Consider the following 57,671-nt stretch of genomic DNA (forward strand, 5'->3'; position numbering starts at 1 on the left):
TTGTTGATGGTAAATCTGAACCGCTAAAGTCGGTTGATGTTGCTTTGTAGCCAACACGTGCAATGAAACCATTAGTATGCTGGTAACCTGTTTCAATGCCGTAAATGAATCCAGTACCATCAGCAACTTCACCAATATTGGTCTTTAGGTAATCGACTTCATAGCTGTATGAACCAAGACCTAATGTACCACCAACATAGAAGTTCTTGTTTACATAGTACTTAGGTTTAGCGTTGATAGAATAACCAGCAAAATAAGCTTCCAGCCCACCTATAATTTTTTCAACTTCTTTAACATTACCCCAGTTGTAATAATCAACCTCGATTGCAGCAGTAAAGTTATTCTGTACATTGAATTCATACCCAGCGAAAAAACCAGAACCAATATCTAGGTCAAATGACTTGTATTTGGATGAGCCACTGTTAGATAAACCTAAATCCAAACCTGCGTAAAAGCCTTCAGTTTTTACTGACGTTGGCGCTTTTTCTTCGTGAGCTTGCGCTGGAAGAGCGATAGCCAGAGAAAGCGCGCTTAATAGAATTGTTTTTTTCACTTCATTTTTCCTGTAATCGGATACATCTAATAATTCCGCGGGCATTGATATGAAAAAATTATTCTTTTGTCAATTTATAAAATGAAACTAATATTTTCGATTTTTAAATATTGAGTTTTGTATATTTTGGGCTGGGTGTTTCATGAGAAAGTTTTACTTCTTTAAATGGAATTACCAGCAATAAAGCCTCCATTATTCAGACAAATAGAGGAGGCTTTATTGTTACTGGTTCGATATAAATAAATGTGAAGTCGACTGGAATATTAGAGTTTTTATTCTAGGTTATATGCTCGGACCGAGTATTTCACCCTGTTATTTATAGTCTTCCGTACTTTAATTGTCTTTATCAGTAAACAGTGTCTCGTAAACAACAAACTGTGTATTGGCTTCGCCGTAATACAGAGTGCTATTTGCCTGAAAAACCATTAATAACTGGCTTTCATCATTTTGTGGAGCGTTCAGCGTTAAATGCCAGTTTTGTGTATCCACTTGGCGCATCTGCTTGGGGGCCTTTTTCTCATCTGGGCTATCTATAATGGCTATCTTTGCGCCTTCCAAAGGAAGATCAGACTTGAGTGAAAGTGTTAGCTGCCCATCCTTTATCCCTTCAGAGCGAAACTGAACTTTAAAGTCACCGTTTTCCATGTTGCAAAGCCCGCTGGTGTAACGACAATTGGATTTGCTCGCAAGCTTATAAGACTCCCCTTCTTTCGCTGCATGCGGTTTTTCACTGACCGCTGCATCTGTACCAAAGTAAGCAATGATAGCAAGTACAGGCGCAATCAATAGAGCGACAATAAAGTGTTTGTTTTTAAACATATTTGAGCATCTTCCTTGGACTTTCTCTTAAAATGCCTCAGGCAAGAGGATAAAAAAAGCCCCAAGCGGGGCTTTTGTGGCGTGTGTTTTAATTAGTGTGATTGTGCTTCGCCTGCACCTGTTGGTACACGTACGTGTTCGACCAGCTCTTTCACTTCTTCTGGTGTTTCGTCAGTTACTTTCGATACTAGGAAGGCAACGGCGAAGTTGAAGACTGCACCAATCGCACCAAAGGCGTTAGGCTCAATGCCTAGGAACCAGTTGCTGCCCCAGCTTTCCAGGTATTTCCAGTCAGCAATGAACAGAATGCCCTTGTGCTGGAATACGTAGAATAGGGTGATACTGATACCTGCAATCATACCGGCGATTGCCCCTTCTTTATTGATGCCCTTGCTGAAGATACCCATCATCAGTGCCGGGAATATCGACGATGCGGCCAAGCCAAAGGCGAGCGCTACAGTACCGGCAGCAAATCCTGGTGGGTTGAGACCTAGATAGCCCGCCACCGCAATTGCCACCGCCATCGATATCCGACTGGCGAGCAGTTCCTTCTTCTCGGAAATATTTGGATTTATCACCCCTTTTATCAAGTCATGCGATATGGCGGAGGATATGGCCAATAGTAAGCCTGCTGCTGTCGATAGTGCCGCTGCCAAGCCACCTGCTGCAACCAGCGCGATTACCCAGTTAGGTAACTTCGCGATTTCAGGGTTAGCCAGTACCATGATGTCACGGTCTACTTTCAGCTCGTTAGTGGTTTTGTCAGACGTGTACTGAATTTTGCCGTCGCCATTCTTGTCATCAAACCCTAGCAAACCTGTAGTTTCCCAGTTCTTGAACCAAGCAGGGCGTTCGTCGTATTTCAGGTATTGACCCGGAGCAGGGTTAACCGTATCCATTAGGTTCAGACGAGCCATTGCTGCAACCGCTGGCGCTGTGGTGTACAGGATAGCGATGAACAGAAGTGCCCAACCTGCAGAAGTACGTGCATCACGCACTTTCGGCACTGTAAAGAATCGAATGATTACGTGAGGCAGACCCGCCGTACCAATCATCAGAGACATGGTGTACACAAACATATTCAATGTATCGCCACGCACCGCAGTGGTGTATTCGGTGAACCCGAGTTCCGTTACGACCTGATCAAGCCGGTCGAGCAGATAGACATCGGTGCCAGCCATGGTCCCACCCAGACCAAGTTGAGGCAGAGGGTTACCTGTTAGCTGAAGTGAAATGAAGATTGCGGGAATAGTGTAAGCTAAAATGAGTACGCAATACTGAGCGATCTGTGTGTAGGTGATCCCTTTCATTCCGCCCATAACCGCGTAAATGAATACGATACACATACCAATCACTAGACCAGTTGAGTAATCCACTTCAAGGAAACGACCAAATGCAACGCCTACGCCTTTCATCTGACCGATAACGTAAGTTACGGATGCAATGATAAGACACACAACAGCAACAATACGTGCTGTGTTGGAGTAGAAGCGCTCACCAACGAACTCAGGCACTGTAAACTTACCGAATTTACGTAGGTAAGGAGCCAGTAGCAATGCAAGCAGTACGTAACCACCTGTCCAGCCCATCAGGAATACGGAACCGCCGTAACCCATGAAGGCAATAAGACCTGCCATAGAGATGAAAGACGCAGCGGACATCCAGTCAGCGGCAGTTGCCATACCATTCGCGATTGGGTTAACCCCTCCGCCAGCAACGTAGAACTCCTTGGTAGACCCAGCGCGAGCCCAAATAGCGATACCGATATAAAGAATAAAGGTAGCGCCAACGACTAAATAAGTAATAGTTTTTAGATCCATCTTACCGACTCCTTACTCGTCCACGTCAAATTCGCGGTCTATCTGACGCATCTTCCACGCATAGTAAAAAATAATGCCGAGGAAGCAGTAAATTGAACCTTGTTGTGCAAACCAGAAACCAAGCTTATATCCGCCCAGTTGGAACTGATTCAACGCATCTACAAACAAAATGCCACAGCCGAATGACACGACAAACCAGATCGCCATCAGGGTGATCATCAGTTTTACGTTTTTATCCCAGTAGGCCTTTGCCCGTTCTTTGTTTTCGAACGCCATTGCCGTCTCCTTACGATATATGATTGCTCTTCATTACATGAACAGCTCGTTGTTAACGATTTGTATCAGGATTTACAATAGCAAGATGGTTTCAAGAACTCTTTTCTACTTTAGTCTGTGCGAGAAAATACAAAAGCCCCCTAGAAACGGGGGCTTAGAAGAAGGCATTCCAAAAAATGAGATGTTAACACATTGTTAACTTAGCCAAAGGTCTAAGACTCGGGCTCCATTTGTTGAAGAAGAATGACGGCTTGAGTTCGGTTTTTTACCCCAAGCTTTCGGAAGATGGCGGTCATGTGCGCTTTGATCGTGGCTTCAGAGACATTGAGCTCGTAAGCAATCTGCTTGTTCAGTAAGCCATCGGAGAGCATGCCTAACACGCGGTATTGCTGTGGCGTCAGAGTAGCGATTTTTTCGCTGAGTTCGTTACAAGCCGCATTGTTGGTAATCATACCTTCAGGAAAGAAAGGTTCGCCGTTAAGAACCTGATTAAGCGCAGAAACCAGTTCGCGCATGTCGCTGGATTTCGGGATAAAACCAAATGCACCATGGCTTTTCACCTGCGTCACCACGCTAGGTTCTTCACTGGCAGAAATCACCACAATAGGAAGATCGGGGTGTTCTGCACGTAGCTGGATCAACCCCGACATACCATTGGCTCCGGGCATTTTCAGATCGAGCAACAAGAGATCGGGTTCCTGCTCTTTTTCGAGCAGAGAGAGAAGGGCATCCAGTGAGTCCGCTTCAAGCAGATTTGCGCCACTGATCGCCATATGCACCGATTGAAATAAGGCATTTCGAAATAGAGGATGATCGTCAGCGATCAGGATGGTGTAGGTCGAGTCCATGACGTTAAGTACTCTTTAACAGACAGTTAATTTAATTATTATCACTTGCTTGATGTTTCAACAACAAATAAGCCCTTATTCTCTGATTTTTCTTCTGAAAATGTGAAAGAGCCAGACTGAAAAAGCCTGACTCTTTGTTAATTGATAGTAATGTCAAATAGTTAGCTCAAAGCGACGATTTCATCCGGGTTCAACTGAAGTAGGATCGGTGCCCCATTTTTCAGGTGCGTCGTTCCTCTTAGGTGCGGGTCATCCACCATTAACATTTGCCCGCCGACATCAATGCCGTAGCGTACTAGATGACCCAAAAATTCCCGATGTTTTACCTTGCCTTCGAGCTTGATGGCGTTTGAATCTGGTGCCGAATGGCAGATCTCCAGGCTTTGTGGGCGAAAAACCAGAGACAACTCTCCTTTGGCTTCAGACTGATACGGGAACTGAATGCCTCCATCCGACTGGAACACGCTGCCATCATTGGATGACATGACCTTGCCGTTGAGCACATTGGCTGTGCCCAAGAAGTCGGCGACGAACTTATTCGCAGGGTTGTCGTATAGCTCGATGGGCTCCCCTACCTGTTGGATCACGCCCTGATCGAGCACCGCGATGCGATCGGAAATCGTATTAGCTTCTTCCTGATCGTGAGTCACGAAGATCGTGGTTAATCCCAATTGCCTTTGCAGATCGAGAAGATCACGTCGCATCTGCTCACGTAAATTGGCATCCAGATTGGAAAGCGGCTCATCCAGAAGCAGTACTCTGGGCTCTACCACCACAGTGCGAGCAATGGCGACACGCTGTTGCTGACCACCCGAGAGCTGAGACGGGCGTCGCTCTGCAAGGTGAAGCAGACCAACCAAATTTAACGCTTCGTCCACCCGGTTTTTGATTTGGTTTTTCGGTACTTTTCGCTCTTCCAGCCCGTAAGCTACATTTTGGCGTACTGTCATATGTGGCCAGAGCGCGTAGCTTTGAAACACCATGCCAACGTTACGCTTCCATGGTGGCAGTTCAATCACGTTTTCATCGCCCAATAAAATCTCTCCATTGGGTACGGGACCAAACCCTGCAATGGCGCGTAATAAGGTCGATTTACCTGATCCGGATGGCCCGAGAAAAGCGAAAAACTCGCCGGGTTGAATGTCTAAGTTCACGCCTTTCAGCACTTCGGTTTCGCCAAATGCCAAGGTTAAGTCTTTGATGGTAATGCCAACTTGCTGGCTGTTTTCTAAACTCATGGGAAATTCCTTTTCTTAATGACTCTTTTCGCCGTGAGCCTGGCGAGTGCGTTCAACAATGGTGTGGGACAGGTAAGTCGCAAGACCGACAATCAAGACGGCAATCACACCCAATGCGGCTCCAGGACCACGCCCGGCTGCACTTTGCATAAAGATGTACAAGCCGTAAGCCAGTGGTGCATCGGACTCTTGTGCCACCAGCATAATCGTGGCAGAAAGTTCGACCGCTGCCGTGGCGAATGCGGTGACAAAACCCGCCAGAATACCGGCTGCCATTAATGGCACCACAATGCGACGAATGGTGGTGGAGCGAGTGGCTCCAAGGTTTTCTGAGGCTTCTTCCAGAGACGGGCTGACTTGCTGCAGAGCGGCAACACAAGAGCGCAGTGCATACGGAAGACGTCGCACCGACAACGCGATCACGATGATGCCCCACCAGGTTGCCATTGAGGTGCCGACAATCGGCAAGTCGACATCGTAGAAGGTACGTAAATAGCCAATGCCGAGAACCACGCCTGGAACGGCCAGTGCTGCCATTGCACCGAAGTCGAGCCACTTTCGACCCACCATTTTGGTGCGCCATACGAGGTAGGCGATCGCGGTACCCAAAATCACATCAATGATGCCTGCCAGACCTGCATACAGCAGCGTGTTGGTGATGAAATCGGAAGCTTGGGTAACAGCAGTCGCGTAGTGGTCAATGGTGAAGCCATCCGGTAGCGGGCTGAAGCTCCAGATGGTGCCGAAAGAGAGCAGCAACAGCGCAAAGTGTGGCGCAAGCACCAACATCAGAATCAGCGCAATCACGGCGTAGCAACCCACCATTTCCATAGGGCGAAGCTCGCGTTTCGACAAACCGCCACCGCCTTTCTGGGTGGTGGAGTAATCTTTACCTTTTAGTGCCTGGAAAGAGACCCAAAGCGCGAACACAGAGAAGGCCACCAGAATCACGGAAATCACGTAACCCATTGGGTCGGAAATACCGACAGAGGAAATACGAAGGTAAGCCTGCGGAGCCAGCATGTCATTGACGTTGAGCAGAAGCGGGGTACCCAAATCATCGAACACTTTAACAAACACCAGAGATGCCCCTGCGACATAACCGGGCATGGCCAGTGGGAAGACGATTTTTCTGAACAGCTTTAAACCGGATGAACCCAGCGACTGTGCAGATTCTTCCATTGAGCGGTCGATGTTTTGCAGCGCGGCAGACAGGTTGATCAGAATAAAGGGAAAGTAATGGACACTCTGGACGAAGATGACGCCATTCAAGCCTTCCATCACTGGAATGGTGAATCCGAAATACTCATCCAGCAGCAAGTTCATGGTGCCGTTTTCACCAAACAGCAATTGCATCGCTACTGCACCGATAAATGGCGGCATGATCAGAGGAACAATGCCCAGTGTCTGAATCAACACCGTGCCTTTAAACTGGAAGCGGCTGGTGAAATACGCCAGTGGCATGGCAATCACCGATGCCACGATCACTGACATAAAGGCGACGTAAAAGGAGTTAAAAAACGACTCCTGAAACAGGGTAGAGCTAAAGAAATCCTGAAAATTCACCAGAGAAAAACTGCCTTCCTGATCCTGAAAGGCAACAAAAATGACCTTAAGGACAGGAACGAACAGAAACGTGATGATAAAAAGCGCGATGATGGCAGCTGCGAGATACAAGCCCCAGTCTTCCCGAATTTTTTTCAATACACCGCGACTGCCGGGCTTAGTGCCGTTTTTTGTCTGCGAGAGAGAAACACTACTCATAAGAAACTCCGTGTTCTTGAGATTAGGTCAACAGACCCTAGGCTCAAAAAATAAGAATCCCCCCGGCACCGCGTAATCACGCGGCGCCGACCTACAAGTTGGGGGAATCAGATAAAGAGAAGAAAGGTTTGTTTACAGCATGTCTAAGGCTTGCTCGGCAAGTTCTTCGGCTTTCTCGTAGTTGGCAACCACCTGGTTATCCCAGGATTGTTCGATTTCTGCCTGACGAGCGCCGACCTTGTCGGTTTTCTTCTTACGCTTTTTGGTGAAGATGCCAGAGAAGTCCGGATCGCTCGCTTGCTCTGCGGTAATCGGCATTTTGTTGATTAACGCTTTTGCCTGAGCAACCAGCTCCAATGCTTTCGTATTGTTCTTAGCTTTGGCTTCAGATTCGGCTTCCTGAATCGCTTTGGTGGCGCTTCGAAGTTCATCCATGCGGTAGGTGATCATCACGTCGAACAGGCTGTTCACCACGTTGTAGCGCGATTTGGATAGGTTTAGGTCAAAGTCGACGGTACCCAGTTTTTCGCCCGTGAATGGGTTAGGGAAGCCTGCTGGTGTGCTCGCATAAACCGCTGGATTGACGGGTAAACGCTGAATCTTTTTATCCAGTAACAATGCCTGACCTTCGTCAGAAAGCAGGAAGTCGATAAAGGCGCTTGCTGCTTCTCCGTTAGGGGCATTTTTGACTTTACCGACGTTAGCCGGCACCAATGCCGTTACCGTTGGGTAGTGGAAATCCACCGGGAACCCAGTTGCTTTGGAAGATAAGCCAAAGAAGTCAATCACAATGCCGACACCAAATGAGCCGCTGTTTACGCCATCTGGCACCCCGAAACTGCGCTCAGTGACCACGCGGAAGTTACCTGAAATGGCTTTCATGGTTGCCCAGCCGTCTTCCCAGCCTTTGCCCTGCAAAATGGCTTCAACCGTTAAGTGCGTTGTGCCTGAACGGGACGGAGCCGACATACCAACGTGCTTGTGATAAATCGGATCCGCAAGATCTTCCCACTCTTTCGGAACAGGCAGTTTTTTGGCTTTCATGTAGCGTTCGTTCCACATCATGCCATAGCCAGAAAGGGCGAAACCTTTGTAGTAGCCATCCGGGTCGTTGATGGGGAAAGAGCCCACTTTTTCAGGAATGCCTGTGACCGAGGATTGGTACTGCGCCAGCAAATCGTTGTCTTTCAGCACTTCAAATGCGTCGGGGGCAGATGCCCAGAAAATGTCAGAGCTGTTGCGAGATGAAGTTTCCTGAAGGTATTTAATGCCGGACGTGGTTTTCTTTTTCAGGATTTCGACCTTCACATTCGGGTATTTTTTCTCGAAGGCTTTTTTGTATACGTCCGTTACGTCGTTGGAAAACGAGGTGACGATGACCAGATTCTTATCCGACATTGCGAAAGCAGAGGTGCTGCCCATTGCGAACATCATTGCGCTGGTTAGCGTCAGAAGTTTGATTCCATGTTTCATTGTGCACTCCATATTTATTCACGTCATTGTTATGTACGTAGGGTTATCCGTGTGCCAGTTACCGATAAATAACCGGGTAACTGGGTATAGATATTCCAAATGTTGTGCCAATGTTAAATTTTAGTTAAGTGTATAATTTTAAATGACTTTAGCTTTTGCCAAAATTTGCAGATGTGTCATTGAGAAGAGAATGTGATCCGTGAGTAGGTCATTTTTGACCTACTCTTCTGGGGTGGAATCAGTGGTGTAGTCTTCTTTCTTTAAACCGAACTTTTTCATTCTGAGGTAAAGGTTTTTACGGGGAATATCCAAGTGCTCGGCGGTATCGCCAATATGACCTGAAAACTGGGTCAATGTATGGTGAAGAACGGAGAACTCAAACTGGGTCAGCTGATGCGCAAGACTGTGGCATTCCTGCTGGTTGTTGGTGAAAATCAGATCGGATATTCCCAGCACAATTCGGTCGGCTTCGTTCATCAGTTCACGCACATTGCCCGGCCAGTCATGGTTCATCAAATGTTGAAAATGCAGCGGGGTCAGAGCGGGGGCTTTCTGATTTAACCGCTTTTCTGCTTCATGAATAAAATGCCCGAGCAGCACTGGGATGTCCGACTTTCGCTCTCGCAACGGAGGAATATCCAGTGTCGCGACGTTCAGTCGATAGTATAAATCCTGACGAAATTCGCCCTTCTGAGAGAGTTCGAACAGGTCGTCTTTGGAAGCAGACAACACCTTAAGGTCGACGCTTACTGTCTGGTTACTGCCCACGCGTTCCAGTTCGCCTTCCTGAATTACCCTCAATAGCCGTATCTGAGCAGACAGTGGCATGCTTTCGATTTCATCCAGAAACAGAGTACCTCCAGAGGCGTATTCAATTTTTCCGATGCGCTTTTTGCTTGCGCCGGTAAAGCTTCCGGCTTCATGACCAAAGAGTTCGGATTCAATCAGGTTTTCCGGCATTGCGCCGCAGTTGATGGCGACAAAGGGTTTATTGTTGCGTTCCGACTGGCTGTGCAGCGTGCGCGCAATTTTCTCTTTTCCGGTGCCAGTTTCCCCGTTAATCACAATGTTGACGTCGGCGTTGGCCAGCGTGATAAGCCTTGTTTTGAGCTTTTTCATCGAGTCGGACTCGCCAATCAACAGCTCATCTAGAGTAATAGTACGCGGGTGATTTTGCTTAAGGCGGCGGTTTTCCAGCGTCAGCTCTCGGTGTTGAATCGCTTTGGTGACCAGACCAACCAGATGCTCTGGTCTGAGAGGTTTTTCGACGAAATCAAACGCCCCGAGCTTAATGCATTGCAGCGCAGTTTCGATGTCTGCGTGACCAGAGATCAGAACCACAGGCAGATCGTTATCTAACTGCTGCAAATGCTGGAGAAAGGTCATGCCATCCATATTGGGCATACGAATGTCAGACACCACCACACTGTTACTGTTGTACTGAATGCAAGGCAGTGCCTTGTCTGCCGAGGCAAAGGCAGTCACTGACATGCCATTGAGTTCCAGAATTTCGCTCAGGCTTTCTCTGAGCTCTTTGTCGTCCTCCACCAGTACTACATGGGTTTGAGACATAGGGTGACCTCCGTGCCTTGATTGGGTTGGGATTCAATGGAAATGGTGCCGCCAAAATCCTGAATGATGTTGTGAGTGATGGACATGCCAAGCCCCAGTCCGCTGCCCACATCCTTAGTGGTGTAGAAGGGTTCGAATATCTGATTCAGTTGTTCGGGGTGCATACCGCAGCCATTGTCGTGAACATGAATCACCACATTGTCTTGGTTTTGGATGGCAGCAATGCGTATCTGAGGGGCAAATTTTTGGTTTTCGAGCTCTTGGTTTTCTAGCTCATGGTCTTTGATTCGGGTTTGAATGGCGTCCAGACTGTTGCTGATTAGGTTAACAAAAACCTGCTCCAGCCGAATGTCATTGGCGCTGACGGTTAAGGTTTCTTCGACGTCGATAGCTATCCAATCAGCGGGTAGGTTTTCAGTAAACAGTTCCATGGCGTTAAGTGCGATCTTCTTAACGGGCGTACGCTGGGTTATGTCATCGGTTTTTCGGGCAAAAGACTTCAGGTGCTGACACAGCTTGGTGGCGCGATCGGTGATCTTATCGATACGAGTCAGCTTGTCTTTTGCCTGTTCAGGCTGGTTTTTCTCCAGATACTGCACCGCCAGATAGCTGTTCGAGCGAATGGCAGCAAGGGGCTGGCTGAATTCGTGAACAATCCCAGAGGTGAGCTGCCCAAGTACCGCCAGTTTCGCCGCCTGAACCAACTCTTCCTGTGTGGCTTTGAGATCTTGTTCTGCCAGCAATCGCTGCTCGATTTCATCTACCAGTTGTTGGTTTTTCTCTTCTAGTGCTCCGGTTCTTTGGCGAAGCTGCATGGCGGTTTGGTTAAACACGTTGGTGGCATGCGCCAGTGAGGCAACTTCATCTTGCCCAGAAATCGCCAGAGGCGTTTGCAGTTCACCTTGTGCCAGATGCCTCATGCTGCGCAGCACATTGGCAAGGCGATTAAGAAGCTGGTTTTTCAAATAAAGGGCAACAAAAACCGTCAGCACCGCGATGACCAGAATGGTGAAATTGAGCTGGCTGCGACTGGTATTGACGATGTGTGTGATTTGCTCGGCGGTTTCGGTTGCCTGCTTTTCCGCTTCGCTAACGGTTTGCGAAACGATAAGCCGAATGTCTTGCAGCAACAGTTGGTTTTCTTCCAGCAATTCCTGATTGCCTTCATCTAACGACAGAACTCGCAGCGCTCTTTGGATGGGGGTATCACTGCCACTGATATATTCATCAAGGGCAGAGGCAATCTGGCGAATGGTGACCGTACTGGGCATGCTTTGCAGCGTGTTGGTTTGTTCTGAAATCGTCACCATGGTTTCATCAATCATGCTTTGCGCCGCAAGGATGTCGGTGCGATTGGAAAACAGGGATACTCGCTGAAGTAAGTCCAGCACAAGGTTCACGTCCGCTTCCAGTTTGAGAAGCTGGCTTTGATTATGAGTTTCGGACTTGAGGGTACTGAATTCACTTGAAGACAAGCCATTTTTCTTTTGCAGCTTATCGAGCAACAAATCCAGATTGAACTGGCTCTCTTCGGTCAGTGGTATCACTTCATCGACAAAGTCGATCTGCGTCCAGTACAACTGTTTTCTTCGTCTCTGCTGCTGTTCCTGAATCAGCAGTTTTTGTTCGGTGTTTGTGTAGATCTGGCGAACGTTTTCTTTTAATTCTGCTGCCAGCTTGAGCATCTTTTTATGGTGCTCTGGCGAGAGTTTTTCCGGATTAAACTGGCTGAGCTTAGGGAGAGCAGTGTCCAAGCGCGCATTGGCAGTTTGCAAAGCCTGAGTCGATTTCGCCAGCGCCAAATTGGTGGCATCGGTGGTGATTTGGCCGCCTAATTCGGCAAACCTGGCTGCGGCAACCATCACTGGTAACTGCTTTTTCCCCCAGGTTTCAGAAGATGTCGCGAGATTTTGCAAGGTGATGGAATTCGAAACCACCATAGCGATGGCAAGCCCACCAAGGACCATAAACAGAGCAAAGATTCGCAATGCGATACTGTGGCGTTTTTTCATGGGGAAACCTCCGCGAGAATCTGCTCTAGCGTGATGATACCCTTCGCCATCTGTTTATTCATTTGGTCTTGCCATAGCCCGGTAATGCGTTGGTAAAAGTCTTCATAGCGATTGGTTGTGCTTAGTTTCTCGTTCAGCGTCGGGTCGGCAGCAACGTCTTCTTCAACGGGGATTTGACTGATATCTGCCAGCACCTGAGCGAGCTGTTTCTGCTGAACACTAGACAGCGGATGCTGGTGGACCTGATACCACAGCCGCCAGAAACGATGGAGATCATCCAGCCGGTGGGTGATCCACTGGTCAAACAAGGCATTCACCGTGTGGTAGCGGCTGGCAGACAGCTGGCTATTGAACGCGGAAGTGCGACTTTTGGCTGCCATTTCAAGCCCGGTCTGGTTGGGAATGCGATTTACGCTGGGCAGGGAAAGCAAAGCTTGTCCGTTTTCTGACAGCAGAAATTCAACAAACACTTTTCTTGAACTCGGTTTTTCCTGCTTTGTGAGCCCAATTTGCGCTGGAATCAAAGGCGTATCAGGAAACGGGTGAAAGCCGACAGGAGCCTGACTAGCAAGAGCGCTGCGATAGAAGAAATCGACCACTGGAGCAACGGTAAAACGCTGTTTAATGATGCCTTCGCGCACACCAAAGCTGCGTGCTGTAATGGTGGATAAATTCCCTCCGAGTTTAAGCAAAAGCCGCCAGCCTTCATCCCAACCATATTGCTGGAGGACGAGTTCAATCACTAAGTGGTTGGTGCCCGAACGCGACGGGGCGCTCATGGCAACCTGGTTTTCAAATAACGGGGTGGTCAGGGTTTCCCATGAATCGGGTTCAGGAAGGTCGAGCGCTGCCAGCCTGTCGCTATTCCAGAAAAAGCCAAACTGCGACCACGCAAAGGTATGACTTTGCTGGATGAAGCCCTGCTGCTCTAGCTGCGCCATGGCATCGGAGGAACTCAGCCAGATAAGGTCGGGTTGTGGTGATCGCTGCTGAACCAGATGCGCCATAAGTGCAGGCGTTTTTTTGTTGATAAAGCGAATTGGGTGCTTGGGATATTGAGTGGCAAAAGCTTGCTCAATAGGCGAGTAAAAGCTTTCAGGAAATGACGTCAGTACAACGATGTTTTGCGGGGAAGGCTCTGGGTTTTGTGCAACAGAAGGCGATGAGAACAAGGTCCCCAAGTGAACGAGTAGCGCAAGAACAATCCATTTCATGACAATAAACTCAATGTATCCATTGAATTCATTATGTTGAAAATTTGAGCTTTTAACAGAATCGAAACAAAAAAATGTGAGCCTGAAAATCAGGCTCACATCGGAAATCAGCTAGGGTTTAAAGCGCGTTTAGGTGGGCTAAAAACGGCTCTGCGGGCATGAATCCAGTCAACCGTGCATTCGGGATGTACTCGCCGTTTGCATCCCAAAATTCGATGGTGGGTAAGCCCAGTACTTCCAGCTTTTGCAGTAGCTCGATGTCTTCTGGCATGCTGCGAGTCACGTCTGCCTGAAGCAACACGTAGCCTTGCAGTTTGGCTTCCACTTCTGGTGCGTGGAAGGTGTATTTTTCAAACTCTTTACACGCCACACACCAGTCTGCGTAGAAGTCCAGCATCACTGGTTTACCCGCTTGCTTAGCCGCGGCTAATTCCGATTCTAAATCGGCAAGGTTTTTAATGCGTTTGAAGGCTACCGTTGGCTCAGCTTGTGCGACGGCTGACGGGTTCCACCATTGTGAAATGATAGGTTGCGCAGAAGCGACCAGACCCAATACCGCAACAATACCGACCACGCTTTGTTTCCAGCCACCAAACGGCAGGCTGTTTTTAGCATGGTAAAGCCAGCCAAATGCAGAAAGCCCAAGCACGGACCACATGATTTGTGTCCACAGTTCAGGCAGGATTCGCTCCAGCAGGAAGATAGGTGCCGCGAGCAGAATAAAGCCGAACATCACTTTCACGCGATCCATCCAGCCACCAGCTTTAGGCAGAAGTTTGTTACCAAATACGGCGACCGCAATCAGCGGTACACCCATACCCAGCGCCAGTGCGTAAAGTGCAACGCCGCCCGTAAGCAGATCGCCACTTTGCGCCACGTAAAGCAGTGCGCCAGACAGTGGGGCAGTGGTGCATGGTGAACACACTAAGCCAGAGATAGCGCCCATGGCAAACACACCTGCGTTGCTGCCACCCTGTTGTTTGTTGCTGAGGTTGTTAAGCCAGGTTTGCACGCCACTCGGTAGCTGCAAGGTATACACCCCAAACATCGACGCCGCCAGCGCGATGAACAGCACGCTCAAACCAATCAGTACGTAGTGATGTTGCATGGCTGCCTGAAATTGCAGACCGGCTGACGCAACCACCAAGCCCAGTAGTGTGTAAGTCAGCGCCATTCCCTGAACGTAAACAAACGATAAGCCCAGTGCGCGCTTTTGAGTGATCTGATCGCCGCCCAGCACAATACTGGTCAGGATGGGGTACATCGGCAATACACATGGCGTAAAGGCTAAACCTACACCCAGAGCGAAAAACAGCAGTGGCGTCCACCAGCTGTTAGCCAGTTTGTCGGCAAAGCCAGACTCTTGAGACTGAGTGATAGTGGAACGTTCTTGAGCCTTTGGCGCAGAAGCGGTTGGGGTGTCAGAACCACCAGTAGAGGTAAACGCAGAAATCGGCACAGTGCGAATCTCAGGCGGGTAACAGAACCCAGCCTTGGCACAGCCTTGGTATCGCACTTCCAAAAGTGCGTCTTTAGTAGCGGAAATCAGCGGGACAGTAACCGTTAGCGGCGTGGTGTAGATGCGAACATCACCAAAAAACTCATCCTTATAAGGCTGACCGTCGCGCATTTCAATCGCGCCGATTTCAGCACCGTTGGCGGTGACCGAAATGCGTTCCTGATAAAGGTAGTATTCGTCTTTAACCTGCCACTCCAGGCGAACGCGATCATTGTCCTGAAAAAAGTTGAACGGAAACGCTTCGTCAACCGGGACAAACTGATTCGGAGAAGTATCAAAGCTTGGCGTAAATCCCTGAGCATTATTGGAAAACAGCTCAGCTGAAACGGGAGTCGTTATCGACAGGCTGACCATCAGCCACAACAAAAATGATCGCAGAGTTTTCATCACGTTACTTGTAAGAAAAGGAATACCCTATCAGACCCGATAGCGGCGTAATAAGTTTCATCATATCAGCGATTGGCAGAAGAAAACATTAGGCAGATAAGGTGAGGATTCATAAGTTGAGAACAGTTGCTCAAATTGAAAATGAAATATGAAAAAGGGAAGCATCGCTTCCCTTTTCTTAATCATCACAGCTTGTTAGATTAGTATTCCACCAAATGCGAAGCCGAGAGCAACCGCCGTGGCGATAGTGACCACACCCGGAATGAAGAACGGATGGTTAAACACCCACTGACCGATTCGAGTTGAACCCGTGTCGTCCATTTCTACTGCCGCCAGAAGCGTTGGGTAGGTGGGTAATACAAACAATGCGCTGACTGCAGCGAAAGACGCTACTGCTGTTAGTGGAGCAACACCAATGGCAAGCGCCGCTGGCATCAGAGCCGTTGTGGTTGCACCTTGTGAGTAAAGCAACATAGAAGCAAAGAACAACGTAATCGCCAGCATCCACGGGTACTGTTCCAGAATGTGTGCAGACAAGTCTTTGATCTGATCAATATGGCTGGATACAAACGTATCACCCAGCCAGGCGACGCCCAAAACACAGACACAAGCACTCATACCAGACTTAAACGTCGCAGCATTGGCAATCTTAGAGGCGTCGATTTTGGTGCTCATCACAATCGCTGTAGCGGCGGTCAGCATCAGAGCCATAATGGCCTGGTTACGACCGATCGCCGGATCTTCAATCAAGCCCACAGCGCTAGAAATCATGGTCGCATAAGCCACAACGGCGATGATTGCTGCGAAGAAGATGTACACCGATACTTTGGCCGTTGGCAGAATTTCACGCTTTTGCGCACCCTGCATCTTGATTAAACCCTTCGCCAAACGATCTTGATAGATTGGGTCGTCTTTCAGTTCGCTGCCTAAGAAATTAGAAACGAACGCACCCACCATGCAGGCAACGAAAGTGGTAGGGATACAAACCGCGAGCAGAGTGAGATAGCCCACCCCTAGTGGTTCAAGAATGCCTGAAAAGAACACCACCGCCGCAGAAATAGGTGAAGCTGTGATGGCGATTTGAGAAGCTACGACCGCAATCGAAAGCGGGCGCGAAGGACGAACCCCCTGTTCTTTGGCGACTTCTGCAATAACTGGAAGCGTGGAGAACGCCGTGTGACCTGTACCTGCCAGCAAAGTCATCAGGTAAGTGACCACTGGCGCGTAAAAGGTAATGTGTTTCGGGTTCTTGCGAAGAAACTGTTCAGCCAGATCGACCAGCCAGTCCATCCCCCCTGCGACTTGCATTGCAGCAATCGCTGTAATCACCGAAGCGATGATTAAGATAACGTCTACTGGAATGCTGCCAGCAGGCACACCCAGAACCATGGTTAACGCCACTACACCCGCACCGCCAGCAAAACCGATACCGATGCCCCCAATCCTCGCACCTAAATAGATAAAGAGCAGGACTACTAACAACTCGACCATAATCATACGTCGTACCTTATCTTAAAATCTCAAATGGTAACGTCTTCTTTTCTCAGGAAAAGAAGATCAAAACTCAGCATAAAAATTTATGGAATGCTAAAAACGGCGCAGACTATAGCAGATTAACAAAGCGAATAGGACTGATATAAAACAAACTTATGCTATTTGGCGCTATTATCAGCAAGCAAAAATGGGACCTTATGGTCCCATTCTATTAATTAAATCGTTTGGCTTTGTACTTTGGATGCATCAGATTGTTTACCGAGAAGATATCGTCTAACTCTTCCTCGGTGAGTAACCCTCTTTCTAGCACCACATCTCGGACACTTTTGCCCGTTTCGGCACAAATTTTACCGACGATGTCACCTTCATGGTGCCCGATATAAGGGTTGAGGTAAGTAACAATACCAATGGAGTTATACACGTAGCTTTCGCAAACGTCTTTATTGACAGTAATACCGTCGATGCACTTATCACGGAGGTTTACGCAAGCGTTGGTCAGGATCTCCAAAGACTCGAACATGCTCTGAGCAATCACGGGTTCCATTACGTTAAGCTGCAACTGACCGCCTTCTGCCGCAAAGGAGATGGTGTTGTCGTTCCCCAGAACTTTGAAACAAACTTGGTTCACAACTTCAGGAACAACCGGGTTCACTTTGGCTGGCATAATGGAAGAGCCCGCCTGAAGTTCTGGCAGGTTCAGTTCGTTCAGACCTGCACGAGGGCCAGAAGAGAGCAGTCGCAGGTCATTACAGATCTTAGACAGCTTCACTGCCAGTCGTTTAAGTGCGCCGTGAGTCATCACGTATGCACCGCAATCGGATGTTGCTTCAATCAAGTCCTCGGCAGGGACGCACTCTAGCCCGGTAACCTCGGCAAGATGTTTAACCGCTGCGGCTTGGTAGCCTTCCGCCGCGTTCAGACCCGTACCAATTGCCGTTGCACCAATGTTCACTTCCAGAAGAAGTTTTGACGTGTATTCGAGGTTACGAATTTCTTCGTTCAGCGTGACCGCCCAGGCGTGGAATTCTTGTCCGACCGTCATTGGCACGGCGTCCTGAAGCTGGGTGCGACCCATTTTCAACACGCTGCTGAACTCCTGACTTTTCAGCTCGAACGCCCCTTTCAGGTATTCAATGGCATCCACCAGCTTGCTTACGCTGTTATAAACGGCAATGCGGAACCCAGTCGGGTAGGCGCAGTTGGTGGACTGGCTTTTATTCACATGATCATTCGGGTTAACAAATTCGTACTGACCTTTCTCTTTGCCCATCAGCTCAAGAGCCAGGTTTGCCACCACTTCATTCGTGTTCATGTTGACAGACGTGCCAGCGCCACCCTGGAAGACATCCGACGGGAACTGATCCATGCATTTACCCGTTTCCAGAATCACATCACAAGCCTGAATAATTGGGTTAGCAATGTCGGACGGGATTACGCCCAGTTCTTTGTTGGCAAGCGCTGCTGCTTTCTTGGTCATGACCATTCCACGCACAAATTCAGGGACGTCAGAAATGGTTACGCTGGAAATGTTAAAATTTTCAATTGCTCTCAGTGTATGGATGCCGTAGTAAGCATCGGCAGGAACGTGACGTTGACCGAGTAGATCTTCTTCAATGCGAGTCGCAGACAGAGGGGAAGTGTGATTAAGATCGATAGTCTTAGCCATAACAGGATCCTTAGTTTTTTATTGTAAGTATTGAAGCTGAGTTAGCCACATCTGTGTTTTAAGAATCCATTCGTCAGAATAAACGGCTACAAAATCAGTCCTGACTTATGCGCTCATCTTATCGAAATGGCGGCATAAAAATAGTAGCCTGATCACCTTTTGAGTCATTGAGTTGTCAACAATTCTTACAGAATTGTGATTTCCCAAGTCAGGTCAAGTTTCTTGGTTCAGAGGGGGTTCTTGAGTGCCGGATCAGAGCGCAACTTTTAAAGGAAGAATTGTTGTTTGTCAGTCAAAGCAATACACTGGCGGTAGTTGCAACAGGAGGACCCGTGTTTCCGATACTTTTACTGCTATTTATTGCTGTACCCATCATTGAAATTGCGCTCTTTATTCAGGTGGGCGGCTTTTTAGGTTTCTGGACAACCATAGGCTTGGTCTTGCTGACTGCTTTTGTGGGCGCTTCTTTAGTGCGAAGCCAGGGCTTGCAAACTCTGATGTCGGTACAAAGCCGATTACAGCAAGGCGAACTACCCGCTCAGCAAATTGTTGAGGGCGTTATGCTGGCGGTTGCCGGCGTGTTGCTTCTGACCCCCGGATTTATGACCGATGCATTAGGGATGCTGGTTCTGCTTCCGGCACCAAGAGCCGTTATCGCCAAGCAATTGATGAGCAAAGTGAAAGTGCAAAACTTTGGTAACGGCGGCGGGTTTCACGCCCAAGGTGGCTTTGGTCAGCAAAACCCATTCGAGCACGACCCGTTTCAACGCGGTGGAGACAATTCCAAAGGGAACACCTTTGAAGGCGAGTTTGAACGTAAAGAAGATGACGATGACCGTAACCGCTTAAATTAAGCGTGCACCATTCAAACGCTTTATGACTGCATTTCTTTGAACAACCCAGAAAGGGGGCTCGTGACACCACTAGCCCCTCTATCCAAAACATGAGTGTAGATCTGAGTTGTTTTTACATCTTTGTGACCAAGCTGCTCCTGCACAGTACGAATATCGGCACCAGATTCTAATAGGTGAGTAGCAAAGCTGTGCCGCAGAGTATGGCAAGTGACAGGCTTGGCTATATTTGCCAGCTTAGCCGCCCGTTTTACTTCTCTTTGTACACTTTTCTCATTGATATGATGGCGACGTAATTCGTTAGATTCTGGATCAAAGCTCAGGTTTTTAGTCGGAAACAGATAGTGCCAGCCAATATCCATCGATGCTTTGGGGTATTTTCTTCGCCATGAAGGTTTGAGCCATACTCCCGCATAGTTAGGGTGATGGAGGTCGACGTTATAAATAGCTTGGACACACTCGGTTTGCTGTTTGAGTTCTTTTACTAGCTCCGGTGCTAAGGTTACCAATCGATTCTTGTTTCCTTTCCCTTGCCATACGCGGACAGCTAAGTAGTTATAATCAATATCATGCACTCTTAGCCGAACACACTCCATCACACGTAAACCAGAACCGTACATAAGTTTGATTGGCAAAGAATAGCTTGGAGTAACATGCTTAAGCAATTGACTCACTTCGCTTTTAGTTAGCACTATTGGTATCTTGCGATCTCTTTTTGAATAGCGGTAATCCAAATTGAAATCATCGCCTCGCTTAAAATATTCGACATATAAATATCGAAGTGAGTTAAGCGCGACTGCTTGGGTGCCAGCCGCCACATTTTTTTCCAGCATAAGTGAATTCAAAAACGCTTCTACGTGTGATTTATCGAGATCTTTAGGGTGTTTCATTTGGTGAAAACGAATGAACTGGGCGATCCATAGAAGATAGGTTTTGATGGTTCGTTTAGCATAATGTCTGAGCATCATGTGTTCTTGAACGCTTAGCAAAAAGAGACTTTTCATGTGGTACACCATTACTGTTTTTATATACAGTCTGATTAAATAGTGCGCAATGTCCACTTTGTTTTAAAGTGAGTCATATTCTTGTGACCAGCTTCTTGTGCTAACGAATAATAATTTTATTTATTACATAACCTTATGTGCTAGCCTGAAGAAAATATCCACAAGGAAAAATAGGTGCTTGTGGATGAATTATTCGGACATCTTGTCCCATAATAATTGTTATGAGCTAATTGGAAAAAATGAATATGAGAGATGTTCCGGTATCCAAAAACTCGGAAATTGAGCAACCTATACCAACCATTTGGCGTGAAACTATTTCACAAATTGTATGTTCCTTCGTTAACAAAGATTATGAAAATAGCACCGTCATTGCTGGTCTTGAAAAATTGGATCAACAAACAGTAAATCACATCAAAGACTATATCGCTGATTATGGTGAAGAGCTTGTCCCACTCCCTGAAGAAACTTGGCAAACATCTGTGTGTCTTTGGGCTGACACTCACTGGGATATTCTCGTGGATCTTTGGACTGAGTCGGAAGGACAAAGTGATTTAGTACTAAAAGCAACAGTAAGAGAATCAGAGTGTAACTATCTGTTTAACATAGAAATGGTATTTGTGCCTTAACGGTACTCATAACAAAAACATGTTGGCGACGCAAAACAGTCCGGCGGTTTTGGTTTAAAAATTCAGTATGTGCTGCGGCTAAGTCGTGGCGCACCAAATGTAAGTGTTATGCGAAAGGTGGTTATGAATTTATATCCCAAGTACTCCGAAAATATTATTGTGTTTGTTTTGTTTCAAGGAAAAGGCTCTTGGTATGTTACAGACAAAGATATATGGTTCTTAGATAGGGTCTCATTTGCTAGTGCATTTGGGGTTCCAGCCGAACAAAAAGATATCAAGTTACTAGAAGATTTAATTGATGGTAATGGAAAAAGCTTACTAAGCGAAATTCGCGAGTTTAAAGTTACTACCCAAGAGTTACGTGAATTAATCGATGTTTATCCTCCACTTTCTATAGATGAATCTATATTGGAAATGCGTCCTTCGGTATACGTGGATATTGATACGAGAACACTTATAAACCTCTTTCCAGAGCCTAGTGGTGTCTTTGAAAACTATGTACCTAAAAATTGGTCTGCAAGTTCCGGTGACTTTTGGGATCTGATTCCTAGTGAGCTTGTTTATTGGATTGTTAATGGGGAATCAAAAATTCAGTAATACGCATAACAAAAGCTTCAAACCGACAAACAACGCGTGGCACTTTTGGTTTGCAGTAATTTTAGTATTTAAGGCGTAATGCAACGGCTTGGTTTGTGCGTTGTCTGCGGTTTAAGCTGGCGTTATACCCCATTTTTTAGTTAGTGCTTTTTGGTGTCGCAACTGTTGAAAGCTTCTCGCCTTCTTTAGCTCGTTGCCAATCCACCTTTCGTGTAGTTTTATGTTTCGAGCGCCACAGCAAAAGTCATCACTAATCATTGAGTTAATTACATGTTTTAGGCATCTTGGTGGTGCGGTCAAGCCGCTTTGGGTTGTGAGCCAAGGTCTAACAAGCTCATGTTGGCGACGCAAAAAAGTCTGGCGGTTTTGGTTTAAAAATTCAGTGTGTGCTGCGGCTTGGTCGTGGCGCACCAAATGTAAGTGTTAGGTGCTTGAAGGAAAAGGTAAGTATGGACATTACTTTTCGGCAGATAAACATTGATGATTTCGCATTATGCGTAGCTGCGAGAAAAGATGCGTAACTTTGTAGCTTTGGGCATTACGATGGTTTCGATGAATTTATCAGTGGTTACCGTGAACGAGTCCTTAATCGGCTAGCGGAATAAGGATGGTTCTACATTCATATATTTGTGGATGGTCAGTTCGCAGGGCAGTTAGAGTTTCGGAGCTTTTCATCTGAATCCGAAACTGGCTATGTACATCTCATTTACTTAAAGCCAAATTTTCGTGGATTAGGTCTTGCTCCAAAAGTGCAGGAATATATTGTTAGCACTTTGAGTAAAGCAGGTTGTTTGCGAGCAATACTTTCAGTAAGTCGGACTAACCATCGTGCTCTTAAATTCTATAAGCGCAATGGTTGGGAGTTTGTGCGCAAGAACCCCAAACACAACGAAACAGACTTTTATCAACTTTGGCTACGCACCTAACAAGGCGTTTAAGGCGGACTCTCAACGCTTGGCAGTTTTAGTTCAAATTGGTTGCGGTGCTTAAGGTGTAATTATTAGGTTTTGTGGTCGCGTTGTTCACCACTTAACGCGGCGTTATGCTCCAGTGTTTTTAGGGGCGTCATGCTATAAAGTGGGAATGTTCTTTTACGCGTTGTGGAATTTATTGTATTATGGAGAAAATTTTAGCTATAACAAATACATGACTACCGTACTTATCAAACCGGAGATGTTTTTCGCTGTGGATAGTAAGTGGACGTCAAAGCTAGGAATAGAACTTGTATCTCATACAGTCACAAAGTTTCTCAATAGAAGTGATGTTATTGGTGTGTATGCAGGGGATGAGCTCCCTATTGTCCTTCACCAAGCTTTGTTGTCTAAGGCTCTTTCACCAAATGAGTATATAGAAAACAACCTCCGACTTAATAACCTGAACAGTAATTTTAAGCCTGAAGACCAGTTTAGTTATGAATCAACAATTTTATGCTTCCCCACCGGAGTGATAAAGACGTCATCGGCTCAGCAACCAAGTTTTCCGATAGATTTGTTTTATCAGGGCACAGGTGGCAAACACGCGGCTGATTTCTATTATTACAGCCATAAGAAACCATTTCTTAGTGCGAAAGGGTGTAATATTTTGGGGGCAATGTATTATGCTTTTCATAAAGATATGCTATATTCAGGTGGCAGTATTACAAAAGTTGAGTGGAAAGGCTCTACTCAAAACATTAGCAACTTAGTGGCTTTGACTGAGCTTTATAAGACCACTTTAAAAGAGCGTATTGAGGAGTTATTTATGTACCATGAAAATCAGCTAAGTGCGAGTGCAGTTAAAGCTGTTAGCTCTAGTGCTCCTCATGCTGTTCGAAAAATTATCACACCACCACTACGTACTGGTAGTGGGGAGTTTGCTGCTAAGACCTCATTGTCTCGTGCTGTTAACACAGTTAAAGAGCTTCAAGAGTTAGGGCTGATCTAGTATAAAGTTCCGCAAAAAAAGCACCTTTTTAGGTGCTTTTTTTATACATGGAATGCTACCTGAAACATAACAAACTGTTTAAGAGTGATTCGCAACGCGTGGCATTTTTATCATGCGTTGCTTTTTGTGTTTAAGGTGGCATACGGCGGCATCGATATTGCGTTGCTCACACCTTAACAGGGCGTTATGTGCTTATAGGAATAATGTATTCATGTCAGCAGAAGAGATAATGAACTTAGCGAAGAAAAAACAGTACGAGAAAGCCTACTTCGTTGGGAAAAAATACCTAGAAAAGAGTCCGAGTAACGCCGAAGTAGTTGAGGCGCTGAAAGTTGTCTCTTCAGATCTTAGGTCGAGATGCATGGATTTAGCATATAAAAAGGCAGATAACACTTCAGCCTATTTTAAGGTGGCAAGCTTGTTAGAAAAAGTGAATCAACTTACAAATCAAGACCTTTACGGTAATGTGATAATCCCAGATTAATGTACAAAACTGGGCACTCACTATACGGTGATGCATCGTTCAGAAAAGATATGAGAATCACTTAGCCGCGCACATAACAAACTGTTTAAGAGTGATTCGCAACGCGTGGCATTTTTATTATGCGTTAGGTTTAGTGGTTAAGGTGGTATGCGGGAGCTTCAGTATTGCGTTGCTCACACCTTAACAGGGCGTTATATTTTAAGAGGGAACTTATGCATATTGCATGGGAAGATTATCTGGTTGCAAGAAAAAATGGTGTTAAGAAATTTTGGAAGCCATTGCTCGATAAAAATATCGCTCAGTTCGAGTCTCTTTCTGGTGAGTTATTAAAATTAGAAATTCATGAATTATGCACAGAATATTTTGATCGTAGATGCAGTGAGATTCCAATTCAGCATCCTAAGATTTTAGAAAAAGTTCTTTCCCAATGGTCAAGAGAAATATCACTAAATAATGAAGTGTATCTGTTATGGGCATATAAAGCACAGGGCTTTAATGGTGTTTGTAAAATCCTTGACGCAGAAATTACCCATAAGCCACAGCTCTTGCTCGAAAAAGTTTTAGTGTTAAATCCAAATAATTTAGAAGCAAAAAAATTGCTTCTGTTACACCATCTCGATACGTTGGACTTCGCCTTGCACGAACTACCACATGGGTTGGTATTAAGTGAATCAGCTTGTAACAACTCAATAGAATGTTGCGAAAAATTATTAGACAACAACCCTGAAATGGCGGGCACTAAAACCAGATTTGGATTAGGTTTTCATTACTATAAAACAATTTACTTTTCGTGGTTGGAGTATCAAAGAAAAGAAATAAAAGCAGACTTCTTTGAATGGCTCGATAACAAAATATAACAAAGCGTTTAAAACAGATTCGCAACGCTCGGCATTTTTGGTTTGCTTTGAATTTAGTGTTTACGGCACAATGGTTTAGGTAGGGGGGCGTTGCTCACTACTTAACGCAGCGTTATGTATATAGGAGAAACAATGAAGTACATTTTAGATAGTAATGTCTTTGATTACATACTGGACAATGGTGTTTCTGTAAATAATGTAAAGGCAAAAGGCGAACTGTATATTACAAATGTTCAGCTCAGCGAAATTTCAAACATTCCTAATGTAACCCGTCGTTCTGCTCTAGAAGAGTTGGTATCTAAACTATCTCTTGAAAAACTAGTATTGGACTCTGGCATATGGCTTGATGACTTAAAATGGGATGATGAGCAACCATGGCGAGATGAGGTTGGAGATGAGTGTAAATCTTTGCTTGGTAATGCTACTAAAAATACTCCGTGGAAAGATGCGTTAATTGGCGAGGTAGCAAAGAACAAAGAACTTATACTTGTCACAAATGATCAAAAGTTTGCAGCTAGGGCGAAGAAGAATGACATTTCCACAGTAAGCGCCTCCGAATGGTTGTGAAATATACATAACAAATTGCTTAAGAGTGACGGCTAACCTTTGGCATTTTTGGTTTGGTTGAGTTTAGTGATTAAGGTGGTTTTGCTCAGGTTTCGTGGTTTAGCCGCACCTTAGCAAGGCGTTAAACGGCATAAATAATAAAGTTAGGTGGTTAGACTAATATGAATCTGTTTATAGATACAAATGTGTTTTTATCCTTTTATCATCTGTCTAATGATGATTTGGAAGAATTACATAAACTTACTGTTTTACTAGAGAAGGGAGAGGTTAAGCTTTGGTTGCCAAAACAAATTAAAGATGAGTTTTACCGCAATCGAGAGAACAAAATTTCTGATGCAATCAAAAAACTAAAAGAGCAAAAGCAGAAACGTCAATTCCCTCAAATATGCAAAGATTATCCTGAGTACCCTGAGATAAGTGAATTATTAAAAACATACGATAAGGCAATATCAGGGTTAATTAAAAAAGTTACTGATGATGTTACTGAAAGAAAGTTAAAAGCAGATCAACAGATAGCTGAACTCTTCTCAAAAGCAACAGTAATAGAAACAACCACTGAACTTGTTGAGAAAGCAAGATTCAGAATGAGTGTAGGAAACCCTCCTGGTAAAGATAATTCCCTCGGTGACTCTATAAATTGGGAAGGTTTACTTGCTAAAGTTCCAATTGAGCAAAAGTTGTATTTGGTTGCGGATGATAAAGATTATTATTCTGTGCTTGATGAAAACAAACTAAAAGATTTTTTAAGTGATGAGTGGAAAGATAACAAGAAAGCAGAAGTGGTTTTCTACCGTCGCTTATCTCAATTTTTTAAAGACCATTATCCAGATATCAAGCTTGCTAGTGAATTGGAAAAAGAATTAGCTATAAAAGAGTTAGTTGCAAGTGGTAGCTTTTCCTCAACACATGCTCGAATTGAACGAGTTTCAAAATTTGCAGAGTTTAACAAGGCTCAAGTAAATGAGTTATGTGAAGCGGCTTTAACTAACCAGCAGATCAACTGGATTATCGGTGACCCTGATGTACATGAATTTTATACAGGTTTAGTTGAAGGTCATCGTGGTCTCATCGATGAGGTTCATTTAGAGAAGCTCGAAGTTGAGCTACGTGAAAATGCTCCTGATGGTGAGTAGTTCATAATAAATGCCGTTTAACAAGGCAATCAAGGTGATGCGTTACACTCGGCGGTTTTGGTATGAAGTTCGGTGTGCTTGGTTGGTTCGGTGGGGCACACCTTATTGCAGGCGTTAGCAATATAAAGGAGTTTTCGTGATATTAAAGGTAAGAGAAGTCGAAGTTTTACAGTCAGATCCTTTCTTTAATGATGAGCTGAATAGAAAGGAGAATGCTGAAATACTTTCAGAATTTATTCTATCGTCAAGTGACCCGATGGTCCTCTGCTTGGATGCACCGTGGGGACAAGGAAAAACTACTTTCCTTAGGATGTGGGAACAGCATCTAAAGAATAGAGAGATACCAACAATATACTTTAATGCTTGGGAAAACGACTTTACAGATGATGCATTTGTTTCTCTTATTGGTGAAATTGGTACATCAATTGAGTCCCTCAGCATAAATACAAGTGATAGTACAATTTCTGAGTACTATGAAAAAGCTAAAAAGGTTGGTTTAGGCTTGGTCAAGCGCTCTTTACCAGTAGCTACAAAAGTAGCAACCGCAGGAGCTTTAGATTTAGATAAAATTACAGAACAGGCTTTAAGTTCATTTGCAGAGTCTGTGGCTAGTGATCAAATCGACAAATATGAAAATGCTAAGAAGACCCTCAAGGTATTTCGTGAACATTTATCTGACTTTGCAAAGAATGTTTCTTGCAACGGAGATAAGCCATTAGTGTTCATAATTGATGAGCTTGATAGGTGTCGTCCAAATTATGCCATAGAGCTATTAGAGAAAGCTAAACACTTTTTTAATGTGCCTAATATCATATTTGTACTTGGAGCAGATAAAGTCCAGTTAGGGTACGCAATTAAAGCCATTTATGGTTCAGAGATTAATGTCAATGGCTACTTAAGGCGATTTATTGATTTCGATTACCTGTTAGCGCCACCAGAAAAGGGCATATTTGTTAGGGCTCTTTTTGAAAAATATGCTTTCAACAGCTACTTTTCTTCAAAAACAGGAAACGAAACTCGTAATGAAGGGCAACAGGCATTAAGCATGTTTACTGAGCTCTTTGAGGTTTTTGACTTAACATTGAGGGAGCAAGAACACTGTTGCTCTCTGCTAAGTTTATCAATTCGTACAACTCCAGAAAACTATAAGCTATTTCCTGTTTTTCTTTGTTTGCTAATTGTCCTTAAGGTCAAAGAGCCGGAGGTTTACAAAAAATTCATTTTCAATGAAATAACACCAGAGTCTTTCCTTAATTGGCTAGAAGACAAAGATAGCAAACAAAGCTTGCTACAAAAAAATTACGGGGCATTACTTGAAGCCTATATAGTTGCTAGTCATAGTGACAGTTATATTGGTTCAGAGATAACTGGCAAGTACGTATTATTATCAGAGTCAGAAGATTCGACAGATCTACAAAAACGACGAGCAAACAGGATCTTATCTATTTTGTCACAGTTTGAATGGGAAGGTGGTAATGGTGCGTTACCATATTTGGTTAAGAAAATTGAGGTCGCGTCTAGGTTTGGTGCGTAAATATTGCTAACAAAGCGTTTAAGACAGATTCCCAACGCATGGCATTTTTCATTCCATCGTTGGGTTTTGTTTTTAAGGTGGTATGGTTAGGTTTCGTGGTGGCGTTGCTCACTACTTAACGCGGCGTTATGTCACTACGCAAAGAATGAGGAATTATGAATAAAAAAATTGAAATTTGGAATTTGCTGTTTGCTTGGTTGATTGAAATTTCAGCATTTATATTATTGCCGTTAATTGTGTATTTTATCACTTTTAAAGTATTGCCGGTTGATGGTGATGATATATATAAAATACCAGAGTGGATGTTTATATCAGTTGTAGTGTTCGGTGATTTAACCAAAAAGAAATTAAACTTTTACAAAAGATTTGAAGGTTATGATGTAAAAATGGTGAGAACCTTAGCTATTGGAGTTCTAGGGATGGTTGTGTCGTCAATAATGCTTGGTTATTCGTTGATAGCTATGAGAACGCCAAACTTAGAACTCAGTGATTCATTCTATGCGATTCAAATGTGGGTTTTTGTTATTGGGTTAGTTTTCTCCGCTTTTTATCACGTTTGGATAGGAATGTATGATAATGATGGGAAAAAATTGTCTTATATGAAGGCGTTAGAGCATAAGTGACATAACAAACGACTATGGCGTCAATAGCTAATTTTTAGCTATATTTTCATCCCACATGACGCCATCTCTTAGCATTGAGTTTAAGATGACAACAATCTTACGAACGCAGGCGATGATAGCGACTTTCTTCGGTTTTCCTGATTGAACGAGGCGCGTATAAGTCGCTTTGAAAACAGGGTTACACTGCATAGCAGACATCATCGCCATATATAGAACGGTACGAACTTGCGCCCTTCCTCCTTGAATCACCCGCTTGCCTTTGTAATGCCCACTTTCTCGAGTAATAGGTGCAACACCAATGAGGGATGCCGCTTGTTTGTTGGTGATGTAACCCAGCTCGGGAACGTTGCTGATGATTGATGCTGATGCGATATTTCCAATGCCAAGAACACTTTGCAGGATGTCGTTTTTGGTCTGATAGTCTGGACATGATTCGATGAGTTTAACCAGCTTATCCTCGATGTTTGAAATCTGTTTTTTCATGGCGGTTAACATTGGCTTGATGGTCGAATGCAGAGATTTGGGCAATACCTGAATTCGATTCTTCTCCATTGTTTGCATAGAGAGTAGCTGATTGCGACGTATGACTAAGTCACTCATTGAACGTATGTTTTCTGCTTTTATGATGGAGATGTCGGGCTTGATTGCTTCTGCGTAATGAGCGATAAGCTCAGCATCTAATCGGTCGTTCTTAGCTCTTCGACCAATGGCTCCTGCAAAGCGTTTAATGTGGATGGGATTGGCACGAACAATCGGTAATTTGGCTTCTGCACATGCCAGGACAAAGGGCATTTCTAGGCGTCCGGTTGCTTCAATAACGATACGTTCAGGTGAGTGTTTCTTTATAATTTTGATGGCGTCTTTGATGCCTTTGTCGTTGTTTGAGACAGTGAAAAAGAGATTAAGTGGTCGTACAAAAATATCGAGTTGCGCCTTGCCAGTATCAACGCCGATATTAATGCTTTGAAGTGTGTTGGTATTCATAATAAGCTAACTCTTGCTTGCGAAATACGGGTTCGAGACCTAGTCGACTATTCGAGGTTTGTGCTTGGAGTCCTATGTGGTGTTCATGTTTGTTATCGGTCTCTCGACAGAGGAGCCTAGCTTCAATCGAACTACCCCATAGAAAGCTTTAGTTGCAGCTAAAGCCTGGGTCTCACATTACCCGAATTCAGGAAAGATTATCCATACAATCAATTTAAGAGTGATTCACAACGCTTGGCATTGTAACTATGCGTTGGTTAAGTGATTAAGGTGATATGCGGCAACTTCGGTATTGTGCTGCTCACCCCTTAGTTGAGCGTTATACTGTAATCAATCATCTAACCTTTTCATGGCTTTACGGTAAACATCGCTACGTTCGCGCTTCCCGACTGCTAAGACGGTTACAATGATGACATCGTCTTCAACTTTGTAGACGAGACGGTAGCCCGATTGACGCAACTTAATTTTATACATGTTGTCAGCTCCAGAAAGCTTTGAAGCCGGAACATGTGGGTTATCTAAGCGCTCGATTAGCTTTTTCTTAAATTGTTGTTGCAGAGTAGAGCCAAGCTTTTTCCACTCTTTGAGCGCGCTCTTTTTAAAGTCGAGTTTATAGGTCATCAATATTTACCGAAATGCTCTCTTCAGATTCACGCTCTTTAGCTATAGCTAGTAGTTCAAGATCTTCGAGTTTGTCCACCATCATTTCGTACGCTTCGGCAGGTACGCAATAAAATGCTGGCTCATTTCGGTTTAATACAGCAACAGGTTCGCCATAAGCACTAGTTGCAACTTTCATAGGGTTAGCTTTCAACTCAGTAATGCTTGCAGCAACATCGGCTAAAATTCTAGTGGTCATAAAATAGGTCTCTCAAGTGGTCTTTATTCTGGTCATTTTAGCTTCAGCCAAGCGGTATAACAAGTTGCTTAAGATTGATTCGCAACGCATGGCATTTTTGCTATTCGCCGGTTTATGTGTTTAAGGTATTGCGCTGCTCACACCTTGGAAAAGCGTAAGTTTCCTATGAAGAATTTACTGATTTATATTTCTATATCATTACTAAGCTTTAGCTGTTTTGCTCAGGGGAGTAGTCTGAAAATCGATGATCTAATTCAAAAAGATAATTATGCTTTACCGTTGTGGGAGCAGCGTGGGTTAGTACCATCTCCCGAACATGTAATTAAACGGTTGGAAAGGGTTACGGTTAACTTTTTAGAAAATTTAAAGAAAATTAATGAGAACTCCGAATTAGATACCCCGTCTAAATTGGAAAAGGTACAAAGCTTAGTTGATGAATTACCGTGGGATTCTTTTGATACGGAAGAGAAAGAGTTTTTAGCTGACGTAATAGCGCCCGCTATAGAGTCAATGGGATATAATCCTTGGTCAATAATATAGCTCGGTAACTAATAAAGTCTTCAAACCGACAAACAACGCGAGGCATTTTAGCTCGCGGTGAATCTAGTGCTTAAGGCGTTACGCAGTGGCTTATGCTCCTGCGTCGCTTATTTTCGCCAGCAGTCATAAGTAATCTATCGGGGCGTTTGGTTTGGCCACCATGAATGGCTTTCACATACAAGCGCCATCTTTCGGCGTTGAATTTAGAATCTTAGCTATCTTTCTTGCACAGGCGGTTATCGCAATTTTTATGGATTCGCCTGTATCTAAAAATCTTTGATAAGTTACTTTGAAAGCGGGTATTGCTATCACTTCACCAGTTTAGATTGCACCTTCAAAGCCCATTTGACGCCATGCTTCAAACGCGATGATGGCAACGGCATTGGAGAGGTTTAAGCTGCGGCTGTCTGGCATCATTGGAATGCGAATGCGTTGCTCCATTGGCAAGCTTTCAATGAATTCTGCGGGTAAACCACGCGATTCAGGTCCGAATATTAATACATCGCCTTCCTGAAATTTGGCATCGACGTGATGCCCTGTGGTTTTAGTGGTGCACGCAAACAGGCGGTAGTCTTTGCCTTGCGCATCCATGTATTCAATAAAGGCGTCCATGTTGGCGTGGCGTTTCACACGCGCCAGATCGTGGTAATCCAAGCCGGCACGTCTGACTTTCTTTTCTTCGAAATCAAATCCTAACGGTTCAATCAAATGAAGGTTGGAACCACAGTTGGCGGATAAGCGGATGATGTTGCCCGTATTCGGCGCGATCTCTGGCTCAAATAAAACGATATCCAGCATAACAAATCTTATGAATAAATTGAGTGAAAGGCATTATGGGGTAAGAAAAAAGAGCAAGCAAGGTGCTTACTCTTTCAATACTGTAAGGCGGTATGTCGCCTGACGTGCAATATTACTTAGCTAGTGCTGCTGCGTAGTTTTGTGCAACTGCATCCCAGTTAACCACGTTCCACCAAGCATCGATGTACTCAGGGCGACGGTTTTGGTAGCTGATGTAGTAAGCGTGTTCCCACACGTCTAGTGCCAGTACTGGTTCACCACGATCTGCTGCAACGTCCATTAGTGGGTTGTCTTGGTTGCTTGTTGACGTGATCACTAGTTTGCCATCTTTAACGATCAGCCACGCAAAGCCTGAACCGAAGGTGTTGATAGCGGCTTGAGCGAATGCTTCTTTGAATGCTTCGAAGCTGCCAAATGTTTCAGTGATAGCCGCACCTAGATCGCCTTGTGGTTCACCGCCAGCGTTTGGAGCCATGCAGTTCCAGTAAACAACGTGGTTGTAGTAACCGCCGCCGTTGTTGCGAACCGCTGGAGCCTGGCTAGAGATTGAATCAAAGATAGTTTCCAGAGATTGGTTTTCTAGATCAGAACCTTTGATGGCTGCCGTGAACTTGTCAAAGTACGTACGGTGGTGCTTGCTGTAGTGCACTTCCATGGTTTTAGCATCGATGTACGGCTCCAGTGCGTCGTATGCGTACGGCAGTTCTGGGAATGTGTGTGACATTATTACTCTCCTTATTATTCATCCAGCTAACCGAGCAAGGGAATCTTGGGGTTCCTAGATAATGTACAACAATGTTAGTGATAATTGTTTTCGTTATCAACTTGTGAATAGTAAGGACTTAGACGCTGCTGGAATAAGTAGCGCCTGAGTCTAATTAGCTGATAGGTAAGGTAATGCACACTTGTAAGCCACTTAAAGGGCTGACGTTGGCTTTTATGGTGCCGTTGTGTTGGCGTATGGCACTTTCCGTAATGGCTAAGCCAAGGCCTGCTCCGCCAGAATGGCGGTCTCGGGCGGTGGATACTCGATAGAAGGGGCGGAATATGTCCTCGAGTTCTTCTTCAGGTACGCCGCTGCCGTTGTCGTCCACCGTAATCTGTAAGGTCGATTGCTCAACGGCAAATGATACAGAGACGGTACTTTCACCATAGTGAATGGCGTTACGCACAATGTTTTCCACTGCACTCATCAAAAGGTTAGGGTTGCCGTGCACACTGACGTTTGGGAGTGATGTATAGGTCAGTGTTTTTTCCTTCTGCTCCGCTTCAAACTGCGCGTCTTTAAGAATTTCTTCCCACAAATCTGCCACGTCTAGATGTTGGCGATCCTCATGGCTATTGATTTGCATGCGTGAAAGTTCCAGCAATTCACCGATCATTTTTTCCAGCCGCTCAGCTTCGGTATCGATGCGTTTGAGTTCGTCACTTTCTCCCTGTTTGCGAGTCGCCAGCGCATTGGCCATTCTCAGGCGCGTTAACGGGGAACGAAGTTCATGTGAGATGTCGGAAAGAAGCCGTTGCTGACCGGTGATCATTTGATCAACGGCTAATACCATTTGATTGAAGCTGGTGCCTGCTTGCTGGAATTCCCTTGTGCCTTTTTCCAAATCTGGGTCGGCAACGAATTCTCCTTTAGCGACTCGCTTGGCGGCTTTTTCTAATCTGCGTGCAGGCTGGCTTAGTGCCCACGCTAGCCACAGAAGGAGTGGGGTACTGGCGAGCATAACGACAAACAATAGCTGCAACGGGCGGTCAAACAGTTGCAGCAAGAAGGGAGGTGGTTGGTTCCACTTTGCAGTGCTGAACAGCAATAGATTCTGCCCAGAAAGCGTCACTGGAAACGGACCCGCTACCATCAGTCGACCGTACAGTTTTTGCTGGGGCGTGATATCGGTCAGATTCGATTGAGTGATGAAGTTTTGTAATGCTTTGCGGATTGGACCTCGTTCTCTGGTCAGCAAGTTGCCTTCTAAATCCGTTAAGTAAATTAACGGGCGCTTACCGTGATGGTCTCGATTAGCCAGTTTTCTGGCAAGCTGCTCAATGTCTGGGTAATTGCGAAGGCGGTTTTCGAGCTTTGTGACTGACTCCTGAATGCGATCCAGATGATCCGGTGGAATATCGTGTGGCTGTCGCGGGTCGAAGTTCGGCGCAATCAACACTGCAATCAGCACCAACAGCATGGTTAGCCAGAAAATCGCAAAAATTCGTCCGTACAGGCTTGATAGCAAAGGGATACGCATTAGCCAGCCTCGACCAGCATGTAACCACGTCCGCGCAGGGTTTTGATTCTGGGTTTATTGTCGCTTCTCAACGGGAGCTTTTTGCGCAGATTAGAAACGTGCATATCGACGGCACGGTCAAACGGAGCAAGACGTTTCCCTAGCACATCCAGGCTGAGTGTTTCCTTGGTTAATGTTTCTCCGGGGTTAGCGACAAAATGGCTGAGCAGAGCAAATTCTGTGGTGGTTAAGTCGAGTAAGGCATCGCCGCAGTAGGCTTCCTGTTTCCCCGGGTAGACTTTGAGATCCTGATAAGCGGTACAATCCGGTTCTTTATTACCATTGGAGTCGTTGTTTTGCGTGCGTCTGAGAATTGCGCGTATACGAGCCATCAGTTCTCTGTCTGAGAAGGGTTTGGGGAGGTAGTCGTCTGCGCCCAGTTCAAGACCGATCACACGGTCTATCTCTTCCCCTTTTGCGGTCAGCATTAAAACAGGAGTTTGCCAGTTTTCACGTAACTTCTTCAGCATTTCCATGCCGTTGAGTTTAGGCATCATGATATCCAGCAAAATCAGATCAACGCTTTCATCTACGGCGTCTAACCCCGCTTGTCCGTCGTTTGCCTGGCTGATTTCAAAGCCCTCAAACGTCAGAATGTCACTCAATAAGCTGGTCAATTCAGTATCGTCATCTACTAATAGGATATGTGCCATGGTCACCTCAGTTACGCGTCTTCTATTCTCATGATACTCACAAATTATCTGCAACCAGAACTCTTTACGTTGATTTACGCTTTCTAAACGTCACTTTACAACCCGCATCTTATTCTATCCTCAAGCGCTGCAAACGCAGCTCGAAAGCAACAATTTTCCAATGACGATCGAGAACAGAATTATGAAACTAGCAAAGAAAATGGTACTGATGGCAGCCGCTCTTCCTTTGGTTTTAGGCAGTGCAAGCGTAATGGCTTTTGGTGGTAAAGGTCACCATAAAGGCGGACACGAATTTGGTGGGAAATGCGGTGTTGGTCTGGACAAGCGAGTCATGCGTAAGCTCGACCTGACAGATGAGCAGAAAGCACAACTGAAGCAGATGCGTGAAGACGCAAGAAGCAATATGAAAGGTAAGTCTTCGGAAATGTTTGCTCAGAAGCGGGCACACCAGCAGCAGGTTCAGCAACTTTTGCTAGCCGATACCTTTGACGAAAATGCAGCTCAGGCGCTGGCGACTCAAATGGTAGAAGCGCAGACGGAAAAACGCGTTAAAATGCTTGAGCAGCAACACAAAGCTATGAGCATTCTAACCGCAGAGCAGAAGACTAAACTGCAGGAGCTACAGCAGGAACGCGCTGAAAAATGCGCCGAGAAATTTGCAGAGCGTCAGCAAGACAGCTAATTCGCATCGGTTTACAAGAGCACAGAAAAGCAGCCATCAGGCTGCTTTTCTGCATTCTGGCTTGTGTGTTTGGTATATAAAAACTTTGTTGTCTATGATTTTGGTATCGGTTCTGAATAGGGGTAAACCAAACGATGTGGAGAGTGGTATTTCCAATGTTGATGATGGGGTTGATGTCTTTATCTCTTCCTACCACGGCTGGCGATTCAACCTGCGTTCTGAAAATGGGGTATCGCACTAACGAGCGCCCACCGAATATTGCCCGTGCTCCTGACAACTCAGGCTTGTATCTGGACCTTTACCAAAAAGCGGCAGAAATGGTGGGGTGTGAATTACAGGTCGTCCGGCTTCCTAAAAACAAAGTCATTAACCTGCTTGAACGGGGTGAAATCGATTTCTACCCCGGATTTAATCTGACTGAAAAACGTGCCTCGTTTGCTTACTTTATCGAAAATGGACTGCCCGGTGGCGATATTGGCGTGTCTCGTGAGGACTTTCCAAACATCACGGATTTAAAACAATTAAAAGGCAAAGTACTGCTTCGGGCGAGAGGTTCTCCAGATATCACCGGAGGAGTGAAGGGCATTCATGTAAAAGAACCACCGGAGATGACTTCAATGCAGGCGGTCGACTTTCTGCTGCGCAACCGAGGGGATTTTTACATCTACAACAAATCAACACTCGAGTATCAACTCAAACAGAACAAGGTATCAGGAGTAAAGTTGCATCCGGAATGTTGTGGTGGAGTCGTGCCGCTGTATCTTGGTTTTTCTCAAAAGTCCCAGTGGTTTTCGGGCAAACCCAATAAGAAGTTCAAAGAAAACAATCCTGTTACTAAAGAGAATTTTCCTATTCTCATGCAGGAAGACAGCAAGGCTTACCAGTTCGCTCAAGCTTTGTTGGACTTAAAAAACAGCGGTCAGACAGAAAGTCTGTATAACCATTACTACAAATAAAAAGGTCAGCTATTACAGCTGACCTTGAGGCAATTCTGATTAAGCGGAACACTTAAATTGTGTGGTCACTTCATAGGTTGCTTTGTAGTTTGGATCTTCTAAGGTTTGACCCAGTTTCACCAATGAATCCATGACCTGGTTACCCGTTTTGATTTCTTCGGGAAGAATGGTTTTAACATCCTGATTGATAACCAGTGGGTGAGAGTTTTCGCCGAAGCGTTTTTCGCAGGTAGCTTTGGTATCGCTGCTTGCCACTCTCATTGCGTTGCTTTTGTCATCGTCTGAGAAGAAGGAGTTGAACGTACCGTCCTGATTTTCGGTTACTGTGCCCTGAACCGTTGCACAGCCTACTAGCGTTGTTGATAGGCCTACTAACAAAAGAGAAGCCATTGTTTTTTTATTAAGCATATATGTGTATATCGTTTGTGAGTTTCGTTGAGACTTTATAATCCGTTCACTGAATTTCAATTCAATTTTCAATGCAGTAGTGAAATTTGTGACCGGCTTTAAAACTACTTATAAAACAAACGGATTTTGTTGAGTTAACGGTTTGCTGTTCCTTATTTTTCATTGGTTTACTGAAATTAGAGGGCGATTGGCGATCTGTGACGAATTACATCACCTCTTTTTTGTGCCACAGCAAAAATTAAAGTAATTTGAACACATAAAAATAAAATAACAGCAGCAATTTGGCATGATGAAATCTGAATACTCTAAATACGTCTCCATGGCAGCGTGGCTGGCGACACTGGTAGCAAGTCTGCTTCTTATCGTTAAAGTTGCCGCATGGTGGGTAACGGGATCGGTGAGCTTACTGGCTTCATTGATTGACTCACTATTGGATATCGCAGCCTCGGTAGTGAATCTGATTGTGATTCGTTACTCTCTTCAGCCGGCAGATAAAGAGCATTCGTTCGGACACGGAAAAGCCGAATCACTGGCGGCACTGGCACAGGCGATGTTTATCTCGGGATCGGCGTGTTTCCTGATATTAAATGGTGTCGACCGCTTTTTCAGGCCGCATGAACTGCAATCTCCAGAACTGGGCGTTTACATCAGCTTATTTGCTATTTTTGTAACAGGCGGGCTGGTGGCTTTCCAGAAGCACGTCGTCAGAAAAACAGGCAGCCAGGCCATCGCGGCAGATTCTCTGCATTACCAATCCGACTTGTATATGAATGCCGCTATTATATTGGCGCTCGGGCTAAGCTGGTATGGCATGGGACAGGCGGATGCCATTTTTGCCATCGGCATTGGGGTGTTCATTCTGTCGAGCGCGATTCGCATGGTCTATGAGGCAGTTCAGTCTCTGCTGGACAGACAGCTTCCTGATGAAGAAATTGAAGATATTCGTACCATTACCTGTTCGGTAGAAGGCGTGGAGGGGGTTCACCAGATTCGTACTCGAATGTCGGGACCTGTTCGCTTTATTCAGCTCCATCTGGAGTTAGCCGATCACATGCCGCTCATTGAAGCGCATCGCATTTCTTTAGCCGTTGAACATAAATTGCTCGAAAGATTCCCCGAAGGTGACATTCTGATTCACCAAGATCCACTTTCTGTTATTCCTGAAGCTGAATAATCTGAGGATCGTACGTTATTAAGTTAATTATTACGAACCGCGAAAGAAAGAAGACAAATGGAAGAGAATTAGCTATCTTTTGTGCAAACCACACAAACCGCTATCGAACGTGATGTGAATCAACAAAGTTTAATAGCATAATTGTAATACTCTTTCATAAGTAGAAAAGTTTCATTATTTCGTTGTGTATTCCTTTGTGGAGCGGAAGTGTAACATAACGTGAATAAGATAAGATTTCGCCGATAATGGCATTTAGAATTAGAGATTAAATTCCCAGATATCAGAGGGTGAGCATGATTAAGAAGATCGGTGTTTTGACAAGTGGCGGCGACGCACCAGGCATGAACGCAGCAGTTCGCGGCGTGGTACGTACAGCACTGTCTGAAGGGCTAGAAGTATACGGTATTTATGACGGCTACTTGGGTCTATACGAAAACCGTATCGAGAAATTGGATCGCTGCAGCGTATCTGACGTGATCAACAAGGGTGGTACTTTCCTTGGCTCTGCACGTTTCCCAGAGTTTAAAGAAGTAGAAGTTCGCGAAAAAGCGATCGAAAACCTGAAAGAACACGGCATCGACGCTCTGGTTGTTGTTGGTGGTGACGGTTCTTACATGGGCGCGAAAAAACTAACAGAAATGGGCTACCCGTGTATCGGTCTGCCAGGCACGATCGATAACGACATCGCAGGCACAGACTACACCATTGGTTACCTGACTGCTCTGAATACGGTTATTGATGCCATCGACCGTCTGCGTGATACCTCTTCTTCTCACCAGCGTATTTCTATCGTAGAAATCATGGGTCGTCACTGTGGTGACCTAACTCTGATGTCTGCTATTGCTGGTGGTTGTGAGTACATCATCACACCTGAAACAGGTTTGGATCGTGCTCAGCTTATCGAAAACATTCAAGACGGCATCAAGAAAGGCAAGAAGCACGCAATCATTGCTCTGACTGAGCTTATGATGGATGCGAATGAACTGGCTAAAGAGATCGAATCCGCAACCGGTCGTGAAACTCGTGCGACTGTACTGGGTCACATCCAGCGTGGTGGTCGTCCAACCGCATTTGACCGTGTACTGGCATCGCGTATGGGTAACTACGCCGTTCACTTGCTGATGGAAGGTCATGGTGGTCGTTGTGTTGGTATTCAGAAAGAACAACTGGTACACCACGACATTATCGACTGCATCGAGAACATGAAGCGCCCGGTTCGCCAGGATCTGTTCAAAGTGGCACAAGAGCTGTTCTAAGAAGCCTTGTCAAAAATGAAAAAACCGCAGCCAGTGCTGCGGTTTTTTATTGCCTCTATAAAATCTTGTAACTGGGTTACGTAACGGCAACGGAATTTAGAGTATCATTTCGAATTTTAATAGCGTAGAAATACCCCAAAATCCCGCCAGCAAAATTACCTATGGCGAGCCCAATGAATAACCCTTCCACACCATAAATCAGGCTGCCTGCCCACGCGCAGGGTAACGTGAAAATAAACAGGCGCATGGCACTCCAGGTAAATGCCTGCATAGGTCTGTGTAGCGCGTTCAAACCACTTACCAGTACCATTAAAATGCCCTGAAACCCATAGCTAAGCGGCACTACCAGCAAATAGTGCCAGAGTAGATCTCGTACGGATTGTTCTTGTGAGAAAAGCGCTGATATAGGGACACTGAGTGGCACCATCATGACAAAAATCAGTAACTGGAAAAGAATCAAAAATCGCATACACAGGAACAGAGCCTGAAAGCTGCGGGTTGGGTTTTTGGCTCCAATGTTCTGGGCCATAAACGGAGTCAGCGCCGAGTTCAGTGCCATCATCACCAATATCAGAATTGACTCCACTCTCTGAGCTGCCCCATACGCCGCGACAGCCGCTGTACCGTGGGAAGCGAGAATCATCATCAATAGTGCCCCGGCAAGAGGAGACATAGCGTTTGATAGCATGGCAGGCGTACTGATCTTGAGTAAATCTCGCCAGTCCTGGAGCAACGAAGAGATGTGAGGAAGAGCCAGCAATTTCACTCGTGTTATCAGAACATACAAAGAACCTGATAACGCGCCTAACCAGCTTAGTGCGCTGGCTATAGCCGCTCCCTGAATACCTAACTCTGGGAAAGGACCATAACCAAAGATCAGAAATGGGTCGAGAATGCCGTTGATGACGCCTGCCGTCATCATGATTTTGGCTGGCGTTTTGGTGTCTCCAGTGGCGCGAATGGCGCTATTGCCAGCCATCGGAATAACCAGCAATGGAATCGTGAGATACCACACCTGCATGTATTCTTTGATCAGAGGGATAAGATCTGGCGTCGCACCGAGCAGTGTAAACAAAGGCTCAATAGTGAAAAATCCGGCTGCGCACGCAAGACTGACCAGCATAATCGCCAGAATCAGCCCATGAGATGAAAACCTCGCGGCATGCTGATTATTACCCTGACCCAAAAGTCGCCCGATGTTGGTAGACAGACCTATCCCTATTCCCATAGTGATGCTACTTACAGCAAATGTGACGGGGAAAGTAAAACTGACGGCGGCAAGAGCCTGAGTGCCAAGAAGAGAAATAAAGAAAGTATCCACCAAGTTAAACATCAGAATAGATACCAGCCCAAAGGTCATGGGTATGGTCATCTTTCTCAGAACTTCTGGGATGGGACCCGTCAGTAATCCGTGTTTATCCTGCATAGGGGTTACAACTTAACTGGCAACAAAAAAACGTAGGATACAGAAGAAAAACCAGACCCGCTACAGACGTTATAAAAGAGTAAGCGAAGGCGTTGTAAACGTACATTTCCTTCGCAAAACATGAAATTTCTCTAAAAGGTGATGGTTTTTTCAACATACGTCACAAAAAAACAGTTTTGCCCCCTTGGGTTATCGGATTGTACGCCCTATATAAGATCCACAAGCCGTTTTACGGCATTTCTTACATCAAATGGAAACATCTAATCAGGAGAGACGACCGATGAATATTCGTCCTTTACATGACCGAGTTATCGTTGAACGCCAAGAAGTTGAATCTAAATCTGCAGGCGGCATCGTTCTAACTGGTTCTGCTGCGGAAAAATCTACTCGTGGTACGATTCTGGCTGTTGGCAAGGGCCGCATCCTAGAAAACAGTACTGTTCAACCGCTGGACGTAAAAGTTGGTGATACAGTAATTTTTGCTGAGGGCTACGGCACTAAATCTGAAAAGATTGATGGCAAAGAAGTTCTGATCATGTCTGAAAATGACATCATGGCAATCGTTGAGTAATTTTTACTCTGATTCTAAAACGACAGATTAAAATCGAATTGAGAAAGGGAAATTAAAGATGGCTGCTAAAGACGTTAAATTTGGTAACGACGCACGAGTCAAAATGCTAGAAGGTGTCAACGTTCTGGCTGACGCAGTAAAAGTAACGTTAGGTCCTAAAGGTCGTAACGTCGTACTGGACAAATCTTTCGGTGCACCAACGATCACTAAAGATGGTGTATCAGTAGCGCGTGAAATTGAGCTGGAAGACAAATTCCAGAACATGGGCGCACAAATGGTTAAAGAAGTCGCATCTCAAGCAAACGATGCTGCGGGTGACGGTACAACAACCGCAACAGTACTGGCTCAGTCTATCGTAAACGAAGGTCTGAAAGCGGTTGCTGCGGGCATGAACCCAATGGATCTTAAGCGCGGTATCGACAAAGCAGTTTTAGCAGCAGTTGAAGAACTGAAAGCGCTTTCTGTACCGTGTGCAGACTCAAAAGCGATCGCTCAGGTAGGTACTATTTCTGCGAACTCTGACCAAACGGTTGGTGACATCATTGCAGAAGCGATGGAAAAAGTTGGTCGCGACGGTGTTATCACTGTTGAAGAAGGCCAGGCTCTGCAAGACGAACTAGACGTTGTTGAAGGTATGCAGTTTGACCGTGGTTACCTGTCTCCTTACTTCATCAACAACCAGGAAGCGGGTGCGGTTGACCTAGAAAACCCATTCATCCTTCTGATTGACAAAAAAGTATCGAACATCCGTGAACTGCTTCCAACTCTTGAAGCGGTAGCCAAAGCTTCTCGTCCTCTTCTTATCATCGCTGAAGACGTAGAAGGCGAAGCGCTGGCAACTCTTGTTGTGAACAACATGCGCGGTATCGTGAAAGTAGCTGCGGTTAAAGCACCTGGCTTTGGTGATCGTCGTAAAGCAATGCTTCAAGACATCGCTATCCTAACTGGCGGCACGGTGATTTCTGAAGAAATTGGTCTGGAGCTAGAGAAAGTAACGCTAGAAGATCTAGGTCAGGCTAAGCGTGTCACTATCACGAAAGAAAACTCAACCATCATCGATGGTGCGGGTGAAGAAGCTGCGATCCAAGGTCGTGTTGCTCAAATCCGTCAGCAAATCGAAGAAGCGACTTCAGACTACGACAAAGAAAAACTACAAGAGCGCGTTGCTAAGCTAGCAGGCGGTGTTGCAGTAATCAAAGTTGGTGCAGCGACTGAAGTTGAGATGAAAGAGAAGAAAGACCGCGTTGAAGATGCATTGCACGCGACTCGCGCAGCGGTTGAAGAAGGCGTTGTAGCAGGCGGTGGTGTTGCACTTATCCGCGCAGCTTCTAAGTTGACTGAACTTGAAGGCGACAACGAAGAACAGAACGTTGGTATCCGCGTTGCACTACGTGCAATGGAAGCGCCAATCCGCCAGATCACAAGCAACGCAGGTGACGAAGAATCTGTTGTAGCAAACAACGTGAAAGCAGGCGAAGGCAGCTACGGCTACAATGCAGCATCTGGTGAGTACGGCGACATGCTAGAGATGGGTATCCTAGACCCAACAAAAGTAACGCGCAGCGCACTTCAGTTTGCAGCGTCTGTTGCGGGTCTGATGATCACTACAGAAGCTATGGTTACTGACCTACCTCAGAAAGATGCTCCTGCTATGCCTGATATGGGTGGCATGGGCGGAATGGGTGGCATGGGCGGCATGATGTAAGCCTCCTCCATTCTGGATACTAAGAGCCTCGCAATTGCGAGGCTTTTTTATGTTTATCAGACAGATGAGAACATTCATTTGTTTATACTCAAACTACCTCAAGATGCTAGTTTCAGCGAGAGTTGCTTGGTTTTCAGACAAGACATCGATTTGAAGATCTAGTGGCTCTAAATCGAGAATCGATAACGCAGTATGAAAGCCAAGCAAACTCGCCCTTGGGAGCGTATCTCCTGCCTCATTTCATCGTCAAAGAACTTGGAAAGGACTCGTCATTCCACTGCGTTCTTTTCCTTGAATTGAAACAGGAGATAACGCTCTGAATCCTGCATCTTGAGGTGGTTTGAGTATGTTTATTTTATATATTTCAGATAAACCCTCTATCATTTAATAACCCTTCGCTAATCTAGGCTAAAAAATCGCTGTATGTCGCATATTGTTCTGGTATGTTAGGGGCATAAAAATAAACAGCTAGGTTAACTCGGTGAGCCATAATCACTCATTTCCCATTAAGCGCTCTTTGCTAGGCGTGACGGCTTTGTTTGGCTTGTTTCTGCTTCTCTTAGTGGTGGATGCACTTAACGAAGCATCTGAAGAGTTTACAGCAGAGAAAAAGCACGTTTCAGCGACGTTGAAAGAGTTGTCTAATACGTTGCGGGCAGTGGAATATGAAATGACGTCCCTGTCTCAATTCAATTTGCCTCAGTACCCCGCCTCTCTGAAGTCTTCGATAAAAGACACCACCTGTTCATTGGAAGGAGAACCGGAAGCGGGTATCCATTCTGATTTCATCATTGCAGGCATCGTTGATATGTGTGACGAGCGAACCTCGCTGTATCAAGATGCGCATTTCTGGTTGCCTAGTGCTCATGTGATGTCTTATCTGGTTAACACGCATGGTGCGATTTCTTCGTTCTATTTTATTTCTAAAGACCAGTTCATCATTTCATCGCCTTCTGAGCTGGCACGAAACATCACCAGCAATACATTTGATGAAGTCCTGAAATACCGACCATTCTGGCGCAATACCATGAAATATGGATTGGCGAATAACAGTCGTAATATCGCTTTTACGGGTGAGTATCGTGACCTGTTTACCGGGAAGTCGGTGGTGACTCTGAGCTCAGCCGTCTATAAAAATGGTGGGCTGGCTGGGGTTCTGGCAATGGACGTTTTTGCCGATCATCTTAAGAGAGGTCTGGATAGAGAATACGAAATTAGCCCGTATGCTGGGGAAAACCGTAGCAGCCTTTTGTCCTATAAAAAGTCTGGTTCAATCAATGATTCCTCTCAAAATACACGTCTGTTCTTAAACATTGATCAAACCTGGCAACAGCACATCTACCACTTGTGGAGGTGCAAGCATTACTGGCTGGTAACTTGGTTTGTCTCTTACCTCTTTGTGGTCACGCTGCTAGTCAGTAAAAACTGGTCTTTGATTCAGGATTACGAAGATAAGCGAATTCATATTGATGACGATTCTGGCTTACTGAACATCAAAGGCTTAGAAGCCAGATTGAGCGAGCTAAGGGAGCTGCCCTACCTAATTGTGGCAGCCTACACTGTAAAAGATACGCAATACCTGTCTGAAGAATCCGTTATCCAGGTCAAAACGCATGTGCAAGGTATTGTCAGCGAGAGGCTGCGTTCCTTTGACATTATGGCGGCGTCTGGAGATGGTGAGTGGATTTTGCTTATGCCCTGTGAATCGATGGAGCAGGGGCACCACTTACTCAGCCAGTTAGAAATGGAAGTGGCGTTAACGCCTTATCGTTTGCCTGAAGGGATCACTCGGGATTGTGAAATGGACGGGCACTTCGAGATTCTTCCCGTCCATAAGTTCGATGGTTATCTGCATTTGTGGCGCAGTGTGAAAACTCGTTTTATTGCTCAGTGTGCTGAAACCAAAGAGATCATTCAGGTTGTCAGCCATTAGAACTGGCTTGCCTATCCTCGTTTATTGCGTCTGCCAATGGACTGGTGGACACCCCGTCTTAAACTCATAAAGCTGCTTTCCAGCTTATCGACCCCAAGCAATACTGAAAGTGTCAGCAAGGTCACCATGATTGCCTGTTGCCCAAAGCCTAATCCTGTCATTAAACCTAGCGCCGCCAATACCCAAATGATCGCCGCCGAGGTTACGCCGTGTATCTTGCCATCCAGTGTCATCATCACGCCAGCACCAAGAAATCCTACCCCAGTTATGATCTGACCAAGCACTCGAGCCTGATCCAAACTGTTTGGAGAAAGGTGCACTGCCAGCGACATGAAAAAATAGGTTCCGGAAATGATCAGAATGGATGTTCGTATTCCAACGGGTTTTCCACGAGTTTGGCGTTCAATCCCAATCAGCGAACCACAGATTGCACAGCAAATAAGCCCCCACCAGGAAAAAGGTCCCAAGTCTAACCATTTTGATAATTCTGTCATGTAATACGCTCCTCAATAAGGTGCGAATATTAGGTTAAAAAAGGAAGAAGTCACCGTTTCCGTTGATGAAATGTTTTTATGGATTCGACAATAAATATTTGCCAGTCAAATGACAAAAAATCTTAATCGAATCAAGGAAAATCCATGTGTTGCTCAACCAATATATCTCGCTTATATTTCGCGCTCCTGTTCCTTTGAGTCTTTGGAGACTTAACAAATGAAAAAACTGATGTCTGTTGCTGCCGTTACTGCAGCGCTTGTATCGCCGGTGACAATGGCTCAAGATTCTGTCGCGATGTTTTCTACTCTGGACGGCTACAACGCACCGTCGAATGATGCCGTAGGCGGTGTCCGTCTTTCGGTTCTACACGGAAAAGTGAGCGCGGTAAAAGGGGTTGATGTGTCGGTACTGGGGATGTCGGAAACCGACACCACGACAGGTCTAAACCTGGGTATGTTCTTTGGTGCATCTAAAGTAAACAAAGAGATGAAAGGTTTGTCTTTAGGTCTGTTTAACTGGAACACTGGCAGTACAAAAGGGGCGAACTTCGGTGTTGTGAACCTGACTAATGATGTAAAAGGCGTTAACGTTAGTGCTGTGAACTACTCGGAAGGCTTTACTATGGCAGATGTAGGTCTGGTGAGTTTGTCTGAAAAATCCAACATTCAACTTGGTGTATTCAACAAAACCAAGCAGATCGAAGGTGTGCAGATTGGTTTGATCAACTGTGCGGATAACGGGTTCCTGCCTTGCTTCCCGTTGGTGAACTTCGCTATCTAAGTTGAACGCTTTTCAAAGCTCCTGCGCCTGACAGGGGCTTTATTCCAAATGCAGATCCAGCGGTGTTTTGCTTTTACGCCCGCCAATTTCTCTGGTGAGCTTTGGCACCAGATACCCAGACACTTCCTCTATCAACTTAGACATCAATACTTTCGCTTCCTGATCCGAAACGAAGAAATGCGCCGCGCCCTGCACTTTATCTAACACGTGGATGTAGTAGGGAAGCACGCCCGCATTGAACAGAGTTTCACTCAGTTTGATCAGGGCTTCGGCGTTATCGTTGACCCCTTTAAGCAGAACGCTTTGGTTGAGGAGTATCACTCCAGCCTGTTTCAGTTTGGCAAGGTATGCGGCAAGCTCGCCATCGATTTCATTTGCGTGGTTAATGTGCGTCACCATGACCACATTTAAACGGCTTCCGCGCAGCAGATAACAAAGCTCATCGGTAATACGAGACGGAATCACCACTGGTAACCGGGAGTGGATACGTAGCGTTTTCACGTGTGGGATAGCTTCAATTCGCGAGACAAGCCATTCCAGTTCACTGTCTTTCGCCATTAGGGGATCGCCGCCAGATAAGATCACTTCATTGATTTCATCTCGCTCGGCAATGTAAGCCAAATTTTGTTCCCAAACTGATTTGGAGCCTTTGTTGTCCTGATAAGGAAAATGACGGCGGAAACAGTATCGGCAGTTGATCGCACAACCACCCTTTACGATCATCAATACACGGGATTTGTACTTGTGCAGCAGTCCCGGTTGATCGTTGTCCTGCTCTTCCAATGGATCGGCTGAATAGCCTTTATGTATTTCAAACTCTTCCATCAAAGGCAATACCTGCCTGAGCAGAGGATCGTTCGGATTGCCTTTTTCCATGCGATTAACAAAGCTCTGTGGTACTCGCATGGCAAAGAGTTCACGTGCAGCCAGTCCTTTTTCCCACGGAGTTGGTTCAATTTCAACGGCTTGAAGCAACTTGCGAGGATCGGAGATCGCATTCGCCAATTGTTTGAGCCAGTTTTGCTCAACAGAAACAGCTTTTCGGGTTATGATGTGCGGCATTAAATTGAACTCGAAGATGGTAAGAGGAAAAAATGGCTACTGTTAGCACGAATGAATTTAAAGGCGGTCTTAAAATTATGCTTGATAATGAGCCGTGTGTCATTCTCGAAAACGAGTATGTTAAGCCGGGTAAAGGTCAGGCATTCAACCGCGTAAAAATCCGTAAGCTGCTTTCTGGTAAAGTTTTAGAGAAGACTTTCAAGTCAGGCGACACTGTTGAAGTAGCAGATGTAATGGACATCGATCTGGACTACCTATACAACGACGGTGAGTTCTACCACTTCATGAACAGTGAGTCATTCGAGCAGATCGCAGCGGATCTGAAAGCCGTTGGCGACAACGCTAAGTGGTTGGTAGAAAACGACACTTGCATGATTACACTTTGGAACGGTAACCCAATCGCGGTAACGCCACCAAACTTCGTAGAGCTTGAAGTAACCGAAACTGATCCTGGTCTGAAAGGCGATACTCAAGGTACGGGTGGTAAGCCAGCAACACTGGTCACTGGTGCTGTAGTTCGTGTTCCTCTGTTCATTGCTATTGGTGAAGTGATCAAAGTTGACACTCGTAGCGGCGAATACGTAGGTCGAGTGAAGTAATCAACTTCCGATACAAACTGTTACAAAGCCGCTCCAGTGTGAGCGGCTTTTTCATATATTTATCATTTTATTTATAAAATAAACTTAAGTTTATATGCATATAAGATGAGCACCATTAGAATTCGTGGCGATTAGTTGGAACTAATGTCACAAATAATAAGGGGCTCTCGATGAAATTCTCAACCACCGCACGATCAGTGCTAATGATCGCCACTCTAGGCTTATCGACACAAGCTGCTGCTTTCCAGTCTTTCGACACCACTACAGGTAAACCTGACGCTCAGGAATGTCGTTACCTGACAGACGCAGGAAAGAACGCATTTGATGCAAACACCGGTAAGCTTTGGGCTTGCAGTACTCAAGGTTGGGTATTTTTTGAATCTCAAAGTGCTCATAAATGTTTGAATGCATCGAAAGCAGAGCAAGCTAAGTACCCAGCATGGAAGAAAGGGCGTACTTACGTTGGCGGTAACAAAGTACTGTTCAATAACAAAGTATACCGAGCAAAATGGTGGACCAGAACAGGTACTCCTGCTACGTCAGAAGCATGGACATTGGATGTGAAAGACGTTCACCCTAAGACCTGGAATCAGAACCATCAATACAACAGTGGTGAGAATGTCTTGTTCATGGGGCATGTATACGAAGCGAACCATTGGAGTAAAGGCAAATTACCACCTGCAAATGTTTCTCAAAATAACCGAAGCAAAGAGTGGCGATACGTTGGTCCATTTGAATGTGCAAATAACTAACAGAAACTCCAATACCTCTTAAGAAAAATGCGCCCTTGTGGCGCATTTTTACTTTCCTGATTCCATCTCTATATTTACTTCTAAATATTCGTAAAAACCATAAAATAACGCAGATTTATTCGGTTTTTATATTGGTAAATTATCTGTTACATTTTGTTTCGTTGTTAACAAGTCTGTTCACTACTTTGTTTTGCTCGATTTAACTGTCTTGATAACAACAAACGGAGATAAACATGCTAGGAGAAAGCCTGAAAGCTGAAGAAAAGCGTAGCGCTATGCGTAAGGGAATCAAAGGTGCACTAATCGGCGTTCCCCTGCTGGCATTTGGCTTAACAATCAATAGCTCGGTGTTAATGACCGATGCTGGTTACACATACGTTCACCAGAATAACATCACAGGTGAGCTGGATGTGTTCACCCAACCAGGTATCCATTTTCGGATGCCATTTCTCTCAAAAATTACCAAATACGATCAGGTGATTACCGTTTCGTTTGGTAACAACACAGGAGAGGACTTCTACCAAAGGTTGGACCCAGTTCAGGTGCGCTTTGCCGATACCTACATTGGTGAAATACCAGTGACCTTCCGGTTCAAGCTCAGTACCGATCCGGAAGCGGCAATCAAAATGCACCGAGAGTTTCGAAATAACAGCAACCTGATAGATGCGTTGCTGGTGAAAAATGCCCGAAACGTAACCGTGATTACGGCGACCCAATACACGGGGGAAGAGTTCTTCCAAGGGGGATTAAACCAGTTCAAATCGAAACTGGGTGATCAGCTTAGAGATGGTATCTACCTGACTGAGCGAAAACAGGTCGAAGTTGAGCAGCTTGATCTGGCACCTGTTGGAATGGAGCAATCGGATGCCAATAAATTGCAACGTACCCAGCAACTGGTATGGAAAACCGTTCCGGTGAGAGATGCTAATGGTCAGCCAATCAGGCAAGACAACCCGTTGCAGCAATATGGTATACAGGTAACACAGGTAACCATTGGTGATCCTCAACCGGAAACCCAACTAGACCAATTATTGGCAGACAAAAAGCGTCTGGTCGCAGACAGAATCCGAGCGATTCAGGAGCAAGAGACCTCTAAAGCCCAGGCTGAAACTGAACAGCTGAGAAAAGAGATCCAGCGTACACGTGAAGTTCAGGACGCCCAGCGTCAGAAAGAGCTCGCGATCATCTCTCAGCAGAAAGAGGTCGAGATTGCACGTCAGATTGCCGAACGTGAGATCGTTGAAGTTGAGAAGAAAAAGCGTCTGGCAGAAGTAGAAAAAGAGAAAGAACTGGCAATTGCGGAAGCTAATCTGGCGATTCAAAAAGCCAATTCACTATCTGCGGAGTTTGAAGCTAAGGCGATACTTGAGAAGGGTAATGCGGAAGCTCAAATCCTGAAAGCGAAGTACGCAGCATTAGGTGCCAACAGAGAGGTGTACCTTGCGGAGCTGAATCGTGATGTGGCCAATGTGCTGTATAACAACCTGCAAAACTTCCAGGTTGAGATGCCTCAGAACTACATTGGTGGCAGCAACGAAAGTGGCTTAACCAGCAATCTGGATGTGATAACAGCATTTGGTGCGCTAGGGGTGATGGATAAGGCTCAACAAGTGACCACTAAATAAGTTTTTATCTGACAGGTCAGTGCTTTGGCACTGACCTATTTTTTTCTGTAATCGCCGAATCGAGCTGTTAATAAAACTAGACGGTGCTCTCAGTCTGTCTTCTCTAAAAAGTTCTTCCCGAATACTGTCTCGTTTTCTCGCTATAGTAGTCAGACAATAATGAAAGCAAGGAAGCGTTATGTCTGAAGACACTCAACTCCCACTCACAGATTTTATCGAGTATCCGGTCTCTGAAATGGTCGACCGGGCAGAGCAGAATTACGAACTGGTCAAGCGTCGACATTCCATCCGTCAGTTCTCTGATCGCCCCGTCCCTAAATCCATTATCGAGAATTGTATTCTGGCAGCAGGAAGTGCTCCAAGCGGTGCTAATCATCAGCCATGGCACTTTGTGGCAATCAACAGTCAGGAAACGAAAGCCAAAATTCGCCTTGCGGCAGAGGAACTGGAACACTCTTTCTATGAAGGCAGAGCAGGGCAAGAGTGGTTAGATGCCCTTAAACCTTTGGGCACCAATGCCAGCAAACCTTATTTAGAAAAAGCCCCGTGGCTGATTGCTGTCTTTTCGCAAAAGCGTGGAGGCATGGACAACGATGACAGTCAGACTAATTATTACGTCCACGAATCCGTTGGCATTGCGACAGGCTTTCTACTTCAGGCTCTGCACAACGCGGGATTGGGAACGTTGACGCACACGCCAAAGCCAATGAGTTTCCTGAGTTCAATTTGCGGAAGAGACAACAGCAATGACAGACCTTACATGTTGATTGTTGTGGGTTACCCCGAGGACGGCGCAACTATTCCAAAACACGCCACATACAAAAAAGCGTTGTCTGAAATTTCGACGTTTATTGAGTAAAAGAAAATAGCCCTTCCAGTACAGGAAGGGCTATTTGTTATTTGTTGATAAAGAAATATTTATTCAGATATTGATTCAGCGGTCTGAATGCTGGGTTTGCCCAGGTAACGTACATCTTAGAGCCGTCATCGGGGTAAAATCCGGAAGCGATGTTGCCTTGGTTAATGAATGTGGTCCCTAAGTTACCAACCAGTTCACCACCGCCTTCATTGTTGCCTGGGTCTAACTTGTATTCATACATCAACCCAAGCAAAGCGCCTGGGTTTAGATTTACCTGAGTTTTGCCGTGAATATGGTCCACAACACCTCCAATATGAGGCGTACCATTCTTGATACATGGTGTTGGTGTGCCTAGAGCTCGGTCTACTTTTAGCTGACCATTGCCATAATTGCACTCATTGAAGAATAGTGCTTCAAAGCTTTGTTGATCCGCAGTGCGTTTGTAGGTAGTCAGCTTGGTTTTGAAGTTTTGATAAGCGTCATTCAGTTCACTGCCAATCAGCGTGTTGCTGTTGCCATCCACGTAATAGTCGAAAACCTGCATGAGCTTTTGATAAGTGGTCAGAGATAAGGTCTCGTCTTTTCCTTTGTTGGTGAACACCAACTCCAAGCCGTGAACCTGCGATGTTGCCTGGCTCAAAGCAAAGGCAAACTTATCTTCCTGGCTTTGACCTGTTGGTTCTGTTGCCATAACACCAATCACGACGGTTTTATTGTTGAAGCGCTCGTGGACATCTTTGTGCGACCATTTCACAAAGTTCTCAACTTGTTTAATCACACGTTGATGCTGTTCAGTGGTGATGGATGGCGCAATAGCCAGAACGTAAATGCCCTTCTGGAAAGTGCAGTTTGGAATGTCGTCTACTTTAGAACAGTGGTCAATACTGGAATAAACGTTCACACCTGATGGGGTATTGGTTTGCGAAGGCGTCAGATTACTCTCGGAGGCATCTTCTATTTTGCACCCTTGCAACAACAAGGACATAACCACAGGAAGAAATAGAATTTTTTTAAACATACATTCACTAAAGATTGCGAAGTGTCAGCCACTCCAGGTTTCAATTGGTGCAGATCGCCATAGAAATCTGCGCAACAGGTAAAACTCTGGTCAAGCCAGGATGCATTATGCTCTTCCGTGAAATGTTCAATTCAGCTCATTATGTGCAGAGGTGAGCTGAATTTTGATTTGTTTAAATGCTGTTGGGTATTGCATTTTTAGCTGCAAGCAAATGAGCGGAGGGGATTATATAGACAGGTATTAAGAAAGGGTAGTGCGATTCTTAAACAATTTGTAAGGCTTTTTTAATGCCGTAATTTATGAAAGGGAGCGAATTACTCCCTTTCATATTTGGCTTAAATCATGAACACAAAAATCACAGCCAGAGCAGAGATGAGCCCTGCAAAAGCGTAACAGGCGATTTTTCCCGCTACACCGGTATGAATTTTCAGATCGTGCATTCCATGATGAACTCGGTGCATGGCATGCCACATTGGTAGTGCAAGGGTGCCTATGACAAACAAACTGCCAATCAGGCTGGTAGCGAAACCAGACACTCTTTCATAGCTCAGCGCTTCGGCATCAATAACACCGAGAGGGGCTAAGATACCCAGCACGAGAATAGTGACCGGGGTGATCATGGCAAACCATGTCCCGCCTGCTCCAAACAGCCCCCACCAAATGGGTTCATCAGAGCGCTTTGGTGTTTTATCGATTTGATATTGAGTATTCATTATTCGCTCCTTAAACCACAATCAAAACAATGAGGGAAATAAAAGCGACAGCCGCCCACTGACTCATCACAATCAGTTTCTTCTCGACAGGCTTACCTTTCCAGCGAATGGGCATAACTTGCGGCATCATGCTGAAAAACGTCTGAGCATGGAGCAGGCTACCTGCCAGAGCGACAAGGTTAATGCCGATGACAACTGGGTTTGCCATAAAACCTAGCCAGCTTTGCCAGGCGTCGGGACCTTTGACTAAAGCTCCTAGCCCAAATGTCAGAAAGACCGTGAACAAAACCAAAGGTAGAACAGTGGCTTCCCGCAGCATGTAAAAACGGTAGAAAGGGTGATTCTTCCACCAGGTTCGCTTTACTTCGCGTACATAAGGTTTGCGGTTACTCATGGTTACGCCTCCTCTTTCACTGGGGAATCACTGGGTTTTAGCATGGCAATCACAAAGTCCATGGAAGAGGCGACTTTGCCCTGATTGACTGCGGCTGCTGGGTCGACGTTTTTAGGGCAAACATCCGAGCAGTAACCCACAAAGGTGCAACCCCATGCGCCATTTTGCCCGTTGATCAACCCCATACGTTCAGCCTTGCCATTGTCGCGGCTGTCTAAGTTGTAGCGATGCGCTAGGGTCAGAGCCGCTGGTCCCATAAATTCGGGGTTTAAGCCAAATTGTGGGCAGGCTGCGTAGCAAAGCCCGCAGTTGATGCATCCCGCGAACTGTTTGTACTTCGCCATTTGTTCTGGGGTTTGTAGGTTGGTGCCGTCTTCCGGCTTGCGATCGTTTCCTATGATGTAAGGCTTGATGGCTTCCAGACGTTCAATGAACGGCGTCATATCCACAATCAGATCTTTTTCAATAGGGAAATTCGCCAGTGGTTCGATGGTCACGCCATCGGGGTAGTCGCGAAGAAAGCTCTTACATGCCAGTTTAGGTACTCCGTTGACCATGATGCCGCAGGAACCACAGATCGCCATACGGCAGGACCAGCGATAGGAGAGATCTTTATCCAGGTGATCCTTGATGTATCCAAGGGCGTCTAACACCGACATGGTTTCATCGAATGGTACGTCGAAGGTTTGAAGATGCGGCTCTGCGTCTTTTTCAGGGTCATAACGCAAGATGTCGACTTTTTGAATGCGATTGGCTGACATTATGCTTTCTCCTCTTCCGCTTTAGCGGCTTCTTCGGCTGCCGCTTTTTCTGCCGCTTCACCATACAAGCGAGCTTTAGGCTGCGACTTAGTAATGGTGACATCGCTGTACTGAATGCTTGGTGAGGCATCCGCCTGGTAGTAAGCCAGCGAATGTTTCAGGAACTGTTCGTCGTCGCGCTCGGTGCAGCCATCATCCAGTCGCTGGTGGGCACCGCGAGATTCTTTACGAAGGATCGCGGAATGCACCATGGCTTCTGCTACTTCCAAACCGTAACCGACTTCTATGGCGTACAGCAGATCGGTATTGAAGACTTTTCCTTTGTCTTTGATGCTGATGCGTTTGTAGCGCTCTTTGAGTTCGGTGATTTTCTCGATAGTAGCTTGCATCAGATCTTCCTGACGATAGATGCCACAGCCCGCTTCCATGGTATGACCCATTTCGGTTCGGATGTCTGCCCAGTTTTCATCGCCCTCCTGATTCATCAGTGCCTGAATCCGTTCTTCAACCAACTGGATTTGCGTTGTGATGGTGTCGTCATTCCAGCCTTTAAATTCAGAAACTCGTTTGACAGCGTTTTCGCCAGCAACACGACCAAAGACCACAAACTCCGCCAAAGAGTTGGAGCCAAGGCGATTCGCACCATGAAGCCCAACGGATGCGCATTCACCCACAGCAAATAAACCTTTGATTCGGGTTTCACAAGCTTTGTCGGTTTCGATGCCACCCATGGTGTAGTGTACGGTTGGACGAATTGGGATGGGTTCTTTGGCAGGGTCGACATTCACATACGCTTTGGCCAGCTCGCAGATGAACGGCAGACGCTCTTGCAGGTAGTCTTCACCCAAATGGCGTAAATCCAGATGAACAACATCGCCGAGCGGATGTTTGATGGTGTTGCCTTTTTGCTGCTCATGCCAGAATGCTTGGGAAACTTTGTCACGTGGACCAAGCTCCATGTATTTATTCTTAGGCTCTCCGATTGGGGTTTCCGGTCCCATGCCGTAATCTTGCAGGTAACGATACCCGTTTTTGTTAACGATGATGCCACCTTCGCCCCGGCAACCTTCCGTCATCAGGATCCCGGTGCCCGGTAGACCGGTCGGGTGGTATTGCACAAACTCCATATCGCGAAGTGGTACACCGTGGCGATACGCGATGGCCATGCCATCGCCTGTTACGATGCCGCCATTGGTATTACAGTGATAAACGCGACCGGCGCCTCCTGTCGCCAGTACGACAGATTTGGCTTTAATGGTGACCAGTTCGCCTTCCGACATATGAATGGCGACTAAGCCCTGAATTTCCCCGTCATCAACAATCAAATCAACGACGAAATACTCATCGAACCGGTTGATGTTTGAATACTTCATGGACGTCTGGAACAGAGTATGAAGCATGTGAAAGCCCGTTTTATCCGCGGCAAACCAGGTACGTTCTACCTTCATTCCGCCAAAGCGGCGAACGTTTACTTCGCCGTTTTCTTTGCGGCTCCACGGGCAGCCCCATTGCTCCATCTGAATCATTTCACGTGTGGCGTTTTCAACGAAATACTCCACCACATCTTGTTCACACAGCCAGTCTCCTCCACCGACGGTGTCATTGAAATGATTGTCTAAGCTGTCTTCATCTTTGATGACAGCAGCAGACCCCCCTTCTGCCGCAACCGTATGAGAACGCATGGGATAGACTTTGGAAATCAGAGCGATGTCCAGTTCTGGGTTTGCTTCTGCAGCAGCAATGGCAGTCCGAAGACCAGCGCCGCCAGCGCCGATGACTGCGATATCTGTGGTTATAGTCTGCACAGTTACCTCCGGTAAGAAACGACAAATGCAAAAACGACAGCGCACACCTTTGCGAGCCGTCCATGCGAAAATCTGTTGATCCATAGCCAGAGTAGTCTGGCGAGTAAGACCAACAATCCAATAAAAACCTTGATTCCTATGGGTATATTAAGAGAGGGAATTGCGGGGAAAATTGATGTATTCGGGCTTTTGCTTCGGTAATGCAAACAAGGGCATAAAATTTCTATAATGTGTGATTACAGTCACTGAATGTGCGTTTCTATGCACCTTTGCTTACTGAGAACTACTCTGGGGAAGAAGCTGACACAGCGGGTTCAGAGAAGGTAAAATACACGTCAGATGAAATGATAAGAGAGTTTCCATGTCTTTGAATCAGTGGCAACCCACTGCCCAACTTTCCCAGCTAAAACAACGTGCAGATTTGATTGCTCAAATCCGGGCATTCTTTTATGAAAGAGGTGTACTGGAGGTAGACACGCCAGCGATGAGCCACGCGACGGTAACGGATATTCACCTGCATACATTCAAGACCCAGTTTGTCGGGCCGGGTTATGCTGACGGCAGTGCACTCTTCTTGATGACCAGCCCCGAGTTTCACATGAAACGCTTGTTAGCCGCTGGAAGCGGGTCGATTTACCAGATTTGTAAGTCATTTCGGAATGAAGAAAACGGGCGTTTTCATAACCCGGAATTCACCATGCTGGAGTGGTATCGCGTCGACTTCGACCATCACGACTTAATGGATGAGATGGATGCCTTGCTACAACTCACTCTGGGCTGTGCGTCAGCGGAGCGGATGACTTATCAAAATGCGTTTATTGATACTCTGGGAGTGTGTCCGCTAGAGGGCAAGATGTCTGAACTTAAACACGCTGCGGCGAAACTGGGCTTAAATGATATCGCCGAGCCTGAAGAAGACAGAGACACTTTGCTTCAGTTGCTGTTTAGCATGGGTGTGGAAACCCGAATTGGTCAGGAAGTGCCAACGTTTGTGTACGACTTTCCCGCTTCTCAGGCGGCATTAGCGAAAATCAACGCGACGGATCCAAGGGTTGCAGACCGGTTTGAGGTCTATTTTAAAGGCATTGAACTGGCTAACGGTTTCCATGAGCTGGATAACCCGAAAGAACAGCTAGCACGGTTTGAGCGGGATAACGCACAGCGCGAAACCATGGGCTTAGAGCCACAGCCTATTGATCACCATTTAATTGAAGCGTTGAAGTCTGGCTTGCCTCAGTGTGCTGGTGTGGCACTGGGGATTGATCGCTTAGTCATGCTGGCACTGGGTGCTTCACACATTGACGAGGTCACCGCTTTTCCGTTTCCTCGGGCGTGAATATTCAAACACACAAAAACAAAAACCACCGTTAGGTGGTTTTTGTTTATCACAATGTTTTCTAAGCACAGATAAATGAATTAAATAGTACTTACGTTGAAACAAGTATCTAACTCACCTGTTGTGGCAATGACTATCAAAGTAGGAAGCTTTGAGTGCCCCATTGCCAGGGCTTAGGAGGATTCAAGGTCTGGGATTGAGGTCGTGTTCTCGCAAGCAGACGAAATCACTATATCGCCTCTTTTTTATGAATGCAAATGGTTCTCAATATCGTTATTGAGTTCGGGACTCAGGACACAAGAATTCCGGTTCCTACTACAGCCAATATCGCGCCAATCCATGCATAAGGGTTAGGGCGCTGTCGGGTATAAATCCAAAGCAGAGGCAG

At 45.7% G+C, this 57,671-nt stretch carries 56 protein-coding genes and 1 pseudogene (2 of these 57 running past the window's edge); 25 read left to right on the top strand and 32 right to left on the bottom strand.

From position 1 onward, the window contains the following. The 14 genes from QMG91_RS01085 to aspA form a co-directional block, all read right to left on the bottom strand. Positions 1-553 carry the 5' portion of an outer membrane beta-barrel protein gene (locus QMG91_RS01085; protein WP_162179400.1) on the bottom strand. Its footprint begins 47 nt before the window's first position, so the window shows 553 of its 600 coding nt (coding positions 1-553); it begins with the start codon at positions 551-553; its stop codon lies beyond the left edge, outside the window. 333 nt (positions 554-886) lie between these two features. After that, on the bottom strand, positions 887-1,372 hold the full coding sequence (locus QMG91_RS01090; RefSeq protein ID WP_004402004.1) for a hypothetical protein: 486 nt from the start codon (positions 1,370-1,372) through the stop codon (positions 887-889). Between the two features lie 92 nt (positions 1,373-1,464). Next, complete coding sequence (locus QMG91_RS01095; RefSeq protein ID WP_281828286.1) at positions 1,465-3,192, bottom strand: sodium:solute symporter family protein; 1,728 nt, start codon at positions 3,190-3,192, stop codon at positions 1,465-1,467. Positions 3,193-3,204: 12 nt separating this feature from the next. Further along, positions 3,205-3,468 (bottom strand): DUF4212 domain-containing protein, encoded by a 264-nt coding sequence (locus QMG91_RS01100; RefSeq protein WP_004402000.1) that lies wholly within the window; start codon positions 3,466-3,468, stop codon positions 3,205-3,207. Between the two features lie 212 nt (positions 3,469-3,680). After that, the gene (locus QMG91_RS01105; protein ID WP_022551786.1) at positions 3,681-4,316 is read right to left on the bottom strand and encodes a response regulator; all 636 of its coding nucleotides are present in this window, start codon (positions 4,314-4,316) and stop codon (positions 3,681-3,683) included. A 161-nt stretch (positions 4,317-4,477) separates the two neighbouring features. Further along, positions 4,478-5,554 (bottom strand): ABC transporter ATP-binding protein, encoded by a 1,077-nt coding sequence (locus QMG91_RS01110; RefSeq protein ID WP_004401998.1) that lies wholly within the window; start codon positions 5,552-5,554, stop codon positions 4,478-4,480. A gap of 15 nt (positions 5,555-5,569) precedes the next feature. Continuing rightward, a complete protein-coding gene (locus tag QMG91_RS01115) occupies positions 5,570-7,318 on the bottom strand; it encodes an ABC transporter permease (RefSeq protein WP_004401997.1) in 1,749 nt (582 codons plus the stop codon). A gap of 132 nt (positions 7,319-7,450) precedes the next feature. Further along, positions 7,451-8,791 carry an ABC transporter substrate-binding protein gene (locus QMG91_RS01120; RefSeq protein ID WP_022596213.1) on the bottom strand — a complete coding sequence of 447 codons (1,341 nt, stop codon included), beginning with the start codon at positions 8,789-8,791 and terminating at the stop codon, positions 7,451-7,453. A gap of 219 nt (positions 8,792-9,010) precedes the next feature. Further along, positions 9,011-10,363: a sigma-54-dependent transcriptional regulator gene (locus QMG91_RS01125; RefSeq protein WP_004401995.1), complete on the bottom strand. Its 1,353-nt coding sequence runs from the start codon at positions 10,361-10,363 to the stop codon at positions 9,011-9,013. Next, entirely contained in the window at positions 10,345-12,375 is a 2,031-nt protein-coding gene (locus tag QMG91_RS01130; RefSeq protein ID WP_281828294.1) for an ATP-binding protein, read from the bottom strand. Before QMG91_RS01130 ends, QMG91_RS01125 begins: the two co-directional genes overlap by 19 nt. Then, positions 12,372-13,589 carry an ABC transporter substrate-binding protein gene (locus QMG91_RS01135; RefSeq protein ID WP_281828296.1) on the bottom strand — a complete coding sequence of 406 codons (1,218 nt, stop codon included), beginning with the start codon at positions 13,587-13,589 and terminating at the stop codon, positions 12,372-12,374. The genes QMG91_RS01130 and QMG91_RS01135 overlap by 4 nt, the downstream gene beginning before the upstream one ends. 118 nt (positions 13,590-13,707) lie before the next feature. Then, positions 13,708-15,486, bottom strand: a complete 1,779-nt coding sequence (locus QMG91_RS01140; protein WP_409351257.1) for a protein-disulfide reductase DsbD — start codon at positions 15,484-15,486, stop codon at positions 13,708-13,710. Between the two features lie 204 nt (positions 15,487-15,690). Next, positions 15,691-16,992 (bottom strand): anaerobic C4-dicarboxylate transporter, encoded by a 1,302-nt coding sequence (locus tag QMG91_RS01145; RefSeq protein ID WP_281828300.1) that lies wholly within the window; start codon positions 16,990-16,992, stop codon positions 15,691-15,693. 208 nt (positions 16,993-17,200) lie between these two features. Next, a complete protein-coding gene (gene aspA / locus QMG91_RS01150) occupies positions 17,201-18,655 on the bottom strand; it encodes an aspartate ammonia-lyase (protein WP_281828302.1) in 1,455 nt (484 codons plus the stop codon). Between the two features lie 332 nt (positions 18,656-18,987). Between aspA and QMG91_RS01155 the strand changes: the two genes are divergently transcribed. Next, positions 18,988-19,509 (top strand): FxsA family protein, encoded by a 522-nt coding sequence (locus QMG91_RS01155; RefSeq protein ID WP_022551777.1) that lies wholly within the window; start codon positions 18,988-18,990, stop codon positions 19,507-19,509. A gap of 20 nt (positions 19,510-19,529) precedes the next feature. On the opposite strand, the gene QMG91_RS01160 is transcribed toward QMG91_RS01155, so the two are convergent. Beyond that, a complete protein-coding gene (locus tag QMG91_RS01160) occupies positions 19,530-20,510 on the bottom strand; it encodes an integron integrase (RefSeq protein WP_281828304.1) in 981 nt (326 codons plus the stop codon). A 239-nt stretch (positions 20,511-20,749) separates the two neighbouring features. On the opposite strand from QMG91_RS01160, the gene QMG91_RS01165 reads away from it, so the two are divergent. The 10 genes and pseudogenes from QMG91_RS01165 to QMG91_RS01220 all read left to right on the top strand — a co-directional run bounded on the left by QMG91_RS01165 (position 20,750) and on the right by QMG91_RS01220 (position 28,854). Further along, positions 20,750-21,136, top strand: a complete 387-nt coding sequence (locus tag QMG91_RS01165) for a DUF7668 domain-containing protein (RefSeq protein ID WP_281830419.1) — start codon at positions 20,750-20,752, stop codon at positions 21,134-21,136. 123 nt (positions 21,137-21,259) lie between these two features. Further along, positions 21,260-21,733 (top strand): hypothetical protein, encoded by a 474-nt coding sequence (locus tag QMG91_RS01170; protein WP_281828306.1) that lies wholly within the window; start codon positions 21,260-21,262, stop codon positions 21,731-21,733. Between the two features lie 449 nt (positions 21,734-22,182). Beyond that, positions 22,183-22,659 (top strand): annotated as a pseudogene (locus QMG91_RS01175) (N-acetyltransferase family protein). Between the two features lie 220 nt (positions 22,660-22,879). Beyond that, positions 22,880-23,656, top strand: coding sequence for a hypothetical protein (locus QMG91_RS01180; RefSeq protein WP_281828308.1), 777 nt, complete (start codon positions 22,880-22,882; stop codon positions 23,654-23,656). A gap of 211 nt (positions 23,657-23,867) precedes the next feature. Then, on the top strand, positions 23,868-24,140 hold the full coding sequence (locus tag QMG91_RS01190; RefSeq protein ID WP_045132854.1) for a hypothetical protein: 273 nt from the start codon (positions 23,868-23,870) through the stop codon (positions 24,138-24,140). A gap of 212 nt (positions 24,141-24,352) precedes the next feature. Beyond that, on the top strand, positions 24,353-24,997 hold the full coding sequence (locus QMG91_RS01200; RefSeq protein ID WP_281828314.1) for a hypothetical protein: 645 nt from the start codon (positions 24,353-24,355) through the stop codon (positions 24,995-24,997). A 132-nt stretch (positions 24,998-25,129) separates the two neighbouring features. After that, positions 25,130-25,564 (top strand): type II toxin-antitoxin system VapC family toxin, encoded by a 435-nt coding sequence (locus tag QMG91_RS01205; protein ID WP_281828316.1) that lies wholly within the window; start codon positions 25,130-25,132, stop codon positions 25,562-25,564. A gap of 161 nt (positions 25,565-25,725) precedes the next feature. Next, positions 25,726-26,697 carry a PIN domain-containing protein gene (locus tag QMG91_RS01210; protein ID WP_281828318.1) on the top strand — a complete coding sequence of 324 codons (972 nt, stop codon included), beginning with the start codon at positions 25,726-25,728 and terminating at the stop codon, positions 26,695-26,697. A gap of 136 nt (positions 26,698-26,833) precedes the next feature. Then, positions 26,834-28,231 (top strand): KAP family P-loop NTPase fold protein, encoded by a 1,398-nt coding sequence (locus QMG91_RS01215; protein ID WP_281828320.1) that lies wholly within the window; start codon positions 26,834-26,836, stop codon positions 28,229-28,231. A 155-nt stretch (positions 28,232-28,386) separates the two neighbouring features. Continuing rightward, positions 28,387-28,854, top strand: coding sequence for a hypothetical protein (locus QMG91_RS01220; protein ID WP_281870121.1), 468 nt, complete (start codon positions 28,387-28,389; stop codon positions 28,852-28,854). 27 nt (positions 28,855-28,881) lie between these two features. Here QMG91_RS01220 and QMG91_RS01225 read toward each other — a convergent pair whose 3' ends face one another. From QMG91_RS01225 to QMG91_RS01235, 3 genes are all read right to left on the bottom strand, one after another. Next, positions 28,882-29,838, bottom strand: coding sequence for an IS110 family RNA-guided transposase (locus QMG91_RS01225; RefSeq protein WP_281828324.1), 957 nt, complete (start codon positions 29,836-29,838; stop codon positions 28,882-28,884). A gap of 330 nt (positions 29,839-30,168) precedes the next feature. Further along, entirely contained in the window at positions 30,169-30,459 is a 291-nt protein-coding gene (locus QMG91_RS01230; protein WP_005377002.1) for a type II toxin-antitoxin system RelE family toxin, read from the bottom strand. Continuing rightward, entirely contained in the window at positions 30,449-30,697 is a 249-nt protein-coding gene (locus tag QMG91_RS01235; RefSeq protein WP_022551768.1) for a type II toxin-antitoxin system Phd/YefM family antitoxin, read from the bottom strand. Before QMG91_RS01235 ends, QMG91_RS01230 begins: the two co-directional genes overlap by 11 nt. 165 nt (positions 30,698-30,862) lie before the next feature. Between QMG91_RS01235 and QMG91_RS01245 the strand changes: the two genes are divergently transcribed. Then, positions 30,863-31,237, top strand: a complete 375-nt coding sequence (locus tag QMG91_RS01245) for a hypothetical protein (protein ID WP_281828362.1) — start codon at positions 30,863-30,865, stop codon at positions 31,235-31,237. A gap of 321 nt (positions 31,238-31,558) precedes the next feature. Here the strand turns inward: QMG91_RS01245 and QMG91_RS01250 are convergent, their stop codons facing one another. The 4 genes from QMG91_RS01250 to QMG91_RS01265 all read right to left on the bottom strand — a co-directional run bounded on the left by QMG91_RS01250 (position 31,559) and on the right by QMG91_RS01265 (position 34,973). After that, positions 31,559-32,035 carry a tRNA (cytidine(34)-2'-O)-methyltransferase gene (locus QMG91_RS01250; protein ID WP_281828364.1) on the bottom strand — a complete coding sequence of 159 codons (477 nt, stop codon included), beginning with the start codon at positions 32,033-32,035 and terminating at the stop codon, positions 31,559-31,561. 112 nt (positions 32,036-32,147) lie between these two features. Continuing rightward, entirely contained in the window at positions 32,148-32,759 is a 612-nt protein-coding gene (locus QMG91_RS01255) for a superoxide dismutase (RefSeq protein ID WP_022551764.1), read from the bottom strand. A gap of 154 nt (positions 32,760-32,913) precedes the next feature. Beyond that, on the bottom strand, positions 32,914-34,281 hold the full coding sequence (gene cpxA / locus QMG91_RS01260; RefSeq protein ID WP_281828367.1) for an envelope stress sensor histidine kinase CpxA: 1,368 nt from the start codon (positions 34,279-34,281) through the stop codon (positions 32,914-32,916). Next, a complete protein-coding gene (locus QMG91_RS01265; protein ID WP_004399825.1) occupies positions 34,281-34,973 on the bottom strand; it encodes a response regulator in 693 nt (230 codons plus the stop codon). Before QMG91_RS01265 ends, cpxA begins: the two co-directional genes overlap by 1 nt. Before the next feature lie 181 nt (positions 34,974-35,154). Between QMG91_RS01265 and QMG91_RS01270 the strand changes: the two genes are divergently transcribed. After that, the gene (locus QMG91_RS01270; RefSeq protein ID WP_281828370.1) at positions 35,155-35,655 is read left to right on the top strand and encodes a CpxP family protein; all 501 of its coding nucleotides are present in this window, start codon (positions 35,155-35,157) and stop codon (positions 35,653-35,655) included. A 134-nt stretch (positions 35,656-35,789) separates the two neighbouring features. Further along, a complete protein-coding gene (locus QMG91_RS01275; protein WP_281828371.1) occupies positions 35,790-36,611 on the top strand; it encodes a substrate-binding periplasmic protein in 822 nt (273 codons plus the stop codon). A gap of 39 nt (positions 36,612-36,650) precedes the next feature. On the opposite strand, the gene QMG91_RS01280 is transcribed toward QMG91_RS01275, so the two are convergent. Next, entirely contained in the window at positions 36,651-37,001 is a 351-nt protein-coding gene (locus QMG91_RS01280) for a hypothetical protein (protein ID WP_022551759.1), read from the bottom strand. Positions 37,002-37,308: 307 nt separating this feature from the next. On the opposite strand from QMG91_RS01280, the gene fieF reads away from it, so the two are divergent. Beyond that, on the top strand, positions 37,309-38,193 hold the full coding sequence (fieF, locus tag QMG91_RS01285) for a CDF family cation-efflux transporter FieF (protein ID WP_281830422.1): 885 nt from the start codon (positions 37,309-37,311) through the stop codon (positions 38,191-38,193). A gap of 293 nt (positions 38,194-38,486) precedes the next feature. Continuing rightward, positions 38,487-39,449 (top strand): 6-phosphofructokinase, encoded by a 963-nt coding sequence (gene pfkA / locus QMG91_RS01290; RefSeq protein WP_004399830.1) that lies wholly within the window; start codon positions 38,487-38,489, stop codon positions 39,447-39,449. A 76-nt stretch (positions 39,450-39,525) separates the two neighbouring features. Here pfkA and QMG91_RS01295 read toward each other — a convergent pair whose 3' ends face one another. After that, positions 39,526-40,875: an MATE family efflux transporter gene (locus QMG91_RS01295; RefSeq protein ID WP_281828374.1), complete on the bottom strand. Its 1,350-nt coding sequence runs from the start codon at positions 40,873-40,875 to the stop codon at positions 39,526-39,528. 280 nt (positions 40,876-41,155) lie between these two features. Between QMG91_RS01295 and QMG91_RS01300 the strand changes: the two genes are divergently transcribed. The 3 genes from QMG91_RS01300 (at position 41,156) to QMG91_RS01310 (ending at position 45,084) form a co-directional block, all read left to right on the top strand. After that, entirely contained in the window at positions 41,156-41,446 is a 291-nt protein-coding gene (locus tag QMG91_RS01300; RefSeq protein ID WP_281828376.1) for a co-chaperone GroES, read from the top strand. A gap of 58 nt (positions 41,447-41,504) precedes the next feature. Beyond that, positions 41,505-43,151 carry a chaperonin GroEL gene (groL, locus tag QMG91_RS01305; RefSeq protein ID WP_004399833.1) on the top strand — a complete coding sequence of 549 codons (1,647 nt, stop codon included), beginning with the start codon at positions 41,505-41,507 and terminating at the stop codon, positions 43,149-43,151. 481 nt (positions 43,152-43,632) lie between these two features. Then, positions 43,633-45,084 (top strand): PDC sensor domain-containing protein, encoded by a 1,452-nt coding sequence (locus tag QMG91_RS01310; protein WP_281828378.1) that lies wholly within the window; start codon positions 43,633-43,635, stop codon positions 45,082-45,084. A gap of 11 nt (positions 45,085-45,095) precedes the next feature. Here QMG91_RS01310 and QMG91_RS01315 read toward each other — a convergent pair whose 3' ends face one another. Then, positions 45,096-45,578 (bottom strand): MgtC/SapB family protein, encoded by a 483-nt coding sequence (locus QMG91_RS01315; protein WP_281828380.1) that lies wholly within the window; start codon positions 45,576-45,578, stop codon positions 45,096-45,098. Between the two features lie 217 nt (positions 45,579-45,795). On the opposite strand from QMG91_RS01315, the gene QMG91_RS01320 reads away from it, so the two are divergent. Continuing rightward, positions 45,796-46,359 (top strand): VC2662 family protein, encoded by a 564-nt coding sequence (locus tag QMG91_RS01320; protein WP_223095170.1) that lies wholly within the window; start codon positions 45,796-45,798, stop codon positions 46,357-46,359. Positions 46,360-46,398: 39 nt separating this feature from the next. Here the strand turns inward: QMG91_RS01320 and epmB are convergent, their stop codons facing one another. Beyond that, the gene (gene epmB / locus QMG91_RS01325; RefSeq protein WP_281828384.1) at positions 46,399-47,421 is read right to left on the bottom strand and encodes an EF-P beta-lysylation protein EpmB; all 1,023 of its coding nucleotides are present in this window, start codon (positions 47,419-47,421) and stop codon (positions 46,399-46,401) included. Positions 47,422-47,453: 32 nt separating this feature from the next. On the opposite strand from epmB, the gene efp reads away from it, so the two are divergent. The 4 genes from efp (at position 47,454) to QMG91_RS01345 (ending at position 51,256) form a co-directional block, all read left to right on the top strand. Further along, positions 47,454-48,020 carry an elongation factor P gene (gene efp / locus QMG91_RS01330; RefSeq protein ID WP_004399838.1) on the top strand — a complete coding sequence of 189 codons (567 nt, stop codon included), beginning with the start codon at positions 47,454-47,456 and terminating at the stop codon, positions 48,018-48,020. 170 nt (positions 48,021-48,190) lie between these two features. Further along, positions 48,191-48,772: a carbohydrate-binding protein gene (locus QMG91_RS01335; RefSeq protein ID WP_004399839.1), complete on the top strand. Its 582-nt coding sequence runs from the start codon at positions 48,191-48,193 to the stop codon at positions 48,770-48,772. A 233-nt stretch (positions 48,773-49,005) separates the two neighbouring features. Then, complete coding sequence (locus tag QMG91_RS01340) at positions 49,006-50,397, top strand: SPFH domain-containing protein (protein ID WP_022551751.1); 1,392 nt, start codon at positions 49,006-49,008, stop codon at positions 50,395-50,397. Between the two features lie 178 nt (positions 50,398-50,575). Beyond that, entirely contained in the window at positions 50,576-51,256 is a 681-nt protein-coding gene (locus QMG91_RS01345) for a nitroreductase family protein (RefSeq protein ID WP_022594199.1), read from the top strand. Positions 51,257-51,293: 37 nt separating this feature from the next. Here QMG91_RS01345 and QMG91_RS01350 read toward each other — a convergent pair whose 3' ends face one another. The 5 genes from QMG91_RS01350 to frdA form a co-directional block, all read right to left on the bottom strand. Beyond that, positions 51,294-52,274 (bottom strand): histidine ammonia-lyase, encoded by a 981-nt coding sequence (locus QMG91_RS01350; RefSeq protein WP_281828389.1) that lies wholly within the window; start codon positions 52,272-52,274, stop codon positions 51,294-51,296. 335 nt (positions 52,275-52,609) lie between these two features. Further along, on the bottom strand, positions 52,610-52,987 hold the full coding sequence (gene frdD / locus QMG91_RS01355; protein ID WP_281828391.1) for a fumarate reductase subunit FrdD: 378 nt from the start codon (positions 52,985-52,987) through the stop codon (positions 52,610-52,612). Positions 52,988-52,997: 10 nt separating this feature from the next. Next, complete coding sequence (frdC, locus tag QMG91_RS01360) at positions 52,998-53,381, bottom strand: fumarate reductase subunit FrdC (RefSeq protein ID WP_022602326.1); 384 nt, start codon at positions 53,379-53,381, stop codon at positions 52,998-53,000. 2 nt (positions 53,382-53,383) lie between these two features. Then, a complete protein-coding gene (locus tag QMG91_RS01365; RefSeq protein ID WP_022590370.1) occupies positions 53,384-54,142 on the bottom strand; it encodes a succinate dehydrogenase/fumarate reductase iron-sulfur subunit in 759 nt (252 codons plus the stop codon). Then, positions 54,142-55,947: a fumarate reductase (quinol) flavoprotein subunit gene (gene frdA / locus QMG91_RS01370; RefSeq protein WP_281828394.1), complete on the bottom strand. Its 1,806-nt coding sequence runs from the start codon at positions 55,945-55,947 to the stop codon at positions 54,142-54,144. Before frdA ends, QMG91_RS01365 begins: the two co-directional genes overlap by 1 nt. A 361-nt stretch (positions 55,948-56,308) precedes the next feature. On the opposite strand from frdA, the gene epmA reads away from it, so the two are divergent. Next, positions 56,309-57,283, top strand: coding sequence for an elongation factor P--(R)-beta-lysine ligase (epmA, locus tag QMG91_RS01375; protein WP_281828396.1), 975 nt, complete (start codon positions 56,309-56,311; stop codon positions 57,281-57,283). 289 nt (positions 57,284-57,572) lie between these two features. On the opposite strand, the gene QMG91_RS01380 is transcribed toward epmA, so the two are convergent. Next, positions 57,573-57,671, bottom strand: partial view of a DMT family transporter gene (locus QMG91_RS01380; RefSeq protein ID WP_045963911.1) — the final stretch only. The gene runs 789 nt beyond the window's last position; the window shows 99 of its 888 coding nt (coding positions 790-888); its start codon lies off the right edge, out of view; it ends in the stop codon at positions 57,573-57,575.

It is taken from the genome of Vibrio nigripulchritudo (assembly GCF_027924785.1).
GTDB lineage: Bacteria > Pseudomonadota > Gammaproteobacteria > Enterobacterales > Vibrionaceae > Vibrio > Vibrio nigripulchritudo.

Excerpts from the sequence above, each read along its gene's own strand:
- QMG91_RS01090 (WP_004402004.1), bottom strand. The coding sequence starts at position 1,372 with ATGTTTAAAAACAAACACTTTATTGTCGCTCTATTGATTGCGCCTGTA.
- QMG91_RS01095 (WP_281828286.1), bottom strand. The coding sequence starts at position 3,192 with ATGGATCTAAAAACTATTACTTATTTAGTCGTTGGCGCTACCTTTATT.
- QMG91_RS01100 (WP_004402000.1), bottom strand. The coding sequence starts at position 3,468 with ATGGCGTTCGAAAACAAAGAACGGGCAAAGGCCTACTGGGATAAAAAC.
- QMG91_RS01105 (WP_022551786.1), bottom strand. The coding sequence starts at position 4,316 with ATGGACTCGACCTACACCATCCTGATCGCTGACGATCATCCTCTATTT.
- QMG91_RS01110 (WP_004401998.1), bottom strand. The coding sequence starts at position 5,554 with ATGAGTTTAGAAAACAGCCAGCAAGTTGGCATTACCATCAAAGACTTA.
- QMG91_RS01115 (WP_004401997.1), bottom strand. The coding sequence starts at position 7,318 with ATGAGTAGTGTTTCTCTCTCGCAGACAAAAAACGGCACTAAGCCCGGC.
- QMG91_RS01120 (WP_022596213.1), bottom strand. The coding sequence starts at position 8,791 with ATGAAACATGGAATCAAACTTCTGACGCTAACCAGCGCAATGATGTTC.
- QMG91_RS01125 (WP_004401995.1), bottom strand. The coding sequence starts at position 10,363 with ATGTCTCAAACCCATGTAGTACTGGTGGAGGACGACAAAGAGCTCAGA.
- QMG91_RS01130 (WP_281828294.1), bottom strand. The coding sequence starts at position 12,375 with ATGAAAAAACGCCACAGTATCGCATTGCGAATCTTTGCTCTGTTTATG.
- QMG91_RS01135 (WP_281828296.1), bottom strand. The coding sequence starts at position 13,589 with ATGAAATGGATTGTTCTTGCGCTACTCGTTCACTTGGGGACCTTGTTC.
- QMG91_RS01145 (WP_281828300.1), bottom strand. The coding sequence starts at position 16,992 with ATGATTATGGTCGAGTTGTTAGTAGTCCTGCTCTTTATCTATTTAGGT.
- aspA (WP_281828302.1), bottom strand. The coding sequence starts at position 18,655 with ATGGCTAAGACTATCGATCTTAATCACACTTCCCCTCTGTCTGCGACT.
- QMG91_RS01160 (WP_281828304.1), bottom strand. The coding sequence starts at position 20,510 with ATGAAAAGTCTCTTTTTGCTAAGCGTTCAAGAACACATGATGCTCAGA.
- QMG91_RS01165 (WP_281830419.1), top strand. The coding sequence starts at position 20,750 with ATGAATATGAGAGATGTTCCGGTATCCAAAAACTCGGAAATTGAGCAA.
- QMG91_RS01170 (WP_281828306.1), top strand. The coding sequence starts at position 21,260 with ATGAATTTATATCCCAAGTACTCCGAAAATATTATTGTGTTTGTTTTG.
- QMG91_RS01180 (WP_281828308.1), top strand. The coding sequence starts at position 22,880 with ATGACTACCGTACTTATCAAACCGGAGATGTTTTTCGCTGTGGATAGT.
- QMG91_RS01190 (WP_045132854.1), top strand. The coding sequence starts at position 23,868 with ATGTCAGCAGAAGAGATAATGAACTTAGCGAAGAAAAAACAGTACGAG.
- QMG91_RS01200 (WP_281828314.1), top strand. The coding sequence starts at position 24,353 with ATGCATATTGCATGGGAAGATTATCTGGTTGCAAGAAAAAATGGTGTT.
- QMG91_RS01205 (WP_281828316.1), top strand. The coding sequence starts at position 25,130 with ATGAAGTACATTTTAGATAGTAATGTCTTTGATTACATACTGGACAAT.
- QMG91_RS01210 (WP_281828318.1), top strand. The coding sequence starts at position 25,726 with ATGAATCTGTTTATAGATACAAATGTGTTTTTATCCTTTTATCATCTG.
- QMG91_RS01220 (WP_281870121.1), top strand. The coding sequence starts at position 28,387 with ATGAATAAAAAAATTGAAATTTGGAATTTGCTGTTTGCTTGGTTGATT.
- QMG91_RS01225 (WP_281828324.1), bottom strand. The coding sequence starts at position 29,838 with ATGAATACCAACACACTTCAAAGCATTAATATCGGCGTTGATACTGGC.
- QMG91_RS01230 (WP_005377002.1), bottom strand. The coding sequence starts at position 30,459 with ATGACCTATAAACTCGACTTTAAAAAGAGCGCGCTCAAAGAGTGGAAA.
- QMG91_RS01235 (WP_022551768.1), bottom strand. The coding sequence starts at position 30,697 with ATGACCACTAGAATTTTAGCCGATGTTGCTGCAAGCATTACTGAGTTG.
- QMG91_RS01245 (WP_281828362.1), top strand. The coding sequence starts at position 30,863 with ATGAAGAATTTACTGATTTATATTTCTATATCATTACTAAGCTTTAGC.
- QMG91_RS01250 (WP_281828364.1), bottom strand. The coding sequence starts at position 32,035 with ATGCTGGATATCGTTTTATTTGAGCCAGAGATCGCGCCGAATACGGGC.
- QMG91_RS01255 (WP_022551764.1), bottom strand. The coding sequence starts at position 32,759 with ATGTCACACACATTCCCAGAACTGCCGTACGCATACGACGCACTGGAG.
- cpxA (WP_281828367.1), bottom strand. The coding sequence starts at position 34,281 with ATGCGTATCCCTTTGCTATCAAGCCTGTACGGACGAATTTTTGCGATT.
- QMG91_RS01265 (WP_004399825.1), bottom strand. The coding sequence starts at position 34,973 with ATGGCACATATCCTATTAGTAGATGACGATACTGAATTGACCAGCTTA.
- QMG91_RS01270 (WP_281828370.1), top strand. The coding sequence starts at position 35,155 with ATGAAACTAGCAAAGAAAATGGTACTGATGGCAGCCGCTCTTCCTTTG.
- QMG91_RS01275 (WP_281828371.1), top strand. The coding sequence starts at position 35,790 with ATGTGGAGAGTGGTATTTCCAATGTTGATGATGGGGTTGATGTCTTTA.
- QMG91_RS01280 (WP_022551759.1), bottom strand. The coding sequence starts at position 37,001 with ATGGCTTCTCTTTTGTTAGTAGGCCTATCAACAACGCTAGTAGGCTGT.
- fieF (WP_281830422.1), top strand. The coding sequence starts at position 37,309 with ATGAAATCTGAATACTCTAAATACGTCTCCATGGCAGCGTGGCTGGCG.
- pfkA (WP_004399830.1), top strand. The coding sequence starts at position 38,487 with ATGATTAAGAAGATCGGTGTTTTGACAAGTGGCGGCGACGCACCAGGC.
- QMG91_RS01295 (WP_281828374.1), bottom strand. The coding sequence starts at position 40,875 with ATGCAGGATAAACACGGATTACTGACGGGTCCCATCCCAGAAGTTCTG.
- QMG91_RS01300 (WP_281828376.1), top strand. The coding sequence starts at position 41,156 with ATGAATATTCGTCCTTTACATGACCGAGTTATCGTTGAACGCCAAGAA.
- groL (WP_004399833.1), top strand. The coding sequence starts at position 41,505 with ATGGCTGCTAAAGACGTTAAATTTGGTAACGACGCACGAGTCAAAATG.
- QMG91_RS01315 (WP_281828380.1), bottom strand. The coding sequence starts at position 45,578 with ATGACAGAATTATCAAAATGGTTAGACTTGGGACCTTTTTCCTGGTGG.
- QMG91_RS01320 (WP_223095170.1), top strand. The coding sequence starts at position 45,796 with ATGAAAAAACTGATGTCTGTTGCTGCCGTTACTGCAGCGCTTGTATCG.
- epmB (WP_281828384.1), bottom strand. The coding sequence starts at position 47,421 with ATGCCGCACATCATAACCCGAAAAGCTGTTTCTGTTGAGCAAAACTGG.
- efp (WP_004399838.1), top strand. The coding sequence starts at position 47,454 with ATGGCTACTGTTAGCACGAATGAATTTAAAGGCGGTCTTAAAATTATG.
- QMG91_RS01335 (WP_004399839.1), top strand. The coding sequence starts at position 48,191 with ATGAAATTCTCAACCACCGCACGATCAGTGCTAATGATCGCCACTCTA.
- QMG91_RS01340 (WP_022551751.1), top strand. The coding sequence starts at position 49,006 with ATGCTAGGAGAAAGCCTGAAAGCTGAAGAAAAGCGTAGCGCTATGCGT.
- QMG91_RS01345 (WP_022594199.1), top strand. The coding sequence starts at position 50,576 with ATGTCTGAAGACACTCAACTCCCACTCACAGATTTTATCGAGTATCCG.
- QMG91_RS01350 (WP_281828389.1), bottom strand. The coding sequence starts at position 52,274 with ATGTTTAAAAAAATTCTATTTCTTCCTGTGGTTATGTCCTTGTTGTTG.
- frdD (WP_281828391.1), bottom strand. The coding sequence starts at position 52,987 with ATGAATACTCAATATCAAATCGATAAAACACCAAAGCGCTCTGATGAA.
- frdC (WP_022602326.1), bottom strand. The coding sequence starts at position 53,381 with ATGAGTAACCGCAAACCTTATGTACGCGAAGTAAAGCGAACCTGGTGG.
- QMG91_RS01365 (WP_022590370.1), bottom strand. The coding sequence starts at position 54,142 with ATGTCAGCCAATCGCATTCAAAAAGTCGACATCTTGCGTTATGACCCT.
- epmA (WP_281828396.1), top strand. The coding sequence starts at position 56,309 with ATGTCTTTGAATCAGTGGCAACCCACTGCCCAACTTTCCCAGCTAAAA.